Genomic DNA, 55,750 nt, shown 5'->3' on the forward strand with positions numbered 1-55,750 from the left:
CGCTCATCGGAATCACCACTGACCTGGAGCCGGCGCGCTGGAGCGACTGGGTACGCGAGGCGGCGCTGCTGCCCGTGTCGTACCTCCGCGCGCTCGAACGCGCACGAGCCGTCCCCGTGCTCGTCCCACCGTCCATCCGCGCAGCCGTCTCGGTGCACGTCGAACGCCTCGACGGCCTCGTCATCGCGGGCGGCGCCGACCTCGACCCCGGCCTGTACGGCGAAGTGCGGCACGACCGGACCGGCGCGCCACAGCCGCAACGCGACCGGTTCGAGCTCGCGCTCCTGCGCGCCGCCGTCGAGAACGACGTGCCCTTCCTCGCGATCGGGCGCGGCATGCAGGCGCTCAACGTCCTCCAAGGAGGCAGCCTGGTCCAGCACCTGCCCGACGTCGTCGGCGGCGACGCGCACGCCCCGGCCTCCGGCCGCGTGGGCGCTCACCGCGTCCAGATCAGCTCCTCCAGCACCCTGGGCCGGATCCTCGGCGAGCAGGTGGAGGTGCCGACCCGGCACCACCAGGCCGTCAAGCGCCTCGGGAAGGGGCTCGTCGCCGTCGCCTGGTCCGAGGACCAGGTCGTCGAGGCGGTGGAGTTGCAGGGGCACCGGTTCGGCATCGGCGTGCAGTGGCATCCCGAAGAGGGCGATGACCTGCGCCTCTTCGAGGCGTTGGTGCGCGCGGCGACCGAAGGCCGCCTCTGAACTCCGGCCGAGGTCGCCCCGGCGGATGTGTCCACGCGCCGCAGCGACGCGGGCGCGGCGTCCGGTCCCGGCCGGACGCGACGGCCTTCCGATCTTCCCGATAGGCTCGAGCCAGCCTGACGCGGAGGTCGGACCGATGAGCTACGAGTCGTACGAGCGGCTGCGGATCGACTGGGCACGCGAGGGCGTGCTCCGGGTGACGATCAGCGCCCCCGAGCGGCTGAACGCCGTCGACGCGACCGGCCATCGCGAACTCGCGCAGATCTGGCGCGACGCCGACGCCGACGACGAGGTGCGCGCCATCGTCGTACGCGGCGCCGGCACCGCCTTCTCCGCGGGCGGGGACCTCGCCATGATCGAGGACATGATGGCGGACTTCGACGTCCGCTCCCGGGTCCTGCGGGAGGCCCGCGACATCGTCTACAACGTCCTCAACTGCGGCAAGCCGATCGTGAGCGCCATCCAGGGCCCCGCCGTCGGCGCGGGCCTGGCCGTCGCCCTGCTCGCCGACATCTCCGTCGCGGGCCGTACCGCGCGGATCATCGACGGTCACACGCGCCTCGGCGTGGCCGCCGGCGACCACGCCGCCGTCGTCTGGCCGCTGTTGTGCGGCATGGCCAAGGCCAAGTACCACCTCCTGCTCTGCGAGCCGCTCACCGGCGAGGAGGCCGAGCGCATCGGCCTCGTCAGCCTCTGCGTCGACGACGACGCCGTCCACGAGAAGTCCCTGGAGATCGCCGGACGGCTCGCCGACGGGGCCGCCCAGGCGATCGGGTTCACGAAGTACGCCCTGAACAACTGGCTGCGCATGGCCGGTCCCGCCTTCGACGCCTCGCTGGCCCTGGAGTTCTACGGTTTCGCCGGCCCCGACCTGCGCGAGGGCGTCCGCGCCCTCCGCGAGAAACGCCCGCCCAGCTTCAGCTAGGGGCCGTCAGGCGCAGGAAGCGGGCGACGAGCCGCGCCAGGCGCTCGGCGACGACCTCGACCGGATCCGTCGGCAGCATGACGTGGCTCATCGTCAGGCGGATGACCGCGTCGGAGAGCTCGGCCACCTCGGTCGCGTCGAGCTCCGGCCACTGGCGTACGGCATGGCTGACGATGCGCTCTCGCGCGGCGAACAGCACCGGCTCGGCGCGCGTGGTCATCAGGGGGAGCAGGTCCTCGCTGCCCTCACCGGTCAGCGTCGCCTTCTTCAACGGGTCGTCGGCGGCGGTCCGCAGCGTGTACGACACCGCGGCCGCGACCGCGGAGTACAGGTCGGCGTGATCGGACAGCGCCGCGTCGACGCCGTCGAGATACCGTTCGTTCTCCCGCAGGGTCAGCGCCTGAGCCAGCCCCCACTTGTCGCCGAACTCGTTGTACACCGTCTGCCCGGCTGACCGCCACCGCGTCCGCGACGTCCTGCATCCGGACCCGCCGGAACCCGCGCTCGATGATCAACCTCGCGGCGGCATCGAGCAGGTCATCGCGGAGCCGACGGTGTTGCTGCATGCCCCCAGAATCTCAGAGAAGACGGCCCCGGAACATCCTTGTCATCCGGGCGGCGGTCTGATGCGTCCTTCTAAATGTCGGCAGGAACGAGGAGAGAGACGTCATGAAGGTGTGGCCCCCGGGCAAGCACGACCGCCCGGCGTCCCGCGCGCTCGGCCGGAATGAGCCGCGTCACCACGGATCCGACCTCGCCGACTGGGCCATCCGCGACGAGAAGCTGCTGGTGGAGACCAAGTTCGGCGGCGATATGGAGCTCTATCGCGCCTGGCGGGACCGTTTGTGGAGTGAGATGCACGATGCCGTGCACCATTCCCGGCCGGTACGGAAGGCCAGCGATGACGAGGAATATGTCGTAATGAAAGCCTTCGGCGGTGACTGGGCGCAGTACCGTGTCTGTCGTGACCGGCTCCGCGAGGAGCTGTGGCAGATCATGAAGGTCACCGACCGGCGCTGAGCGCCCCACGGACCGCCGCGTGGCCGGGGTCATCCCCCCGATCCCCGGCCGCGCGGCCCTTCGCCTGGTCAAGCCATATCACTGCAGGTCAGAGCCCTGGCGTAGGTATCCACTGGCAACTGCCCTGCCGGTGGGCCCGTTTGTCTGTCAGCCGTCAGCCGACGGTGCTCACTTCACCGAGACGAAGACGGTGTTCGACGGGGCCGCCCAGGCCTTGCCGTGGCTGTAGGCGACGGCACGGAACTGGTAGCGGGCGCCCTTGTGGGCCGCAGCCAGTGCGATCTTGCGAATCATGTGGTGTCTGTACCTTTCCATGACGACCATCCCCGGCAAAGTGGTTCCGATCATGGGACGCGCGTCAGAGCGTGAAAAGTTCTTCGGTGACTCCAGTGGCGTTTGTGAACTGTGTCCCGCGTTTCCTGAACCGATGGCGGCCCGGCCGCCGGCCGGTAGAAGTCGGTCTCCTCCAGGGGAAACCCCGGAGGACCTGTCGGCCCGCCCCCGCGAACGCCCCGCGACGCACGGTGAGACGCGCGCCCCTGTCTGTCATTCATCGGCCACTGGGTCCCTTTATGGGCCTAGGGCGTGTCCTGACAAATCCGCTGTCCGGCTGCGCGGCGCCCAGACGACGCCTCGCCGCGTTGTCGTCGGTCGCCAGCCAACACCGGGCTGACTCCCTCCTCCGCCTTGCGAGGCGCCGCCTGGACGCCGCTCGCTACGAACGGGATTTGTCAGACACGCCCTACGGCTGCCCGCTGTTGATGGTTCATCCGCAGTCAGATCCCGCCCCGCTTGATCCGGGCGGACGCCTGGCCGGAGGCATCCTCGTGTCGTCGACCACGAGGTGTTCCAGGGCGGCGACGACCTGGCCGCGCAGCCACTGGGACGGGCGGTCGCTGTCCAGTCGGCGGTGCCAGCGCTGATCGACGGTGACCCTCGGCAGGTCGAGCGGGACCTCGTGCCAGCGCACCGGGACGCCGCGGTCGACGAGGTGTCGGGCCATCACGCGAGGGATCAGCACGATGACGTCGTCCTCGAGCGCCAGCAGGGACGCGGCGGCGTACGTGGGGACGACGGCGACGACCCGTCGCGTGTGGCCGAGCGTCTCCAGCGTGTCGTCGAGGGGTCCGCGCGTTCTCCCCTTGCGGGACACCGAGATGTGCGGGTAGCGACACAGCTGCGTGACGGTGAGCCGCCGGGCCCGTCCCAGCGTGGACTGCGCGGCCACCACGGCGACGAAGTGGTCGGCGAACAACGTCTGCGTGTACACGTCGGGGGCGGGTGGATCAGCGACGGCGATGTCCAGATCGATGGATCCGTCGCGCAGGGCGTCAGGGTCCTTCGTGTTCTGCGCGACCAGCCGCAGGCTGACACCGGGGGCCTCGGCCGTGATGCGGCCGATGAGCCTCGGGACCAGCACCGGTGCGAGCCCGTCGTTGATGCGTACCGCGAACGAGCGTCGCCACGTCCGCGGCTCGCTGCCGGTCGCGTCGGTGACCAGCTCCGCGGCGCCCTCGAGCAGCGCCCGGACCCGGGGAGCAGAGCGGAGTGCGAACGGGGTCGGCACCAGCCCGCGCCCGGCCCGGACCAGGATCGGGTCGTTCATGGCCCGGCGCAGACGAGCCAACGCCCGGCTGGTCGCCGGGGGAGACAGATGTAGCCGTTCGGCGGCCGCCGTCACACTGCCGGTGTCCATCAGCGCGTCGAACACCCGGAGCAGGTTGAGGTCCAGGTTCTCCGGCACGGTGACCCCACCCCATCGATTGCGTTTCGTGCACTGTATCCGTACCAAGCGTGCAGTGGACGTCATGTGTCCAGGTCGGTTGAGTGGAGGACATGATCGGCAACAACGTCCAGCCTCCCGGCACCATGGCGACGCCCCGGACCGGGGGCGTCCTGCTGTGCATGAGTGCCTGCACCGTCCTGGTCATCGGGTTCGTCGCCGCCATCAATCTCGCGGTTCCGCAGCTCGCCGCCGGCGGCCTGCACCCGACCTCCGCGCAGCTGTCGTGGATCGTCGATGCCTACGTGGTGTTCTTCGCGTGTCTGGTGATTCCGGCCGGCGCAGCCGGTGACCGCTACGGCCGCAAAGGCGTGCTGCTCTGCGGCCTGATCGTGTTCGCCCTCGGCGCCGTCGTGTCGGCCACCGCCCCGGAGGTCCCGGTGATGCTGCTCGGCCGTGCCGTCACCGGCCTCGGCGCAGCGTGCGTCCTCCCCAACAGCCTCGCCGTACTGATCCACGCCACGCCTGCACCGCGGCGCCCGCACGCGATCGCCGTCTGGGCCGCGATGTCCGGCATCGGCGGCGTGGTGGGCAACCTCGGCGGTGGTGCGCTCCTCGCCCTCGGCTCGTGGCGGGTGCTGTTCGCCGCCGTGGCCCCGATCGCCCTCGCTTGCACCGGATGGGTCGCTCTCGCCACGCCTCGCACCGACCGTCATTCCCGCGACCTCGGCCCGCTCGCCGCCACCCTGCTGACGGTGGCCACTCTCGCCCTGCTCGTCGGCATCATCCAAGGTCCGGACCAGGGCTGGAGCAGCGCGACGGTCATCACCGGATTCACCGCCGCGGCGGTCCTGTTCGGCCTCTGGGCCGTCGTCGAACTGCGCGCCCGCCACCCGCTGCTCGATCCGCGGCTGCTGCGGATCCCCGAACTGCGGGCGGCGTGCCTGGGCATGCTGGTCATGTTCTTCGGCGCGTACGGCCTGTTCTTTCTCAACGCGTCGTTGCTGCAGTACGGACGCGGATTCTCCGTGCTGCGAGCCGGCTTGGGCATCGTCCCGTTGACGATCCCGCTGCTGGTCGGCAGCAGATTCGTACCCGCCCTGGTGACCCGCGTCGGCGTCCTCGGCACCCTGGCAGCCGCCTTCCTCCTCACCAGCGCGGCACTGTTCGGACTCGCCGACACCGCCACCGATCCGTACCTGCCCTACGCCTGCTGGCTCGTGCTGTTCGGTGTCGGAGTGATGCTCGCGGTGCCCTGTCTGACCGCCGAGATCACCGCTGCGCTGCCGCGTGAACAAGCCGGCGTCGGCGCCGGGCTGCAGTCCACGACGCGGGAGATGGGCAGCGCGCTCGGCGTGGCCGTCGTCGGCACCTTGCTCACCGCACGCTTCGTCGCCGGCCTTCCGCACGCCGTGCGCGCCGCGGGTCACGTACCGCACACCGTCGCCGACGCGCTGGCCGTCACCGCCCCGCACTACCACCACGCGGTCATCGACTCGTTCACCGCGGGCAGTGCCGCCGCGCTGCGGATCATGAGCCTGATCGTGCTCGCCGCCGGAGCGGTGGTCATCGCGCAGCTGCTGTGGTCCAGCGGCCGCAGGAACATCACGCCGACCGAGTCAGCACGACCAGCCGGCCCTGCCCGGACGGCGTCGGACCCCTCGGGGCCGGCCGTCGACGCAGTCGTAGAACAACCGAACTAGAGGAGCTACCCGTGCCTTCGCACAACGACGTTCACCGCACCGACGACCGATCGGTGATCTCCGCGCTCATGACCGGCTTCATCCACCGTGATCTGGGGGAGTGGGATCGGCTACGCGAGCTCTTCCATCCGGACGCCACCATCAACATCATGTGGTTCAACGGCCTGGCGTCGGAGTTCGTCGACGCATCCGCACGGATGGGTGCGACGGACGTGTCGAGCAAGCACGTGATCGCGAATCCACACCTCGACTTCTGCGGCGACCGTGCCGTGAGCGAGACGAACGCGATCGCCGTCACCGAGAACACCGCGCTCGGCTACGTGTGCACCACACACATCCGCTTCCTGGATCGCGTCGAGCTACGCGAGGGACGCTGGCGCATCCTAGGGCGCCGCAGCTCCTATGACATGAGCTACTTCAACGTAGTGCCGACCGACGTCGACCGGGCGTCCGGCCATGATCACCCGCACGAGTACGCCGCCCTCGCGCAGCTGCTCTCGCTCTCCGGGTTCCCGATCACGGGGAGGTATCCGACCCGTGGCAGCGAGGCCGAGCGGCGGATCAAGGCGGACAACGAGTCGTGGCTGACGGGCAGCTGATGAACCCGCCAGGCGGGGCGGCAAGCCGGCGGCAAGCACGCACCAAGACCACCGACCGACCATGGCCGTGATGTCAGCGGTCGTGTCAGGAAATGGACGATGGAAGGGGAAACGAATCTTGTCTGCTGAAAGGCAGGAAAGAAACGAGCCGCCCGGTGGTGGTGCGGGCGGTGAGCCTTCGCCGGTTCGCGCGATGGCGAAGCGGTCGGTCCTCGCGGTCGTGGCGGTCGGTGGTGTGGCCCTGTTGGCCGGTGCGGTCCTGTTGACCGGGATCGGGAACGGGTCGCATCGCGAGACGGAGAGCCGGGCCGTGTCGGTGTCCGGTGGTGGGCAGTCATCGATGAGCGTCGAGTCGGTGTCGTCCTCCGGCGACCAAAAGCACATGTACCTCGGTCCCGGTCCGCAACTCGCCGGGCCGGAGTCGCCGGACGGGTCCGGGCCAGGGGCCGTGGTGGTACTGGCCCCGCACTACTTCTCCTTTGGAGGGTACGGGGACCGGTATCCGGGCGAGGTGAAGACCGACAGCGCTGCCCTGTCCATGGACCAGGCGGGCATCCTGTCGCTCGTCGGCGAACGCGGCCCGATGTGGAGCACCGAAACGCGCGCCCCGGGAGGCCGCACCGTGTTCCAGCGCGACGGCAACCTGGTGGTCTACGACCGTGATGACAAGCCGGTCTGGGCGTCCGGAACCGACGGTCACCCCGGGGCCAGACTGGTACTCCAGTCCGACAAGAACCTGGTGATCTACGACAGGAACGACCAACCGCTCTGGGCGACCGACACCGACAACTGGCAGCCGCCCAAACTCCCCGACTTCTGACCGACCCTGACGTCCCGGCCGGTGGGCCCGGCGCCGCGCCGGGCCTCACCGACTTGGCGGCAGTTCCTGAGCTGTCAAGCCTCCGGCACCTTGGCGTGCGACTTCATGCACGTCGACACCGTGTTCCTCAAGCACCTGTACGACTTGTTCGTGATGGAGATCCAGACCCGCCGTGGTGTGTCCACAAGGCCGGGGCGACATCAGGGGAGTCGACGTCCGTTGGGGTTGCGGCGGCGCTGCTCCTTCTCCGCCTTCTTGCGGGCTTTGATGGAGGCGTCCAGTTCGGCGAGCAGGTCGGGGTCGATGTTGAGGCGGCCGCGGCCGCTCGCAGAGCCGTCGAGGGAGTCGCCGCCCCAGGTGGTGACCGCGCTGACGCCGGGGTAGCGCTGAGCCGCCTTGGCCTTCTCGGGCTCGTCGTCGCGGGGCGGGCGGCCCAGCAGGTCGGTGTGGCAGGCCAGTACGGCCTCGACCAGGCCGGCGCCGTACCCGTTTCCGGCTATCCGGTGCAAGCCATCCCACTTGAAGCCGGTCTTCTTCAGTGCCCGCTTCTGGAAGAAGCCCATGCCGTCGAGGAGGCGGGTGACTCCTCCGGGCCCAGCGCGTTGTCCATGGCGTGATCCTAGGACCGACCAAGAGGCGCATACGAAATCATCCCCGGAGCGCAGATCGGCGTAATAACGGCGGACGGCCCCCGGATCTCCCGGGGGCCATCGCAGGCGTCAGCCCTCGAGGATCTTGTTGTACCGGTAGGGCTTGTAGTGGTTGTAGGAGATCCGGTGGGTGCGGTGATGAGTGCCGCCGTCGCCCGCCTGCTCGTAGACCCAGTAGACGGTGTGCGCGGAGTTCGCCCACTTCTCGAAGAGCATCACGTGACCGGCGTCGCCGATGCTGCCCCGGCCCAGGAACCCGATGGCGTCACCCGCCTTGAGGGCCTTCCAGGTGATGGCGTGCACGACCGGTCCGGGAGTGCCGTACCCGCCGCGCAGCATGCTGTCGGTGTTGTGGTTGAGCGGGCGGCCACTGCTCGTCCGCAGATTCCAGGCCATGGAGACGTACCCGGAGCAGTCCGTCCGCCAGCCGTTGAGGTAGCGGGTCTGGCTGTAGGGCACCGGCCGACCGTGGTTCGCCGTGAGCCAGGTCTTGGCGCGGGCGATCACGACGCTGCGTTTACTCCAGGTCGCTGGACGTATCGGCGACTGAGCGCCGGCCGCTGAAGCGGTCCGCAGATCGGCCGTGGTCTCGTTGGAGGAGAATGCCGCAGTCGTAAGCCCGGCCGTCAGGGCCAGGGCGCCGATTGCGGGAACCATCCCGAAGCGGCGCCACGTCTGCTTGCTGTTCGCGTTCACGAGCTCCCTTTCGTTCAGGTTTCGTCTTTCCGTGTCGCCGTACGAGGGTGCGGCGAACGTCACTGGTTGAGATCGCGATGAATGACGCGGGCGACGACCTCGATGGTGGCGTGCCCATAGGCCTCGGTGGGGTTGCCCTGAGTCAGCACCGCGATCTGATAGTCCTTGCCGTGGCCGTCGAAGGTACCGAGGCTGTTCACCCTCCAGCCGACGCCGTCACCGCGGTTCACCCAGCCGTTCTTGACGTGCACCTTCACGCCGGCGGGCGCGCCCGCCGGAGTGCCCCAGCGCTGGCCCGCCACCACGCGGCTCATCAGGCCGAGGACGTACGAGCGCGAACTCGCGCTGAGCACCGTTCCTCGGCTGAAGGTCAGCACCTTCAACTGGGTTGTCTCGTCGGCGGAGGTGATGTGCGTCTTGCCGAAGTACTCGCTGGAGTCGATCTGGGTGTGGCTCATTCCGGCCAGCGCCAGGAAGTGCTTGATGCCCCGCGTACCGACGTCATTCCACAGCGCGATGGCCGCGTTGTTGTCCGAACGGGTGATCATGGCCGTGGCCAGATTCTTCTCGTTGGCGGTCAGACCACGATGCGCCTCTTGGGCCTTCCGCAGCAGTGCCGAGAGAATCGTCACCTTGATCACGCTGGCGGACTGAAAGTGAGCGGCGGAATTCAGGTTGCACCGCGTCGTCGTGCGGCGGTCGAAGACACTGACCGCGACCTGCCCGTGGCGGCCCCGCAGCGCCGCCGGGATGTCGGCCGACAGCCGAGCGGCCAGACGAGGCTTGGTCGATGTGCAGATGGACGCGGCGACGGTTGCGCTGGGAGACGCATGCGCCGGCACCGTGGCCGCCCCGCCGGCGGCCAGAGTCGCTGCGGCCAGAGTGACGGTGATGGATCGAGACGGCATCAGGCTCCTTTCCCATGGGTACCTGACCAGGCTCCGGGTCGAAGCCCGGCCCGAGACTCGCCGATCGACGAGCCGACAAACGAGTGTGCGACCGCGTGATCCGATCGTGGACGTTCGCTGGTCCATCCGGGACACCCGGGACAGGGCTGGCGTATCTACCAGCACTTTCTTCGGTGAGTCGGGACGCGGCTGAGACAACGGGACCGCTGGAGGTGGGTCTGAAGATCAGCCGGCGGACGATGTCGGCCGACGAGCAGATGATCAGAAGCGGCTACTGCCGCGACGTCCTGGAGACCTGCCCCATTCTGACGCGCCTGGTCGCCGAGCATCCCAGGTGGTGGCCCGTGATCACCGCGGTCGCTGTGTGTTGCTTCGTGGCCCGATGCTGTGCGATTGCTCAGTGAAGGACGGTGAGCAGGCCCTCGACGCCGCGTTGGAACGCGGCGCCGACGCTCTCGACGCCGTCGAGGTGGGCGGCGGTCATGGCTCCGTCGCGCATCATGACGAAGTGTCTTGCGGCGTGCTCTGGTTTGCCGCGCCGCGGTGAGTCCCCGAAGACCTGCGCGAACAGCTCCGTGAGCGTGGTCACGTACCAGGCTCGGTGATCGAGGACCACCTGGCGCACCGGGTCGTTGGGGTCGGGGTACTCGTTTGCGGCATTGAGGAAGGCACACCCGCGGAACTCTGGTCTGGCCAGGTCGTCGGCGACGGCGGTGCCGATCGTGCGCAGCGCGTCGGCCGGCGACGGCGCGGCTTCGATGGCGGCCTGCGTGTCGGCGCGGATGTGGGCGTCGACGCCGCGCAGGTAGGCAAGTACGAGGTCTTCCTTCGAGGGGAAGTGCCGGTAGAACGTCGCTCGCGTGGCCGGGGCCTCGGCGAGGATCCGCTCGACCCCGACCGCACGGATCCCCTCGCGGTAGAACAGCGCGCTGGCCGTGGACAACAGCCGTTCTCGGGCCTCGGACCGCCCCCGCCCCCCCGAGCCGCTGTTCTGGCCGTCGGGCGCGGAGCGGATCGGTGTCGCCATGAACCGACCGTAGCAGAAAGAACGATCGGTCTTGCAATCGCCGACGACGTCTGCCAAGCTCGGCGCTGCAAGAGAGAACGGTCTTTCTACCTAGAGGCATCATGCCGAGCCGAGACGCGACCAGCATGATCCACCCGAATGAAGGGAATCTGTCATGACCGCCGCAACCGCCCCGGCTGCGACCGGTGTCGCACCGACACTTCGGCGTCTCTACTTCGTGCGTTTCGGGTTCGCCCTCGTCTGGGCGGCCCTGCTGTTCCTGACCGCGTCGAGCATCAACCTGCTGACCGCGGTGCTGATCGTGCTGTACCCGGTGTTCGACGTGGCCGCCGCCGTCGTCGATGCCCGCTCCGCGCGGGCCAACGTGGCCGGCGGATCCGCGAACGGGTCCGCCCCAGGTCTCTACGTCAACATCGCGATCAGCACCCTCGCCGCCGTCGGACTCGCCGTCGCCCTCACCTCCGGAATCCCCGCCGTCCTGCGAGTCTGGGGGCCCTGGGCCGTCGTGGCCGGCATTGTGCAACTCGTCGTGGCCATCCGGCGGCGCCGATTGGGGGGACAGTGGGCGATGATCGCCAGCGGGGCCATCTCCGTGCTGGCCGGCGCGTCGTTCTTCCTCATGGCGTCGAGCGCAGGAGCTTCTTTGGCCAATGTGGCCGGCTACGCCGTGCTCGGCGGGGTCTTCTTCCTCGTCTCCGCGCTGCGCCTCGGACGGAACGTCGGCCAGAGCGCCAGTGGGAGGAACTGAAATGACCGACCACACCCCGGGTGCGCAGCCGGCCCCGCGACCCCCGGTGCCGGGAGACGTCCGGGTTCACCGGTCCACCCCGTTCAGGACATGTCGCACCGGGTCGGCGGTCACCGGCATGTCGGCGCGGACAACGGACACATGTCCATTAAGAGCGTCCTGGCGTCCCCGCCAAGCCAGGCCGCCGGGGGGAGGAGGCGTCCGGGCCGCGGACGTCCGCAGTAATCTGAGGTGATTCGTTGGTCGAGCCGGGAGCTGTCAATGCCGCGTGAGGGGACTGGACCGGATTTCATCGAGGCGCTGGCCCGGGGGCTCGAGGTGATCGCGGCGTTCAAGCCGGGCAGGCCCGTCATGTCCTTGACCGAGGTGGCCACGGCGACGGGGCTCGCCCGGCCGACCACGCGGCGGATCCTGCTGACGCTACAGGAGCTCGGTTACGTCCGCGTGGCGGACAGGGGATTCGCCCTCACTCCCCGTGTGCTGGAGCTGGGGGTGGCCTACGTCCGGTCGATGGGGCTGTGGGAGATCGCTCGTCCGCACATGGAGCGGCTGGTGGTGCGGACGAATGAGTCGTGTTCCATCGCCCAGCTCGACGGGTCGGACATCGTCTATGTCGCGCGGGTGGCGGTGCCGAAGATCGTCACGCTGGCGGTGCAGATCGGTACCCGTTTTCCCGCCTTGCAGACGTCGTTGGGCAAGGTGCTGCTCGCGGCGCTTTCGCCGGATGAGCTGGAGCGGGTGCTCGCGCAGCCGTCGCGGTCCGGCTTGGTGCCCAGCTGGCAGCCGAATCGCGACGAGCGTGACGCCGCCCTGCGTGAGGTTCGTGCGCGGGGCTGGGCACTGACCGATGAGCAGCTCGCTCGGGGCATCCGGTCGGTCGCGGCGCCCCTGCGCGACGGGTCGGGCCAGGTGATCGCCGCCATCAACGTCAACACGCATGCGGCCGAGACGCCACTGGACACGCTGGTAGAGGAGTACCTGCCGCTTCTTCTGCAGGCGGCAGGCGATATCAGCGGCGATTTCGCCCGGCTGGCGACCGTGCCGCAGGTCACGGTGGGCGCTGTTTCCTGACCGTCGGCGTTTCTCCTGACCGCCGAGGCCGGCGCGGTCCCCTGATTCCCCGGGTGTCCCCGGTCGAGTGCCGTATGTCAGAATGCGATAGCGGACATGCGTCCGCTACGCGGACTGAGGTGGTGAAGACATGTCGGAGAGTAGATCGCCGGATGCTCGTGCGGCGACAGGACCGCTGTCAGGCGTCCTGGTCGCGGACTTCTCGCGCGTGCTGGCGGGTCCGTATGCGACGATGCTGCTCGCGGACATGGGTGCCGAAGTCGTGAAGGTCGAGGCGCCGAGCGGTGATGACACACGGGGCTGGATGCCTCCGGTGCGCGACGGGGTGTCCACGTACTTTCTGGGGGTCAACCGCGGGAAGCGCTCGATCGCGCTCGACCTGCGTGATCCCGACGACACCGAGGTGGCTCGGGAACTGGCGCGTCGTGCCGACGTCTTGATCGAGAACTTCAAGCCCGGCGGCCTGGCGAAATACGGTCTGGACTACGCGACGGTCAGCAGCGCCAATCCGGGCGTCGTCTACGCGTCGATCAGCGGCTTCGGCTCACGCGCCGGCCGGCATGTCCCGGGTTACGACCTGATGGTGCAGGCGATCTCCGGCCTGATGAGCCTGACGGGGGAGCCGGACGGCCCGCCGTACCGGGCCGGGATATCGGTGTTCGACGTGATGGCCGGCAACCACGCCGTGATCGGCATCCTGGCGGCGCTGCGCCATCGCGACGTGACCGGGCAGGGCCAGCACGTCGAGGTGAACCTGCTGGCGTCCGCGCTTTCCGGACTCGTCAATCACAGCTCCGCCTACGCTGCCGCAGGCGTGGTGCCGTACCGGATGGGGAACGCGCACCCGAGCGTCTTTCCGTACGAACCGTTCCCGACCGCCGACGGGGACCTCATCGTCACCGCCGCCAACGACGGGCAGTTCCGTCGGCTGTGTGAGGTGCTCGGCGTCCCCGAGATCGCCGACGACCCGAGGTTCGTCCACAACAAGGACCGCACGGCGAACCGCGAGGAACTACGCCCGATACTGGTCGAGCGTCTGGCCACCCGAGGCGCGGCCGACTGGTTCGAGGCGCTGATCGAGGCTGGAGTGCCGTCGGCTCCGATCAATACGATCGACGGTGGGTTCGCGATGGCCGAGCGCTTCGAACTGGAACCGATCGTGCACGTCGGCCAGGGCGACCGCGCCCTGCCGATGGCCCGCCATCCGATCACACTCTCGGCCACGCCGGCCCGATATGAACTGCCGCCTCCCGAACTCGACGAGCACGGCGTCGAGTTGCGCAAGTGGCTGACCACCCCGCAGGGGGATGACCGTGACTGACCGGCCGACCTATCCAACGGCCCTGGGCGCCTCCAGCCCGACGACCATCACCCTGCTCGGGCGCGATCTGGCCGAGGACGTCATGGGCACGGTCGGCTTCGGTGAGCTCGCGTACTGGCTGGCCACCCAGCGGCGTCCGACCCCCGGGCAGGTCCGGGTCTTCGAAGCGGTACTCGCCGCGCTCGCCGACCACGGATTCACCCCGACCGCCATCGTCACCCGGCTCACCTACCTGTCGGCGCCCGACTCGATCCAGGGCGCGCTCGCCGCCGGACTGCTCGGCGGTGGCTCCCGGTTCCTCGGCGTGACCGAGGACACCGGTGCGTTCCTGCACGACGTCCTGGCCCGGGTGAACGGCCCGGTGCCCACCGACGACGCCGGGTGGGACGCGCTCGCGCTCGAGACCGTCCGAGAGCGACGGGCCGAGCGCAGGTTCATCCCCGGTCTCGGACATCACGTGCACAAGCAGACGGATCCGCGCACGCCGCGCCTGATGCGGATCGCGTCCGAAGAAGGGACGTTCGGGCCGCACCTGTCGCTGTTCGCCGCGATCGGCCGGGTGCATCCCCAGGTGCTCGGCAAGACCCTTCCGCTCAACGGCGCCGGCGTCTGCGGAGCCGCGCTGGCCGATCTCGATCTGCCGATCGAGCTCCTGCGGGGGTTCGCGCTGCTCGCACGCACCGCCGGCCTGATCGGACAGCTCGCCGAGGAGCTTCGCAACCCGGTCGCCGACCAGATCTTCCTGTCCGTCGACCTGAACAACCGCCCGATCGCTCCGGAGCCGTACGAGGGCGGAGACGACGCGCGATCGAACCGGGCACCGTGACCGCGTCCGCCCGCCCTCCTGGTGCCGTGACCGCGTCCGCCCACCCTCCTGGTAACGACGACGTACGGCCGCTCATCCTCTTGGTCCACGGCGCCCACCATGACGGCTGGTGCTGGACCCCGGTTCTGGAACGGCTGGACCGGGCGGGCCTGTGGGCCAGGACCCTCGATCTGCCCCTGACATCCTTCGAGGCCGACACCAGCGCCGTCCGCGCCGAGGTCAGGGAGGCGGCGCGGGAGCGGCCCGTCGTCCTGGTCGCGCACAGCTACGGTGGCCTGCCGGTGGCCGCAGGCGGCCACGGCGCGGACCGGCTCGTCTTCGTCGCCGCGCGGATGCCGATGGCGGGGGAGTCCCCCGCCGAGCTGACGCCGCAATGGGGCCACCTGGAGTTCCGGAACGCGTGGCACGTCCGCGAGGACGGTGCGGTGACGCTGACGCCGGCCGCCCGCGACGCCCTCTACTCGGGTTCGCCGGCGAACCTGGCCGAGATCGCGGCACGCCACTGGCGGCCCATGTGGAGCCGGGTGCCAGAAACATCGATCCCCGACCCGGCCTGGCTGTCGGTGCCGAACGCCTATGTGGTCTGTACCCGTGACCGGACCGTCAGGGTCGAGGCCCAGCGTGCCTGCGCGGCGCGCGCGGGGGAGGCCGTCGAGATCGACTGCGATCATTCACCGTTCTTCTCGGCGCCGGATCGGTTGTCGCAGATCCTCACCGAGCAGGCGATGCGCGTCGGACGGCCGATCCGCGAGTGAGAGCGGTCGCCGGGCAAAGGCGATCCACTGCGTGCGCGACCTGTCCGGTTCGCGCGAACGTCTGTGGTCCAGTGTTCGTCGTCCGGCTACTCGTCCGGTCATGCTCCATGGAGTCGACCCGTCTGGTCCGGGGCGCGGTCGTCCGTACGCTCCGCCGAGATGGCGTGAGTGTCACATAGCCGCACGTCACGAGGGCGGAGCGGTCCCTCATCCCCCCCGTGGCAGGCTTCGGTGCGCGAGATCTCTTGACAACCTTCCGTGGGTGCGTAATCGTCAATTCTGGCCGTATAGCGGACAGTCGTCCGGAGACGGCCGTCGATGGTGCGAAAGACCGAAGGAGAGTCGGCGATGAGCCAGACGTCCAGCGAATTGAAGACCACGCCCGCCATCGCCTCACTGCCGGCGAGGCTGCACCACAACGCCTACGTGACGCGCGATCAGGAGACGACCCGGGCGTTCTACGAGGACATCATCGGTCTTCCGCTCATCGCCACATGGAAGGAGGCGGACGAGCTGTTCGGAGCGGTGCGGACCTACTGCCACACGTTCTATGGGCTCGCGGACGGCAGCGCGCTGGCGTTCTTCCAGTTCGCCGACCCCGCGGACCAGGAGCAGTTCGGCCCGCGGATGCCGCATTCGCCGTTCCAGCACATCGCCTTGAAGGTCACCGAGGACGTGCAGAACGCCATCGCGCGGAGGCTTGAAGACGCCGGCTGGAGGCCCGACGAGACGTACGTCCTCGAGCACGGCTACTGCCGTTCGCTCTACACCAGCGACCCCAACGGGCTTCTGCTCGAGTTCACGGTCGACGCACCCGGCATCGAGGACTCCGACGCCGAGCGCCGGCGTACGGCCCGCGCCGAGCTGAAGGCGTGGCTCGGCGGCGACCACACCAGCAACAACACGTACCGCTGAAGCGGCCCCCGGCGGCCGTGGCAACGTCGCCGAAAGAATGAACGCAGGTCCGCGCGGTGGCGGACGTGGGCGGGTCGATCTCCGCGAAAGGATCAGTGCGATGGCCTTCGTCGACGAGAACAACCTCACCGAGCTGGCGGTGAAACGGTGGGGAACCGCGGATTCGCCGCGCCTCGCGGAGGTCATCACCTCTCTGGTGCGGCATGTGCACGCGTTCGCCCGGGACGTGCGACTCAGCGAGAGCGAGTGGATGGCCGCCATGGAGTGGCTCACCGCATGCGGAGCGATCAGCGACGACAAACGTCAGGAGTTCATCCTCGCCTCGGACGTCATCGGACTCAGCACGCTGGTCGTCCAGATGAACAACAGGTTCGCCGAGCGTGCGACCCCGGCCACCGTCGTGGGGCCCTTCCACATCGACGGCTCACCGACCGTGCCGTTCGGTCATGACATGTCCGACGGTGCACCAGGGCGGCCGTTGTTCGTCACCGGCAGGGTGACCGACCTCGACGGTAATCCCGTCCGGGGCGCGGTCCTGGACGTCTGGCAGGCCGATGCCGACGGCATGTACGAAGCGCAGCTAGCCGACATCGACGAGGCGCGACTGCGGGCGAAATACCAGGCGGACGACGACGGTGCCTACTGTGTCCGCACCATCGCGCCGCTGGGATACTCGATTCCCATGGACGGGCCGGTCGGCGCGCTGATCGACAAGACCGAGATCAGCCATTTCCGGCCGGCCCACGTGCACTTCCTGATCGACGAACCCGGCTACGCGAAGCTGATCTCCCATCTGTTCCAGGAGGGCGCCCCCTACTTGGACTCCGACGTCGTGTTCGGCGTCAAGGACGCGCTCATCGTGCCCTTCGTCGAGCGCGAGGCCGGGCCGACACCCGATGGCGGCCGACTCGACGAGCCCTACCTGCACGCGCACTACGACTTTGTCCTTCAAGATCGCGAATGACACGGCACGGCCGCTGATCAGTCAAGTAACTGCGCACCCCTGCGTTACCCGCGCGTGGAGCACCCTCACGGATCAGGCGCTCGGCTTGGTGACGGTGAGGACGGCCGACAGCTCCTCAGCGATCGCCTTGAGCACCGGGACGATCTCGCTGTAACGCGCCTCAGTGACCCGCACGGACGGGCCGGAGATCGAGATCGCGGTCATTGTCGGCCCGCCGGGTACCGGGACCGCGATGCAGCGCACGCCGATCTCCTGCTCGTTGTTGTCCACGGCGTAGCCCAGCTCGCGAATTTGCCGTAGCTGACGCAGGAGTACAACGGGCTTGGTGATCGTGTGCTCAGTGTGCGCCGGCATGCCCGTGCGCATCAGCCGGTCGGTGACCTGGTCCTCGGGCAGTTGGGCCAGCAGCGCCTTGCCGACCGCGGTGCAGTGTGGCAGCACGCGCCGTCCGACCTCGGTGAACATCCGCATCGAGTGCTTCGACGGCGCCTGCGCCACATAGACGACCTCGTCGCCGTCGAGCATCGCCATGTTCGCCGTCTCGCCTATGTCATCGACCAGATGCGCGAGGTACGGTCGCGCCCAGGTGCCGAGCAGCCTGCTGGACGTCTCGCCGAGCCGGATCAGCCGTGGCCCGAGTGCGTAACGCCGCGACGTTCCCTGGCGCACATAGCCGAGGTTGACCAGGGTCCGGCTCAAGCGGTGGATCGTGGGCAGCGGCAGGCCTGAACTTTCGGACAGCTGGCTCAGCGTGACCTCACCGCCGGCGTCGGCCATGTGTTCGAGCAGCTGAAAGACGCGTTCGACGGACTGCACGCTGCCGGACCTGACCGGCTCGCCGTTCCTGGGCGCCATCCGAAGCCTCCAGCGGGGATGACCTTTTCATAATGCGGAAATCTTCTTCACTATACCGCTCGATCGGGGCCGTTCGGGGGTGCTGTCCTTCCGGCATATGAAAGTCGTAGCGTGCTCGAGGGGCGGATCTGTCACCCTCCGTGCAGTTTCGCGTCGCCTCTGTCATCGACGCCCCCGAATCCCGACCCTCCGCGCTCGGGCTCGAGGTCGACGACCGTGGGCACGACTGGACGCTCGTTCGGCTCGGGCTGCCCGGGGTCATCCGAGGCGTCGTCATCGACACTGCCTGGTTCAAAGGCAACTTCCCCGCGCACGCGTCGGTCGAGGCCTGCGCCGCGGAGGGCTACCCGTCCGTCGAGGAGCTGATGGCCGTCGACTGGGTGGAGATCGTTCCGCGAAGTGCGCTGACGGGCGGCGTCGGGCGGCTACGGCTCTGGGGCGAGCTGACCGAGGACGGCGAACAAGCCCTCCGTGACCGCTGGGACTCCCTCAACGGCTGATCGCCCGCGCGAACATCCGGCCCGGGGCCGCGCCCGACGATGCCTGCGGCGTGGCGGGAAGTCGAATCGTGACGAGGAGGCCGCCGGTGGGACGGGGCGTGAGGTCGAGGGTTCCGTCGTGTGCTCGGACGATGCTGTGCACGATGGCCAGTCCGAGGCCGACGCCGGCGTGCTCGTCGGTGCGTGTGCGTTCTGTTCCGCGCTGGAAGGGTTCGATGAGGGTCGGTACCAGTTCCGGTGGGACCGGATGGCCGGTGTTCTCGACCCGGAGCACGCTCGCGTCGTGCCGCGACTCGGTGTGGACCGTCACGGTGCCGCCGGCGGGGAGGTTGTGGACGATGGCGTTCTGGACGAGGTTCGTCACCAGTCGCAGGAGGAGCGCCGCGGAGCCGGCGGTCTGTGTTGTCTCGCCGGTGACGTCGAGCGTGATCTGGCGCTTCTCGGCGTAGGGAAGCAGTGTTTCGGTGGCCTCTTCGGCGATGAGGGACAGGTCGACGGGCTCGCGGGTGAAGCTCTTGCGGTCGGCGCGGCTGAGCAGCAGGAGGGCTTCGGTGAGGTCGATCGCCCGCGTGTTGACGGTGTGGAGGCGTTCGATGAGTTCGCCCTGGTCCCGCGCGGGGTCGTCGCGGGCGGCGTCGAGGAGTGTCTGGGAGATCGCCAGCGGGGTGCGCAGTTCGTGGGAGGCGTTCGCGGCGAACCTCTGCTGTTCGGCGATGTGGGATTCGAGTTGTTCGAGCATGGTGTCGAACACGTCGGCGAGTTCGCGGAACTCATCTCTGCGGCCCTGTAGCCGAATCCGGTGGGACAGTGATCCGTTCGCGGTCATCCGTGCCGCGTCTGCGATCCGGGTGAGTGGCGCGAGCATCCGGCCGGCGAGGATCCATCCTCCCAGGAGCCCGAACACCAGGAGGAAGGCCATCGCGGTGGCCGCGGCGGGGGCGAAGCCGCGCAGGAGATCGGAGCGCTTGGGCCCGGTGATGATCACACCGCCGAACCTCCTCTGGATGGCTCCGGGGTCGACATTGGGCAGCCAGCGCAGCACGAACACCCACATCACGGCCAGCAGGAGAGTGCCGGCGAGCAGGAGGAATCCGGCGTAGCTGAGGGTGAGTCTCAGTCGGGCGCTGAGCCCTGAGCGTCTATTCATGAGTGCCGCCCGGGTGGGTGGGGTCCATGCCGGGGTCTATTCGGTAGCCGACGCCGGGCACCGTGGCGATGAGCCGTGGTTCGCCGAGTCGTTTGCGCAGGGCGGAGACGGTGATGCGGACGGCGTTGGTGAAGGGGTCGGCGTTGGCGTCCCAGGCCCGCTCCAGGAGCTCTTCGGCGCTGACGACACCGCCTTCGGCGGCGACGAGGACTTCGAGCACGGCGAACTGCTTGCGGGTGAGCGCGATGTAATGTCCGTCGCGGAAGACCTCCCTGCGGAAGGGGTCCAGCCGCAGGCCCGCGATCTCGCGGACCGGGGGCCGGGCGTGCGCGCGTCTGCGGTCGAGCGCCCTCAGCCGCAGGACGAGCTCCCGAAGGTCGAACGGTTTGGTGAGGTAGTCATCGGCGCCGAGCTCGAACCCCGAAGCCTTGTCGTCGATCCGGTCGGCGGCGGTGAGCATGAGGATCGGGATGCCGCTGCCGGAGGCGACGATTCGCCGGGCGATCTCGTCGCCGGAGGGGCCGGGGATGTCGCGGTCGAGGACCGCGAGGTCGTAGGAGTTGATGCCGAGCAGTTCCAGGGCGGTGTTGCCATCGCCGGCGATGTCGGCGGCGATCGCCTCCAGCCGGAGACCGTCACGGACGGCTTCGGCCAGGTAGGGCTCGTCCTCCACGATCAACACGCGCATACCCGAAGCCTAAGCAGCACGACGTATCGCCGGCATATGCAAACCGGACACGCCCCCGGCGACTCGCGCGATCAGCCTAGATGACTCATGACGTGCTTGACGCGGGTGTACTCCTCGAAGCTGTAGGCCGACAGATCCTTGCCGTACCCGGAGTGTTTGAAGCCGCCGTGTGGCATTTCGGCGATGAGCGGAATATGGGTGTTGATCCACACGCAGCCGAAGTCGAGCCGTCGCGACACCCTCAGCGCTCGCGCGTGGTCACGGGTCCACACGCTTGAGGCCAGCCCGTATTCGACGGCGTTGGCCCACGCGATGGCGGTGTCCTCGTCGTCGAAGCGTTGCACGGTGATGACAGGTCCGAAGATCTCGTCGGTCACGAGTTCGTCGCCCTGCCGGAGCCCGGAGATGACGGTCGGGGCGAAGAAGTAGCCGGTGTCGCCGACGCGGGAGCCTCCCGCCAGGATCTGCGCGTGGTCGGGGGCGCGGTCGAGGAATCCGTTGACCCTGGCCAGTTGGCCCGCGTTGTTGAGCGGGCCGTAGTAGGCGGCCGGGTCGTCCGGACCTGCCGTGACGGTCGCCGCGGCCTTCTCGGCGAGCGCCGCCGCCAGTTCTTTGTGAACGGCGGGTGCGGCGAGCACGCGGGTCGCCGCGGTGCAGTCCTGCCCGGCGTTGAAGTCGCCGCGCCGGCGATGCCTTCGGCCGCCTTGTCGATGTCGGCGTCGTCGAAGACGATGACCGGGGCCTTGCCTCCGAGTTCGAGGTGGAGCCGTTTCAGGTCCTGCGAGCCGGCCCGGGCGACCTCGATGCCCGCCCGCGTGGAGCCGGTGAGCGAGATCAAGCGCGGGGTCGGGTGCTCGACGAGCGTGCGGCCGGTGCCGCGGTCTCCGGTGATCACGTTGAACACGCCGGGGGGCAGGAACTCGGCGGCGATCTCGGCGATCATCAGCGTCGACACCGGAGTGGTGTCGGACGGTTTGAGCACGATGGTGTTGCCCGCGGCCAGCGCCGGTCCGATCTTCCACGCCGCCATCGCCATGGGGTAGTTCCACGGGGTGATCTGGCCGACCGGCCCGATCGGCTCGCGGCGGATCCAGGACGTGTGGTCCGCCAGGTACTCTCCCGCGGCTCTGCCTTCGAGGTTGCGGGCGGCGCCGGCGAAGAAGCGGAGCGCGTCCAGTACCTGGAAGATCTCCTCACTCATGGTCGCCTGAACGGGCTTGCCGCAGTTCTCCACCTCTGCGGCCACGAGTTCGTCCGCGCGACCCTCGATGGCGTCGGCGAGTTTGTTCAGCGCGATCTGCCGCTCCGCCGGCGTGGTGTCGCGCCAGCCGTTCTCGAAGGCGGCGGCCGCGGCGGCGAACGCGGCGTCGACGTCGGCGCGCCCCGACAGCGCCGCTTCGGCGAACACCTCGCCCGTGGCGGGGTTGATGAGCCCGGTCGTACGGCCTTCGGCCGCGTCGACGTAGGTGCCGTTGACGAAGTTTCGCAGGCGGCGAGTCTGAACAGGCAACGGACCTTCTCCTCTGTTGTCATGGCCAATGGCGACGAATCTAGTTGAGATCGCGTTAGCGTACAACGAATATCGTTGACCGAAACCGTGTTTCGTGTGCACACTGCTGCTACCTGCGTGAGACGAAGAAGGGGTGACCATGACGCTGCATCAGACCGCCGCCGAACAGTCGCAGCGGGCGGCGCGAGACCATCTGTGGCTGCACTTCAGCAAGATGGGCGAGTACGGGCCCGGGTCGCCGGTGCCCGTGATCGTGCGCGGTGAAGGCGCCTATGTCTATGACGCGAGCGGCAAGCGTTACCTCGACGCGCTCGCCGGCCTGTTCACGAACCAGGTCGGTCACGGCCGTGCCGAGCTCGCCGAGGCCGCCGCCAAGCAGGCGGCCGAGCTGGCGTTCTTCCCGCTCTGGTCCTACGCGCACCCGAACGCGATCGAGCTGGCGGAGCGCCTCGCCGGTCTCGCCCCCGGCGACCTCAACCGGGTCTTCTTCACCTCAGGGGGAGGCGAGGCGGTGGAGTCGGCCTGGAAGCTCGCCAAGCAGTACTTCAAGCTGGTGGGCAAGCCGACGAAGCACAAGGTCATCAGCCGTGCGGTCGCCTACCACGGCACCACGCAGGGGGCCTTGTCGATCACCGGGCTGCCGGCTCTGAAGGCACCCTTCGAGCCGCTGGTCCCGAGCACGTTCCGTGTCCCCAACACCAACATCTACCGGGCGCCCCTCTTCGGCGACGACCCGGAGGCGTTCGGCCGGTGGGCCGCCGATCAGATCGGCGTCGCGATCGAGCACGAGGGGCCCGACACCGTGGCGGCGGTGTTCCTGGAGCCGGTGCAGAACGCAGGCGGTTGCTTCCCGCCACCGCCCGGATACTTCGAACGGGTCCGGCAGATCTGCGACGAGCACGACGTCTTGTTCGTCTCCGATGAGGTGATCTGCGCCTTCGGCAGGCTCGGTCACACCTTCGGCGCCGAACGCTACGGGTACCAGCCCGACATCATCACCTGCGCCAAGGGCATCACCTCGGGCTACGCGCCGCTCGGCGCGATGATCGCCAGCGACCGGCTGGCCGAGCCGTTCCTGCGCGAGGACACCATGTTCGCGCACGGCTACACCTTCGGCGGGCACCCCGTGTCGACGGCCGTCGCGCTGGCCAACCTCGATCTCATCGAACGCGACGGCGTCTACGAGCACGTCCGCTCGCACGAGTCGGCCTTCCGGGCCACTCTCGAGAAGCTGCTGGACCTGCCCATCGTCGGCGACGTGCGCGGAGACGGCTACTTCTACGGCATCGAACTGGTCAAGGACAAGGCCACGCGGGAGAGCTTCGACGACGATGAGAGCGAACGCCTGCTCCGCGGCTTCCTCTCCCACGCGCTCTTCGACGCCGGTCTGTACTGCCGGGCCGATGACCGTGGAGACCCGGTCGTGCAACTCTCGCCGCCGCTGATCTGCGATCAGACGCATTTCGACGAGATGGAGCAGATCCTGCGCGCGACCCTGACCGAGGCGTGGAAGCGCCTCTGAGCGGAGCCGCAGCCGCCGCGTCGCGTCCGCCGCGTCGCGTCCACCGGCACGAGCACGCCCGACGCGGGTCTCCCGACACTAGGATTCCCCCATGTCAGCCCAGTCGGCATCGAACGAACGCGGCGGCGAACTGGACGAGGTCTCCAAGGCGATCATCGAGCAGCTGCAGCAGGACGGTCGCCGTCCGTACGGTGCGATCGGCAAGGTCGTCGGACTGTCGGAGGCCGCCGTCCGGCAGCGGGTTCAACGGCTCGTCAGCAGCGGCGTCATCCAGATCGTGGCGGTGACCGACCCGAAGGAGGTCGGCTTCACCCGGCAGGCCATGATCGGGATCAAGACGGGCGGCGACCCGGAGCCCGTCGCCGACGCACTCGCCGCGATGGACGAGGTCGATTACGTCGTCATCACCGCGGGCTCCTTCGACCTCATCGCGGAGGTCGTCTGCGAGAGCGACGAGCGTCTTCTCGCGCTGGTGACCAAGAACATCCGCGGTATCGACGGGGTGGTCGGTACCGAGACCTTCGTCTATCTCAAGCTGCGCAAGCAGACCTACGCCTGGGGCGTGCGCTGAACCACGCGCCGCCCCCGGCGAGCGCCCCGCCATGACCGAGGCGACGACGGCCGGTCCGGCTTCGGCGGGGCCCCGCCCGCGGTCAGGAGTCGAAGCCGAGGCCGAACCGGTCGAGTGCGCGCAGCCAGAGGTTGCGGCGTCCGCCGTGGCGGTCGGCGCGGTCGAGTGACCGGGTGGTGACCTCGATGGCGGCCCACCGCAGAGGTTCCGGTGGGAAGGGCAACGGCTTGCTCCGTACCATCGTCAGCGCCGTCCGCTCGGTGGACCCGCCCGCGAGCAGGTCGAGCATGACCTCCGCCCCGAACCGGGTGGCGCCGACGCCGAGGCCGGTGAAACCGGCCGCATAGGCCACCCGGCCCTGGTAGGCGGTGTCGAAGAACGCGCAGAACCGGCTGCAGGTGTCGATCGCCCCGCCCCACGCGTGGGTGAACCGCACGTCCTCGAGCTGCGGGAAGGTACGGAAGAAGTTGCGCGCCAGGGTGCGGAAGGTGGCGGGCCGCTGGTCGAGTTCGGCGGCCAGCCGGCTGCCGTAGTGGTAGACGGCGTCGTAGCCGCCCCAGAGAACGCGGTTGTCGGCGGTGAGCCGGAAGTAGTGGAACTTGTTGGCGCTGTCGCTGAGTCCCTCCCGGCCGCGCCAGCCGATCGTGGCGAGCAGCCTGTCGGGCAACGGCTCGGTCATCAGCACGTAGTCGTACACCGGAACGATGTAGGGGCGCACCCGCCGAAGAAGCGAGGGAAAGGCGTTGGTGGCGAGCGCGGCCTTACGGGCCCGGACCTCGCCGTACGGGGTCCGGACGGCGATGCCGGAGCCGTACGCGGTCAGTCCGAGGGCGCGGGTGCGCTCGAAGATCCGGACCCCCTGAGAGACGCACGCCGCCTTGAGGCCCCAGGCGAGCTTGGCCGGGTGGACCATGGCGGTGCCGTTCCGGTCCAGGAGACCGCCGAGGAACGTGGGCGAGTCGACGCGTGAGCGCAGCGCGTCGGCGTCCAGGAGGGTCAGCTCGAGCCCGTACTCGACCGCGGCCCGCGCGCTCTCGCGAAGCCCGGCGAGCTGGTGGGGCCGCGTGGCGACGCTGATCGACCCGGTGCGTTCCCACTCGCAGTCGATGCCGTAGCGCTCGATCGTGCTCTCGATCGCCTGAAGGTTGGCCCGGCCCTGACGGTCCAGCTCGGCGAGCTCGCCGGGCCAGCGGGCCAGTCCGTTCTCGAAGCCGTGCGTGAGGCTGGCCTCACAGAAGCCGCCGTTACGTCCCGAGGCCGCCCATCCGACCTCCTGCCCCTCGAGGAGGACCACGTCGAGAGACGGGTCGCGTTCCTTGGCGATCAGCGCCGTCCACAGCCCGCTGTAGCCGCCGCCGACGACCAGCAGGTCGCACGTGGTGTCACCGACCAGGGCCGGCCGAGCCGCCGGCCGGGTGGGGTCGTCGAGCCAGTACGGGGTGGGCTGTGCGTCGCTGAGCGCTCGTACGGGATCCATGCCGTCACCTGCGGGGACTGTCGGGGTCGGTAAGGGCTCGTCGTTGGCGGGAGATCTGGTCGGGGTCCCAGCCTCGGTGGGGGATGGAGCCCAGGAGCAGGCGGGTGTAGGGGTGCTTCGGTGCGGTGAGGAGGCCGTCGGTGGATTGGTGTTCGACGGCCTTGCCGCGGTGCATGACGATGGCCTCGTCGCAGAGGTAGCGGATGACGGCGAGGTCATGGCTGACGAAGATGATGCCGATGTCGGCGGTGGCGCGGATGTCGGCGAGCAGGTTGAGGATCTGGGCCTGGACGGAGACGTCGAGCGCGGAGACGGCTTCGTCGAGGATGATGATCTTGGGTTCGACGGCGAGCGCCCGGGCGATGGCGGCGCGTTGCCGTTGTCCGCCCGACAGCTGCCGTGGGAGCGCGTCGGCCTCGCGGTCGCCCAGGCCGACCTGGTCCAGTAGTTCGCTGATCCGCGCGGGCCGGTCGGGGTGGCCGTGGAGACGGAGGACATCGTCGAGCATGCGGCCGATGCGGACCCGTCCGTCGAGGGAGAGGTACGGGTCCTGGAAGACGATCTGAACGGACTTGGCCCGGGCGAGGCGGGCGTCGCGTCCCCGGGCCGCGCGGGTGATCGGCCGGCCTTCGATGAGGATGCGGCCCTCGTCGGGATGTTCGAGCCCGACGAGCATCCGGGCGGTGGTGGTCTTGCCGGAGCCGGACTCGCCGACGAGGCCGAGGGACCCTCCGGTGTGCAGGGTGAAGGAGAGGTCGTCGACGGCCACGACGGGTCCGAAGGTCTTGCGCAGGCCGGTGGCCTCCAGCAGCGGGGTCATGGGATTTCCTCGGCGCGGTGGCAGGCGACGTCACCGTCGCCGTGGTGTTCCAGCAGTGGGGGTGCGGTGTCGCAGCGGCCGGACTGGGCGAACGCGCACCGGGCGAAGAAGGCACAGCCCGGCGCGGCCTCCCGCAGGCTCAGCGGCGTACCGGGGACGGGGCGGAGCCGGTCCCGGGGCCCGGTCAAGGGCGGCGCGGATCCGAGCAGGCCGATGGTGTACGGGTGGCGTGGTGCGGCGAGCAGCGTGGTGGACGGCGCGGACTCGGCGATGCGTCCCGCGTACATCACGTACACCCGGTCGCAGACCGCCGTGGCCAGCTCCAGGTCGTGGGTGATGAGGAGCAGCCCCAGATTCCGCTCGCGGCGGAGCCGCTCGAGGATGGCCATGATCTCGGCCTGCGTGCTGACGTCGAGCGCGGTGGTGGGTTCGTCGCACAGGAGCAGCCTGGGGCCGGTCGTCAGCGCGTAGGCGATCATGATGCGCTGCAGCATGCCGCCGGACAGCTGGTGGGGGTACTGACGCAGGATGCGGGCGGGGTCGGGCAGCCCGACGGCGGTCAGCAACTCGAGCGCGCGAGCGTCGGCCTCGGCGCGGCGGGCGCCGTGGACCCGGCGCAGCGGTTCGGTGAGAAAGTCCCCGATGCGCAGGACCGGGTTGATCCCGGCCCGGGGGTCCTGGAAGACCATCGACGCGATGCCGGACCGTACCGCCTGGATCTCGGCGGGTGACGCGGTCGCCAGATCGGTGCCGTCGACGCGTACCGCGCCGGAGCGCGAAGCGCCGGACGGGAAGAGGCCGAGGGCCGAACGGGCGGTCACCGACTTGCCCGAGCCCGACTCGCCGACCAGGGCGACGGCCTCGCCCGCTTCGACGGTCAGGTTCACCGCGTCCAGGATCGGGCGGGCCGTCGACGGGAGGGCGACGGTCAGGTCGTCAATGTCCAGCAGTGATGTCATCGGGGCTCCCGGAGGGCGAGCCGGTCGCCGAGGTGGTCTCCGACGATGTTGACGGCGACCACGACGACGACCACGGTGAGGGCGGGCAGAATCGCCGACAGCGGGTGGCCTTCGAGGACCGCGGCCTGCCCTTGGTTGATCATCGCTCCCCAGTCGGGGTCCGGCGGCTGCACGCCGAGGCCGAGGAAGGACAGGGCGGCCAGGTCGAGCAGGGCGTAGCCGAAGTTGACCGTGGACTGGGCCAGGATGGTCGGCGTGATGGTGGGCAGGAGCCGGGTGACGGCGATGTAGGGAGCGGAGTGCCCCTGGACCTGGTAGGCGGCGATGTAGGGCCGTACCTTCTCCTGCGCGGCGAGCGCGCGGACCAGCCGGGCGGTGTAGGGCAGATAGGCGACGACCATGGCCATCACCGGCGCCGACAGTCCCTTGCCGAACAGCGCGACCGCCAGGATCGCCAGCAGCAGCGCGGGGAAGGCGAACACCACGTCCAGCGCGCGGCCGGCCATGGTGTCGAGCCGGCCGCCGCGCCAGGCGGCCGCCAGCCCGATCGCGGTGCCTCCGACGGTGGAGAGGACGACCACGAGCAGCGGTGCGACCAGGCTGGTCCGGCTGCCCTCGAGCAGCATCGACAGGGTGTCGTGGCCGCCCTGGTCGGTGCCGAGCCAGTGCGTCGGGCTGATCCCGGCGAAGGTCTCGCCGAGGTCGCCGATGGTGGGGTCGTAGGGAACGATCCATGGAGCGAGGGCCGCGCCGAGTGCGAACAGGCCGAGCACGACGAGGCAGAGGCGGGTCATCATCGTGCACGCACCCGGGGGTCGATGAGCGGGTACAGCAGGTCCACGAGCGTGTTGACGACCACGAAGGCGGCGACCACCAGCAGCACGATGGCCTGGACGACGGGGAAGTCCATCTTCTCCACGGACTGGACCAGCAGCGATCCGATCCCCGACATGCCGAAGGCGGTCTCCACGATCGTCGTGGAGACCAGGAGACCGGAGACCAGCAGGCCGGAGACGGTGACGATCGGGCCGAGCGCGTTGCGCAGCACGTGCCGCCGGATGACGGTCGCCTCGGGCAGGCCACGGCTGCGGACGACCTCGACGTGTTCACGCCCCAGTTCGTCCAGCATCGTCGAGCGGGTCACCCGGGTGACCAGTGCCATGAAGGTGATGGCCAGCGCGACCGACGGCAGGATCACGTGGTGGAGCCGGTCCAGCGCTCCGGATCCGTTGCCGACGGTCGGGAACCAGCCGAGCCGTACGCCGAACACCGAGCGGAGCACGATCGCGGCGGTGAATGACGGGATCGCGGCGCCGACGGTGACCAGTACGACCACCAGGCGGCCCCGCCGCAGCGCGCCGATCACGCCCGCGCCGACCCCGACGCCCAGGATCAGTACGGTCGAGACGCCGATCAGCAGCAGGGTGGCGGGCAGCCGCGACCAGATCACCGCGGCGACGCTCTCGTTGAACAGGTAGGACCGGCCGAAGTCGCCGTGCAGCACCCCGGCCAGCCAGTCGAAGTAGCGGACCGGGAAGGGCCGGTTCAGGTGGTACTCGGCGCGGAGCGCCGCGAGCTGTGCGGGACCGGGGCTGCGTCCGCGCACCAGGAACGCGATCGGGTCACCCGGCGCGAGGTAGAGGGAGGAGAAGACCAGGAAGGACGTGACCAGCAAGGTCGCGGCCATCCCGGCGAGCCGGCGGATCACTTGGCTCCGATCGTCGCGGCCCAGGGGTAGTAGAGGTAGTCGATCGAGGGGGCCACGCCGGTGATCTTCGGTCCGAGGTAGAGGCTGACCGGCTCGGAGTACAGCGGCAGCCAGGGGAGCTGCTGCAGCGCGATCCGCTGCGCCCGGGCGGTCGCCTCCGCCTTGGCGGTGGGGTCGGAGGCGGCGACGGCCTGGTCGATCGCCTGGTCGTAGGCGGCGTTCGACCAGCTGCCGTAGTTGCTGTACGAACCGGTCTGCAGCGAGACGTACATGTCGAGCGGGTCGGTGATGGAGGTGTACCAGAAGGTCACGAACAGGTCGATGCCCTTGCGCGCGGCGGGATCGGTGAACAGCGCCGTGTACTTGTCGGTGGAGATGGTCTCGATCTTCGGCTTGAGGCCGATCGCGGTGGCGGCCTGGGCGATGGCCTGGGTGGCGATGGTGGTCTGGGTGTCCAGCGGGCTGGTGGCGATCACCACCTGCTGACCGTGCACGCCTGCCTGCTTGGCGAGGGCGCGGGCCTTGGCGACGTCGTACGGGTACGTCGGAGAGGGCGTGGAGACCTGGCCGCGGATGGACGCGGGTGCGTTGTTCCAGTTGTTGGGGGTGACGAGGGAGTTCGCCACGTCGCCGACCCCGCCCGCGCCCGAGCCGATGAGGCCCTTGCGGTCGGTGGCCATGAGCAGCGCCTGGCGCACCCGCGGGTCGCCGAGCGGGCCGTGCAGGTTGGAGACCACCTCGTCGGCGACGGTGGTGGACCGGCCGAAGTACAGGCCCTTCTTCAACTGGTTGTACGAGGCGGGCGGCAGCATCCATCCGCCGTCGACCTCGCCGCTCTGGAAGGCGTTGACGCGGGCCGTCGGGTCGGGGATGAAGACGAACTTCACCTGCCCGGAGTGGGCCTTCAGCGCCGGGTCCCAGTAGCCGTCGAACCGCTTGAGGACGATCGACTGGCCGGGCGTCCAGGACCCGAAGCTGAACGGACCGGTGCAGTTCACCCCGGTCTGCGGGCTTCCGTACCGCTTGCCGTCCTTGGCGAGCGTCGCCGCGGACTCGATCGTGCCGGGGGCGGTGGCCATGTACTGGTTGAAGGTGGAGTCGGGCTTCTTCAGGGTGACGGTGACCTGGAGCGGGCCGGTCTTGGTGATCGATCTGACGTTGCGGAACGGGGTGGCCCAGACGCTGGCCACCTGCGGGTCGAGGTTGCGGCGCAGGGAGGCGACCACGTCGTCGGCGGTGAGCCTGGTGCCGTCGTGGAAGCGCACGCCCGGCCGGAGGTCGTACACCCAGGTGGTCGGGGTCGGGTTCCGGTAGCCACTGGCCAGGGCGGGCCCGTAGCTCAGGTCGGGTTTCCAGCGCAGCAGGCTCTCGCACACGTTGGCCAGGATCTGGTTGGGCGGGTAGTCGAAGGACTGGGCGTAGTCGATGGAGGTCGGCTCGGCGTAGCTCGACCAGGTGAAGGAGCCCAGGTCACCGCGGGGCGTGGCGGTCGTGTCGGTCAGCCGGTAGGTGGTCGTCTTGCCGTTGGAGCGGGCGGTGCCGCTGCAGGCGGCGGTCAGCGCGGCCAAGGCGAGTACCGCCGCGGTCTTGAGATGGTGCTTCACTGCGGGTCCTCACTGTGAACGAGACGACCTTCGACGTAAGTACGGCGGACACGGGCTGCGCCGATCTCCTCAGGGGGTCCGGCGAACGGGTCGCGGTCCAGGACGGCCAGGTCGGCGTACTTGCCGGCCTCCACGGTGCCGGTGACCGCGTCGAGGTGGTTGATCCAGGCACTGCCCTCGGTGTAGGCGGTCATCGCCTGGGCGAGGGTCAGTGACTGCTCGGGATAGAACGGCTTCTGGTCATGGCCGTACTGGGCGCGGTTGACCGCGACGTGGATGGCCGCCAGCGGATCGGGACTGCTCACCGACCAGTCGCTGCCGGCCACCAGACGGGCTCCCGCCCGCGCGAGGTCCCCGAAAGGGTACTGGAGCCGGGATCGGCCCGGACCCAGGAAGGGGATCGTGAGCTCGTCCATCTGCGGCTCGTGGGCGGCCCACAGCGCCTGGATGTTCGCGGCGGCGCCGACCTCGGCGAAGCGGCGCAGGTCGTCGGGGTGGACGAGTTGGAGGTGGGCCAGATGGTGGCGGTTGTCGCCCGGGCCGTTGACGTCGCGCGCGGCGGCCAGCCCGTCCAGGGCCTGGCGTACGGCGCGGTCACCGAGCGCGTGGAAGTGGATCTGGAAACCTTCCGCGTCCAGGCGGGTGACGGCCTCCTCCAGAAGCCCGGGCTCGATGAAGCTCAACCCCTCGTTGGTGGTGGGGCAGCCGCACGCGTCCAGGTAGGGCTCCAGCAGGCTCGCGGTGAAGTTCTCGGCGATCCCATCAAGCATGATCTTGACGGTGGTGGCTCGGAACCGTCCCCCGCGGGCGGCGTGACGGCGTTCCAGGAGCTCGGGGATCTGTTCCAGGCCGCGTTCGCGGTCCCACCACAGCGCGCCGACCACCCGCGCCCGAAGCTCGCCGGACTCGGCGGCTGCCTGATATGTGTCGAAATTATCTGAGTTGCCGGGATAGGTGCCGATATTGGCGTCCTGCCAGGCAGTGACGCCGAGCGAGAACAGGTAGCGCTGTGCCGCCAGCAGGCCGAGTCGAGCCTCCTTCCGAGTGGTGGCGGGGACGGAGACCAAGCCCATGGCTCCCTCCTGGAGGACGCCGGCCGGGGTGCCGTCGGGCTCGCGCTCGATCCGGCCGTCGCCGGGGTCGGGGGTGTCGCGGTCGATCCCGGCCCGTCGCAAGGCCTCGGTGTTGACCCAGGCGCCGTGACCGTCGCGGTTGGTGAGCATCACCGGGCGGTCCGGGACGATCTCGTCGAGCATCTGCCGCGTCGGGACTCCGCCGGGGAAGGCGTCCATCGACCAGCCGCCGCCCTGGATCCAGGCCGCCTCACGGTGGTCGGCCGCGTAGGCGGCGACCTTCCGCAGGTAGCCGGCGGCGTCGGCTTCACCGGACAGGTCGCAGCGCAGCAGCTGCACGCCCGCGAACGCCGCATGGTTGTGAGCGTCCTGGAAACCCGGCACCAGCAGACCGCCCTCCAGGTCCACGACCTCGGTGTTCCCGCCGATGTGACCCTCGGCGTCAGCCGTGACGGCCTGGACGCGGCCGCCGGTGACCGCGACGGCCGCCGGCCGGGACCCGCCTCCGGCGAAGATCCGGCCTCCCTTCAACACCAGGTCGGCTGAGCTCGGCATTCGCGCCCCTCTCTGCATGTCGGCTGCGGTGATATGGGAGTGAACGCCTGGCGCAAAGCTGATGTCAACAGTGTTGCGCTCTCTCGTTTCCGACTTGTTACACTGCGGCCACCATGACCAAGCCCGCACAACGCCAGTCCCGGCCCCGGTCCACCAAGCGGTCGGGAAGCCAGCTCAACCGTGAAGCCATCATCCAGGCGAGCCTGCGCATCGCGGCCCGGGGGAGCGCCGACGCCTTCACCGTCCGCCGGCTCGGAGAGGAGCTGGGCACCGACCCGACCGCGGTCTACCGGCACTTCCGCGACAAGGACGAGTTGCTGCTGTCGGTCGCCGACCGGACGCTGGGGGAGGTGCTGGACGGGATTCCGGCCGGGCTCGGCTGGAAGGACCGGCTGCGGGCGCTGGCCGCCGAGTCCCTGCGGGTCGCGCTGAAGTACCCCGTGGTCGGCTCGCTGATGACCAGCCGTACGACTCGGCGTGCCAACGAGTTCCGGGTGGTCGAGCTGATCCTGGGAGCGGTCACCGAGGCCGGTCTCGAGGGGATGGACGCGGTCGTCCACTACCGCATGGTCGGCGACTCGATCCTGGCGTACGTGGGGCAGCGGGCCGCCTACCTGCTGCTGGACCAAACGGCGCGCGAGGGTGACGAGTCGTCGTGGACGCAGGAGTACCGGCTGGTCGACCCGGACGGCTTCCCGCACATCACCCGGCTGGGCGACGAACTCGCCACGGTCGCCGACGACCAGATCTACGACGCTCGCGTGGAGGCCCTGGTCACGGCCATCGAGCGGTGCGCCGAAGAGAGACGCGCTCGACCTGACGGACACGCCGCCGCTCGGGACTGAGATGGCGCGTCGCTCGGATCTGAGATGGCGCAACAGTGTTGACAACAGTGATTCGCCCGGGTTTCACTCTCCTCCATTCGGCTGTCGGGCCCCTGCCGGGCCCGCTACTCCGCCGCACCTGGAGGAACCCCCATGCGCCCCACGCCTCCCTCCCGCCCGATCACCGGCTCCGGTCTGCCCGACCCGCTGCGGCAGGCCTTCGCGCTCGAGGCCGAGTCCCGCCGCCGGGGAATCCCGGTCGCCGAACTCGCCGGCGAACGATCCCGAGCGTCGGCCTCGCCGGAGCGCCGCGTCTCCCGCCGCGCGCTCCTGGGCGGTGCGACCGCGCTCGCCGCGGGCGCGCTCGTGGCCCCGCTCACGAGCCAGGCCAGAGCCTCGGCGGCGACGGCGCCGCGCATCGTCATCATCGGCGGGGGACTGGCCGGGCTACGCTGCGCACATCTGCTGTGGAACCAGGCACGACCGCTGGCCAGCACCGTCTACGACGCCGACACCACGCACATCGGCGGCCGCTGCTGGTCGCTGCGCGGCTTCTACGACGCCGACCAGGTCAGTGAACACGGCGGATCGTTCATCAGCTCCACCGACACCGCCGTGCTCGCGCTGGCCAAATCGCTCGGGCTGAAGACCGAGTTCGCCAACGGAGGAGAACTGGCCAAGGGAGACTACGCGGGCTGGATCGGGAACGCCCCGTACAACGGAAGCCGGCAGCAGAGCGACTGGACCGCCGACGCCTACACCGCGTTCCACAACTCCTACACCGCGATGGGCACCCCGCGTTACAACGACCACACCGCCGCCGCGCGGGAACTCGATCAGATGTCCTGCCTGGACTACCTCTCCTCCATCGGACTGTCCTCCGGGGCTCCCCTCACCCAGCTCATCGAGTCCATCCAGCTCCAGAGCGGTGGCAGCCCCGACGAGGCGTCGGCGGTCGGGATGATCGGCTTCCTCGGCGCGTCCTCCACCTTCGACGGCGGGCCCGGGTTCGACGAGAAGTACCACATCGCGGGCGGCAACGACGGTCTCGTCACCGGCATGCTCGCCCAGCTGCCCGCCGGGACCGTACGGCAGGGGTACGAGCTGATCGCCCTCGCCCGCAACACCGACGGCAGCTACGCCTGCACCTTCGACAACGGCGGCACCACCGTCTGCGTCCAGGCCGACCACGTCGTGCTCGCCCTGCCCTTCGCCACGCTCCGCAAGGTCGACCTCACCAGGGCCGGGCTGTCCCCCCTCAAGACCACCGCCATCCAGCAGCAGGGCATGGGCCAGAACGCCAAGCTCGTCCTCCAGCTCACCCGGAAGACCTGGCCGAGCGCCGGCTTCAACGGCGTCAGCAACACCGGCCCCACCGGCTACCAGACCGCGTGGGACGGATCCGTCGAGCTCGGCGCCAACGGATCCCCCGCGCTCCTGGTCAACTTCCCCGGCGGCGACGTCGCCCGTACGACCCTCACCGGCGCCGCCCACGGACCCGCTCCCGCCGCCGATGTGACCTGGTTCCTCGGCCAGATCGAGAACGTCTTCCCCGGCACCACCGCCGCCTACAACGGCAAGGCCTATGAGGACCACTGGTCACTGGACCCCTGGCACCAAGGCGCCTACCACTTCTACAAGGTCGGCCAGTACACCACCTTCGCCGGCTACGAAGCCGTCCAGGAAGGCAACGTCCACTTCGCCGGCGAACACACCGACGTCGACAACGCCACCCTCAACGCCGCCGTCGCCTCCGGCGAACGAGCCGCCGCCGAAATCAACACGCAGGTGTGAGCTCGCTGGCTCAACGGTGTGGCCGGTCCCGCGTGGACGCGGGCCCGGCCACGGCCGTCATGGGGCGTTCCTCATCGCCTGCGGTCGGGCCGGTTCAGCCTCGGGCGGAGCCGGACGCCCCACCGGACCCGTTGCCGCCGCAGCACGAGCCGTAGGCGACCGCTGTCACGTTCGGGGCGTAGAGCTGGTCGGAGTAGGCGTAGCTGCTGTAGGCGCTGTACTCGTCGGTGCAATCCGTAGAGCCGTCGCCCCGGCAGACCTTGACGGTGACGAGGTTGGCCGCCCCGCTGTGGACGGTCACCTTCGACCAGTTCGTCTGGCATCTCGGCGAGTACCGGAGCTCGACCGTCGCATCCGCCGCCACGGTCTTGTCCCCGCGGGTGTTGTGGAACCACAGGGTCGAGCTCGACACCGTGTAGGCGTCCTTGGCGCAGCCGGTGCTCTCGGGATCGGTCTTGTCGCAACGCGCCTTGTTGGCGTTGGTGTAGCAGGTCTCGGTGGCCGGCGCGTACGCCGACGCGGAAGCCTGCGACGCCGCGCCCGCGGGGATGGAGGCTCCCGCGAAGGCCAGCATTCCGATGGTCGGGACGAGAAGTACTTTCAGGGCGAGGACTATGCGCCACTTTGCCATTGGCCGTTCCTTTCAGTCGGGGGGAGTGACGGCGCGCGGATCAGTACCAGTCGCTGCAGGTCCAGGTCGACTGGTCGGAGGGATATCCGGCGGGCCTGATGCAGGCGCGGACCCAGTAGTTGAAGCCGATCATCAGCGTGTAGTAGCCGCCGCCGTTCGTGTAGCTCCGGACCGGAGTGCCGCCCTTGGAATTGGCGGCCTGGATGCTGAAGTCCCAGGTCGAGTCGTCGCTCCTGGCCCATACGGCGTTGCACTTCGCCGAGTGACGCAGGTCGACCCACCGGCCGCCGCCCACGGCGAAGACGGTGGTGGTGGTCCAGGCGTCGGCACCGCAGCCCTCGGTGTCCGGGTTGAGGCCGGTGCACTTGCCTTCCACGCAGCCGACGGCCATGGCCTGGGTCGGAGCGAGGGTGCCGAGGACGGACAGGGAGAGGGCGAGGACGGCCAGGGCGGCGGATCTGTGTCGGATCTTCATTTCTTACCTTTCTGCAATCGGGTGGTGCGCCGGGCGGTTCCGGCTCACGGGACCTGGAGGTACTGCTGGAGCAGCTTGGCCTCAGCCGCGTAGCCATAGGCGTTCGGATGGAACCACTGCTGCTTGACGGTGGGGTCGGTGTTGCTCAGGAGCGCTTTGATGGTCGTGATCCAGTTGCTGCTGTCTCCGGAGACCGGGATCCCGGTGAACCAGCTCTGGTCGCCGCTGCACAGTTCATGGCCGGTGAACGCGTTGTCGACGGAGACGTAGTCGAGTCCGTACGCCTTCGCCGTCTGCTGGATCTCCTGGTCGAGTACGTCCCCGAGCCCGTTCAGCCAGTCGCGGTCGTCATCGCTGATCAGGCCGGCCGTTCCGCACTTTCCGGCCGGATCGTTGCCGGCGCGGAAGAGATGCGGGTAGCCGAGCACCACGATCTGGGCGTTCGGCGCGTCCGCCCGGAGCCGCTGGTAGAGCTGTGGCAGTCCGGCGGAGAAGGTCGGGTCGGTCAAGTGCTGGATCTTCGTGAGGATCTGATCCGACCCGTCGGCGGCCTGCCACTGTTGCCGGCAGGGCGTCAGGCTGAGCTTGATGCCGTACTTGACGCACGACTCGATCACCGGGGCGAAGTCGAGATCGTTGCCGCCGAAGGTCAGCGTGATCAGTGACGTGTCCGCCGTGATCGCGCTTTCCTGCGCGAGCTCGTTGGGACACTTGCCGTAGCGGTTCGGTGAGTAGAAGTCGGCCACGATGGCGCCGCTGCACGCGACGTGTACCCACCCGCCGTCGTGCCAGGTGCTGGTCGCCGCGGCGAAGGACCGGTTGTAGGACAGCGACGAGCGGTGCCCGACGTTGACGCTGCCGTCGGCGGCGTGGAAGTTGTCGGTGTCGGGGTCGTAGCCCAGGTGTCCGTCCGGCGAAGGCGTGGCGTTGCCGAGCGCCCCTTCGCCCGAGGAGTAGGAGTCGCCGAGCATCACGTACTTGCCGGGCGGCGCTGCCACCAGCGCGACGGCGGTGAAGGCCAGGTCGCCGACGGACTGCACGCCGAGGTTGGTGAGCGACACGTTCGCGCCGGGTCCCAGCCAGTAGGTGCCGAGGCTGACCCACTCGTTGGTGTGGGCGTTCTGGTTCACGGTGACGGTGCGCCGCGGACCGGTGCCCGTCGCGACCGTATAGTTCGCCTCGGTGGCGGTCGCGCCGGTCGCCGGGATGAAGACCTTGACGGTGTACCGGCCCTTGCCGATGTTCGGAGTCCAGGTACCGGTGAGCCCCCAGTAGGAGCGGCCGGCCGCATCGGTCGGCTCGCCGGTGTGGGTGAACCAGAGATGGCCGCCGAGCCCCGCGCCGAGCTGATGGAGATCCATGTCGGTGGCCTGGGCGGCGGGGTCGGCCGGATCACCGTAGGTGAAGCCGAACGAACCGGAACTGTGCCAGTTGGCGTTGGCCGGGTTGCAGCCTTCGAGGTTCAGGCCGTCCGCCTGGCTGTCGACGATGACGGAGCCGGCCGGGACCTCGTCGGTGTTGAGTTCGCAGATCGGGGGGAACCAGTTCGTCGCGCCGGTGGGCGTCGGCTCGGCCGCGGACGGGTCGTCGGTCCACTCGCCGCCGTGGCACAGGTTGAGCGCACCGCACCACTGCACCGGATAGTGCCACCAGCACCGCGACCCGTCGGCGTGGCAGGTCGCGGACGGGTTCCCGGCACCGTCGGTGGACGACGGGTCGCACTGGTCCCGCGTGGCGTCGCAGAAGGCGGTGCGACCCGGCCGGGCGAGTTCGTAGGCGTCGAGGCGCTCGTCATTGATGCCGTCATGGGCGTACTCGATCGTCCCGGCGTAGGAGTACAGGCCGCTGAGCGAGTCGATCTGCGGTATCTCCATCCAGCCGAAGACCTTCTCCTCGTAGGGCCAGTCCCCGGGATGGGAGGCGTCGTCGTAGGTGAGGTTCAGGACCGCGCCCGGCACCCAGTCCTCGTGCAGGAACGGGTGCCGGTTGTACGGATAGACGGGGTTGGCCGGATTGTTCAGCCAGCCGAGGCCCCACGGCGTGCCATCGGAGCTCGGATGCAGGCCGCTGTTGTAGTCCCACAGCGCCAGGAACCAGTTCTCCAGCGTGGCCGGATCGGCGCCGTTCGCGGTGATTCCCGCCGCCGCCAGCTCGTTCCACTTCTGGGCGAGGATCTGGGCCGCCGCGGCCGCGTCCTCGGCGTAGTCGACCGCCACCTTGCGCTGCAGGTCATAGCTCATCGCGCCCTTGGTCATCCCGGTGGTGACCTGGCCCAGCCCGTAGCCGCAGTCGGGCGTCTGGACGCCGGGGACGTAGCCGCCGCCCGCGCCGTAGTAGTCGGCGACGAGAGGGTTGCCGGCCAGTCCCTGGATCGAGTGCCAGGAGGCCTGCTTGAAGTTCGACTCCTGGGCGAAGACGGCGTCGAGCACCTCCCGGGGGATCGCCTTGCCCCCGGCGCCGAACGGCGCGGGCAGCGGGAAGTCGGTGCTCGGCGCGTACGCCGACAGACCGAGGTTGGCGTACTTCGCCGGGCGCTGCCTCGTCAGAGTACCCCGGCCGGCCAGATTCGCGGCCCAGTCGACCATGGCCGCCGAGGGCTGCATCACCTGCAGATCGACGTGGTTGCGCGGGACGGCGCAGGTCGAGCTGAACGTGTCCGCCCGCGCTCGGCCGGGCAGGCCGGCGGGAAGGGCGGTCGTCGCCGGCGCGGCGACGTCGGGCAGCCAGGAGCGCGCCGCCGCGTGCCCGCCGGCCGCCGAGGTGGGCAGCAGTCCGAGCGGCGTCGGTGGAAGACCGGCGCCGTCCGCGGCGGCCTTCGCGGCCGACCTCCCCGGAGCGGCGGCGGCCACGGTGACCGCGCCGCCGTCCAGCGCCGCCGCCTCCGCCCCGGCCGGCAGCCGCCGCATCCCCGCGGCGACGGCCCCGGCGACGCTGTTGTGCCCGCCGCGGCCGAGGAAGAGGGCGAGCCGGTCGGACGGCCCGGACCCCAGCTCCCGGGTACCGTGCCCGTCCAGCCGCCACACGCTCACCCGGCCGGCCGCGCCCCGGAGGAAGTCGACGCCCCCGGCCGCGTTCGGGACGAGGTCGAACGGCTGCCCGCCGGTACGAGCCTGGACGGCCTGCCGCCGCCGGCGACCCGTACGATCGCGCCGCCGCGTACCGCGTAGACGCCGCCGGACGGAGCCGGCGTCGCGTCCGTCAGCTCTCCCCGCACCCGCTGCACCGACTCGACGCGAGCGTGGGCCGTGTCGGCCCGCAGCAACTCCGTGGCCGCCAGGTCGGGCGTCGTGTAGCGGGTCAGCGCCACCGTCCCGTCCGATCCGCACGAGGGCGTGGCGTGGAAGAGCGAAACCCCGGCGGTCAGCGGGCGCACCGCGCCGGTATGCGCGTCGATGACGTAGGCCAGGCCGCCCCGGATGAGGCCATCGGGGTCGTTGTCGGCGTGCCACGGTGCGACGACGGCGACCACCGACCGGCCGTCGCCGGTGAGGCACTGACGTCCGGTCCAGCGTTCGCCTCCGGGGTTGATCCCGGCCGGCGCGAGCGTGGCGAGCGGCCGCCAGGACCAGCCGGACGCGGCCGTCGCGGCGTACAGGTGCCATCCGGTGGAGTCGCCGCTGCCGGTGACGATCTCGTCTCCGGAGGCGATGCGGCCGACCCGTACCGCGCGTATCGGCGGCGCGGGCTTGGCCCGGTCGTGCGCCGCCGACGCCCGCGCCGGCCTGGCCGGCGGCCGCGCGACCGCCGTCTGGGCCAGGCCGGCGAGGGCGACCAGGAGAGAGGCGACCACCGCGGTGCGCCTTCTCCACATCGTCAGCCGGCCGCGAGCATACGGCCGGCGCGGCGTCACGGCCCTCGCATGCCGGGTGTTCAGGTCATGGGACACCGCAAGCTCCTCAGGGATGTGCACGACAGCGGACACAGCCTCGGCATGGCCGGTTGCGGCCCGGTTTCGCGGCGGTATACGAGCCCCTGAACAGCAAGATCTTCCACGTCACGGAGATGGCGGGCGGGTGTGGCGGCACCGTCGTGCCCGGTGCGCTGGCCGGTTCCTTTGCTCGCACCTACACTCGCGTCGTGGAATTCCGCCTACTCGGCCCGGTCACCGCGTCACTCGAATCCGAGCTCGCACCGGCAGGGGAGGACCCGGTAGACGCCACCGACGTCGATCTCGGCTCGCCGCAGCAGCGCGCGGTCCTCGTCGCCCTGCTGCTGGCGCCCGGTCACGCCGTTCCGGTCTCCCGCATCGTCGACACCGTCTGGGGCGAACACCCGCCGCGTACGGCCGTGAAGAATCTCCAAGGGCATGTGCACCGGCTGCGCCGGGCGCTGGCACCGGACGTCTCGCTGCGGACCGTCGGGGACGGCTACCTGCTGGAGGTCGACCCCGACACGGTCGACCTCCATCGCTTCCGGCGGCACGTCCGCGCCGCCCGCCAGGCGTCCTCCGACGCCCAGGCCGTCGACCACTACGACGCCGCGCTCCGGCTGTGGCACGGCGAGCCGCTGTCCGGAGTCGCCGGCGCGGCGGCCCGCGCCATCGCCGACGGGATCGCCGACGAGCATCTCAGCGCGCAAGAGGAACGCATCGCCGCCTTGCTGCGCCTGGGCCGGCACAACGAGTGCGTCGGTGAACTGGCCGCGCTGGTCGAGGCGCATCCGCTCCGCGAGGAGACCCGCGCGCACCTCATGACCGCACTGGCCGGATGCGGCAGGCAGGCAGAGGCGCTGGCCGCTTACTGGGCGGGACGCGAACTGCTGCGCGACGAGCTCGGCGTCGACCCGGGCAGCCAGTTGCGCGAGGCGTACGAGTCGATCCTGCGCGGGGCCGCCGAGCCGGCGGAGGAGACGCCACGCACGGCCTCGCCACCGCGACCCGCGCCCTCCGTCGCGATCGTCCCCGCTCCGGCACGAGGAGGCCGGCGCCTGCCGCGCTGGGCGTTGATCGTCACCGCGGGCGCTCTGGTGCCCGCGGCCCTCCTGGTCCACGAGTCCAGGGCCGGGATGCCCCGCGCGCACCTCGCGGCGAAGAGCGCGGGCCGGCCCTGGGCCCCCGGCGTGGTCAACCAGCACCTGACCGACCAGCGCGCACACATGCCCGAACCGATGGACGGCGACGATCCGCGCGCCCGCGGATGCGGCGACGACGCGCGCACCGTCGTCCAGGCGCCGCTGCGACTGGCCGACGGCTCGGTCTTCGGGACGTTGCGCCTGCGGCACTCGGCGACCTGCGGCACCGACTGGGGTTCGGCGTACTACGCCAACCCGCGGCTGTTCACCGTGCACATAGTGGCGCATCGCCCGTCCGACGGCGCGATCGTGCAGTCCCAGTGGGACAACAACACCCCGCCTGGCAGCTACGGCGACATGCTCTCCACCTCCGCCGGCTGCGTCTGGGTCGAGGCCTGGGTGGTGAGCCCCGCGGGGACCTCCCCCCGGGCCCACACGTCCTGCGCGACCGGCTGACGGCCGGCCGCCTAAGAAGGTGAGCAACGGCCGTGCGGTGACCTCAGGTCTCTTCGTCGTCCAGGAGTGCGAGCAGCAGCCCCTGCTCGTTCTCCGGGACGTAGCCGGCGTAGTAGTCGTAGAGATTGCGCCGCGAGATCCGCGCCGCCGCCAGGCCGTCCCGTACCCGGATCGCCTCGAGCACCTCCTGGTGGTGCTGGAGCGACTCCCGCATGAGCGCCTCGCTGTTGCCCGCGTGGGCGACCTTGTCCGAGATCAGCGAGAGGACGGCGCCCCGGACCACCTGGTTGCAGACCTCGATGAGGGAGTTGCGGCCGGCCCGGGCCACCGCCTCGTGGAACGCGACGTCCGCCTTGCTGAACTCCTCGTACCCGGCCTCGATCGCGTCCGACATGACGGCGAGCGTCCGTTCCATGGCGGACAGCTCCTCCTCGGTTCGCAGCCGGGCCGCCAGCAGGCTCGCCGACCCGTCGAGGATCATGCGGAACGAGATCAACTCGGCCATCGACATGCTGTCGAACTGGACGAGCCGGGTCATCTCCTTGGTCAGGCCGGCCGACGAGAACGGGAGGATCTCCGGGCCGTTCGGGTCACCCGGGCGCGAACGGACGAGGCCGTTGCTCTCCAGCACGCGCAGAGCCTCCCGCACTGTAGGCCGGCTCGCCCCGAACTGCGTCACCAGTTCGCGCTCGCTCGGCAGCCGTTGACCGGGCTTCAGGTCACCGCGCACGATCGCCTGCTCGATCTGCTCGACGATGCGCTGGTACAGCCGTACCGGCGAGACCTGCCGGAACTGTGCCCCCTCACTCACGGCTTCTTCCCCTCTGTCATCTTCTCCCCGGTGGGGCTGTCCGGCCAGTGCGGGACGGCCTCGGCCGGCCGGTTCCGTTCGTACCACGCCGCCGCCCTCAAGACGCCGAGATCGTCAAAGCGGCGTCCCGCGATCTGCACCCCGATGGGCCGACGGTCCGCCGTGAAGCCGCAGTTGACGGTCGCCGCGGGCTGCCCCGACATGTTGTACGGCGCGGTGAAGCCGATGTGGGACATGGTCTTCCCGTCGCCCATGAACGGCATCGGCTGCTCGGCGGGAAAGGCCGCCACCGGAGCGACCGGCGAGAGCACCAGGTCGTACGGAAGCGTCGCCGCCACGGTCCGCGCCTGGATGCGCATGATCTGCTGGTAGCACTGGAGCACTCTCGTGCCCGGCACGTCCGAGCCCGCCTGACACCACTGGATGATGTAGGGGTGGACGCGCAGCCCGGCCTCGGGCGGCAGTTCGCGGAAGTCGTTCCAGGACCGCACGCGCCAGAACAGGTCCAGGTCGTCCAGGAGATCCTGGCTCATGAACGGCTCGACCGGCTCCACGACGGCTCCCGCCGCTTCGAAGACCGCGGCGGCACGGCTCACCGCGGCGACGATCTCGGCGTCGCAGGGCTCCCCGCAGCCGGCGTCCAGGTGCACCCCCACCCGCAGTCCGCGCGCATCGCCGTCCAGCGCCGACCAGTCGATGTCCTGCGGCGGCAGGCTCGACCAGTCCCGGGGGTCCGGCCGGCTCAGGACCCGCATGAACAGCGCCGCGTCCGCCACGGTGCGAGTCATGGGACCGGCGGCACGCCCGAGGTACGGCGTGTCGAGCGGGATCCTCCCGTAGCTGGGCTTGAGCGTGGCGAGGCCAAGCCAGGTGCCCGGCAGCCGGATCGATCCTCCGATGTCGGTGCCGACGTGGAGCGGACCGTACGCTCCGGCGGCCGCGGCCCCCGCGCCGGAGCTGGAACCGCCCGTGGTCCAGGCGGCGTTCCAGGGGCTGCGCGAAATGCCGTGCCGGCTGGAGACCCCTGAGGAGAGCATGCCCCAGTCCGGCATCACGGTCGATCCGAGTATCACCCCGCCGGATTCGACGACCCGCGCGGTGATGGGCGCGTCCAGTTCGGGGACGACCGGCTCGACCCCCGCGTTGCCCGAGGTCATGGGGACGCCCCTGCGGGCGATGTTCTCCTTGAGCGTCACCGGCACGCCGTCGATGGGCCCGAGCGGTTCGCCCGCCGCCCATCGGGCCTCGCTGGCCAGCGCCGCCTTGCGGGACTCGTCCGGATCATGCGTCCAGAACGCGTTGAGCACACCCTCGCGCGCCTCGATCACCGACTGGACGGCGTCGTGGACCTCGACCGGAGACACCGTGCGGTCAGCGAATCCGGCCACCATCTCGACGGCCGGCATGGCGGCCAGGTCCTGTTCCGTGAGCACCCGCACTCTCCTTTGGTCGGGATGACCAACGCTTCGAACCCTTGACAAGAACAGCTTCAGTCGCTTTGGTACCTGGCAAGTGAGTTTACTGGTCAGGCCAGTCATGGCGAAAGGTGGCGTCCATGGCGCGGGATACCAAGGTCGTGCGGCTTGCCGTCATACCGGGCGACGGGATCGGCCCTGAGGTCGTCGCGGCGACCGTGCCCGTGCTCCGGACGGCCCTCGAAGCCGACGGCGGCCGGCTCGACGTGACCTCATTCGACTGGGGAGGCGAGCGGTTCCTCCGGGAGGGCGCGGCGATGCCGGCCGATGCGGCCGACCTCGTCAAGAAGACGGACGCCGTGCTGTTCGGCGCCGTCGGACGTCCCGACGTGCCGGACCACGAACTGGTGTGGGGCCTGATCATCGGGCTGCGGCAGCAACTCGACCTCGCCGTGAACATCCGGCCGGTGCGCGCGTTCCCCGGCGTTCCCACCAAGGTGCGCGACACCGATGGCGTGGACCTGGTGATCGTTCGCGAGAACACCGAGGGCGAGTACGTCGGCGCCGGCGGGGTCGCGCACGCCGGCAGCGGGCACGACCTCGGCATCGAGGTCGCCGTGCACTCCCGTCGTGTCATCGAGCGGGCGGCGCACCACGCCTTCGCCCTGGCCGCCCGGCGGTCGGGGCGCCTGTGCCTGGTGACCAAGTCCAACGCGATGCGATACGGCTATCCGCTGTGGGACCGGGTGGTGCGCGAGGTGGGCGAGCGCTACCCGGCCGTTCAGCTGGAGACCGTGCTGGTCGACGCCATGGCCGCCCGCATGATCCAGGCTCCGCGGTCCCTCGACGTCCTGCTCGCCGGCAACCTGTTCGGCGACATCCTGTCCGACCTCGCCGCGGTGCTCGCCGGCGGTATGGGCATGGCGCCCAGCGCCAACGTCCATCCGGGGGCGGACGTGCCGGGTATCTACGAACCCGTCCACGGCTCCGCACCCGACATCGCCGGGAAGGGCGTGGCGAATCCGGTGGCATGCATGCTCTCCGGCGCGCTGCTGCTCGACGACCTCGGACACACCAGCGCGGCCGGCCGCATCCGTGACGCGGTGGCGGGCACCCTGCGAGACGCCAGGCACCACACGGCCGACCTCGGCGGCAACGCCACCACAGCGGACGTGACGTCCGCCGTCCTGCACACGATGGAGAGCCACATTGAGACATGACAAGCAGCTGACGAGGCACATCGGGACGGTGGCGGCCACGCTCGCATGCCTGCTGCTGGCGGCCTGCTCGGCCGGGTCCACGGCGGCCGGAAACGGCTCCGGCGGCAACGCCGGCGACACCCTGAAGATCGGTCTCATCGCCGAGCCGGCCAGCCTCGACTTCACCAAGAGTGAGGGCGCCGCCATTCCGCAGGCGCTGCTCTACAACGTCTACGAGAACCTGGTGAAGGTGGACCAGTCCGGGAAGATACAGCCCGATCTGGCGACGTCGTGGAGCATGTCCAGGGACCGCAAGACGTACACGTTCCAGCTGGTGAAGAACGCCAAGTTCAGCAATGGCGCACCGTTCACGGCCGAGGACGCCAAGTTCTCCATCGAACGCGTCAAGTCGGACTGGACGATCGCGCTGAAGTCCCGGATGGCCGGCGTCGACACGGTTCAGGCGGCGTCGCCCACCGAACTGAAGGTCACCCTGAAAGAGCCGGACAACAACTGGCTGTACTGGATGACCACCCGGGTCGGCGCGATGTTCAGCCGGACCGGCGTGAACAAACTGGCCACCGAGCCGGTGGGCACCGGTCCGTACGTGGTGAAGAGCTGGACCCGCGGCGACTCGATCACGCTGGCCCGTAATGCCGGCTACTGGGGGCGCAAACCGAACTTCGCGTCGGTCGTCCTCAAGTACTTCAAGGACCCGACGGCCATGCAGAACGCGCTGCTCACGGGCACCATCAACGTGATCGGCACATTCCAGCCCCCGGACGCTCTGAACCGGTTCCAGAACAACCCGAAGTACCAGGTCATCGAGGGCTCGACCAACGGCGAGGTGGTCCTGTCCTTCAACAACGGCTCGGGCCCGCTGAAGAATCCGAAGGTCCGCCAGGCGGTCCGCTACGCCATCGACCACAAGGCCCTGGTGGACACCTGCTGGGCAGGCCGCGGCAAGCTCATCGGCAGCATGGTCCCGCCGACCGACCCGTGGTACCAGGACCTCACGAACGACTATCCGTTCGACCGCAACAAGGCCAAGCAGCTCCTTCAGCAGTCCGGCGAAGCCGGCAGCACGCTGCGGCTGCGGCTTCCGACGCTGCCGTACGCCACCGCGTGCGGCACCGTGGTCAAGAGCCAGCTCGAACAGGCCGGGTTCAAGGTGAAGCTCGACCAGCTGGAGTTCCCCGCCGCCTGGCTGACCACCGTGTTCAAGAACGCCGACTACGACATGTCCATCGTCGCCCACGTGGAGCCGCGCGACATCGAGACGGTGTTCGGGGACAAGACGTACTACACCCGCTACGACAACCCCGAGTTCCGCGCGCTGCTGAAGAAGGCGGACGAGGGCACGCAGGAGGAGCAGGTCACCTCCATGCAGGCGGCCGCCCGGCTGCTGTCCAAGGACGCCGCGGCCGACTGGCTGTTCCTGCTGCCGAACCTGATGGTGGCGCAGAAGGGCATCACCGGACTGCCCGCGAACTACATCTCCGAGTCCCTGGATCTCACCGGCGTGGGCCGGTCGTGAAAGGCGGCCTCAACCGATGATCGTCCGTCTGGTGCAGCGGATCGCGATCCTCCTGGCCAGTCTCGTCGTGAGCTCCGTGATGGTGTTCGGGTTCATGGCGGTGCTGCCGGGGGATCCGGCCCGCGTCGCCCTCGGCGTCAGCGCGTCGCCCTCGGCGGTGGCGCAGTTGCGCGAGGAGTTCGGGCTCGACCGGCCGCTCGTGCAGCAGTACCTCAGCTGGGTACGCGGCCTGGTGACCTTCCATCCGGGGAACTCCTACATCTCGCACGCGGCGATCGGCCCGCAGATCGCCGACCGACTCCAGGTCACCCTGTGGCTCGTGGGCACCGGGATGGTGATCGCGTGCATCCTGGCGATCCCCATGGGCACGCTCATGGCCATGCGGCACCGCAGGCCGTCCGGGCTCATTCTCTCGGCCCTGTCCCAGGTCGGCGTGGCCGTCCCGGCCTTCCTCGCCGGGCATCCTCCTGATCACCGTGTTCGCGGTGGGGCTCGGGTGGCTGCCGGCGAACGGCTGGACACCCCCGGCGCAGGATCCGGTCCTGTTCCTCAAGCAGCTGGTGCTGCCCGCGCTGTCCCTCGGAGTGGTGCAGGCGGCGGTGCTCACCCGCTATGTCCGCAGCGCCGTGCTCGACGTCCTCCGGGAGGACTACCTGCGCACCGCTCGCGCCAAAGGGCTTCGGCCGACGCGGGCGCTGCTGCGGCACGGCCTGCGGAACGCGGCGGTGCCCGTGGTCACCGTCATGGGGTTGCAGCTCGCCACGCTGCTCGTGGGCGCCGTCGTCATCGAACGGGTCTTCGCCATCCCCGGGCTCGGAAGCCTGCTGCTGGACAGCGTCGCCAACCGGGACCTCATCATGGTGCAGGACGTGGTAATGATCATCGCAGCGGCGGTGCTGGTCGTGAACTTCCTGGTGGATGCGGTCTATCTGGTGATCGACCCGCGGCTCAGGGCAGGTGCGTCATGAGTGCTCTGGACACCGAGGCCGCCGTCGTCTCGGCGGTGCCCGGCGGACGCCGGCGGCGCCGCCCGGTGACGGGCAGCCTCCTGGCGGGCGGCCTCATCGTCTCGGTCGTGTTCGCCATGGCGCTGCTGTCCTTCGTGTGGACCCCGCACGACCCGACCCTGGTGAACCCCTCGGCGCGGCTGGAGAAGCCGTCGCTGGCGTACTGGTTCGGCACGGACAAATTCGGCCGCGACGTGTTCAGCCAGATCCTGGTGGGCTCGCGAACGACGCTGTTCGTCGGCTTCGTCGCGGTGGGCGTCGCCGCCCTGGTCGGAGTGCCCCTCGGCATCGTCGCCGGGATGGCGCCCCGCTGGTTCGGCGAGCTGCTGATGCGCGGCAACGACCTGCTTCTCGCCTTCCCGGCGCTCCTGCTGACCATCATGTTCGCCGCCGTGTACGGGGGCAGCACGCTGGTCGCGATGATCGCCATCGGCATCGCGTCGATCCCTCACTTCGCCCGGCTGACCCGCGGCGGCACGTTGCAGGTCATGCGGACCGAATACGTCCTCGCGGCGCGCGCGGCGGGCCGCGGGCCGTTCTCGATCGGCCTGCGGCATGTCCTGCCCAACGTCAGCAGTCTCGTCATCGTGCAGGCGTCGGTCGGTTTCGCCATCGCCGTACTCGCCGAAGCCGCGCTGTCCTTCCTGGGCTTCGGGACCCCGCCCCCCACACCGTCCTGGGGCCGGATGCTGCAGGAGAGCCAGGAGATGCTGTGGTCCGCCCCCCGGCTCGCCGTGTTCCCGGGCGTCGCGATCGCGGTGGCGGTGCTCGGATTCAACCTGCTCGGTGACGGCCTGCGCGACCGTTTCGACCCCAAGCTGGAGGACCGCCGATGACCCCGGCACCCGACACGGCACGGCCTTCCGGAGCGGACGACGCACCCGCCTCGGGACCGGACGGCGCACCGGTCCCCGGGCCGGACGACGTCCTGGCGGTGCGGAGACTCGACGTCGCGGTGGGCGGCCGCAAGCTCGTCGAAGACGTCGACTTCACCATCCGGGCCGGCGAGCGGGTCGGCCTGATTGGTGAATCGGGGTCGGGCAAGTCGCTGACGGCGCTGAGCATCATGGGCCTGCTCCCCGAGGGGCTCGGGGCCACGGGCTCGGTGCGGCTCGCCGGCGTCGACCACGACCTGGTGGGGGCCGGCGAGGCCCGGATGTCCCAGGTGCGGGGCAAGGAGGTCGCCATGGTCTTCCAGGAGCCCATGACCGCCCTGAACCCCACGATGAGGGTCGGGCGGCAGATCGCCGAGGCGCTGCTGGTCCACCGGACCAGGCCCGACCGCGCGTCCGCCCGAGCCGCGGCCGTGGAACTGCTCGCCCAGGTGGGGCTTCCCGATCCCGCGGACGCCGCGAACGCCTACCCGCACCAGTTCTCCGGAGGACAGCGGCAGCGGGTGGTGCTCGCCATCGCCCTCGCGAACGACCCCGCGCTCCTGGTCTGCGACGAACCCACCACCGCGCTCGACGTCACGGTGCAGGCGCGGGTGCTCGACCTGATCGTACGGGGCGTCCAGGACCGCAGGTCGGCCATGCTCTTCATCACCCACGACCTGGCCGTGGTGGCCACCGTCTGCGAGCGGGTCATGGTCATGTACGGCGGGCGGCTGATCGAGTCCGGCCCGGTCCGGGAGGTGTTCACGCGCCCCCGGCACCGCTACACCCAGGGCCTGATCGGCGCGTCGGACCTGACCGTGGTCGACGACCGCGGCCGGCTGGCCACGATCGCCGGGTCGGTTCCGCCGGCGGGCCGGTTCCCCGCCGGATGCGTCTTCCGGAACAGGTGCGCTCAGGCGACCGACGCGTGCGCCACCCGGCCGGAATGGGTCCCGACCGGGCCGGACTCCGGCTACGCCTGCTTCCACCCGGTACCCGAGAGCGGCGCGGGCGGGACCGGCATACCCACGAACCAGGAGGCCGGCCGTGGCTGAGCAGCCGACGAGCGCCCCCGTGGACGCCATCACCGTCCGCGACGTCACGCGCGACTACCGGCGGCCCCGTACCTCGCTGCGCCACCCCAGCCCCCCGGTGCACGCCCTGCGCGGCGTCAGCTTCGCCGTCTCCCCGGGGGAACGGTTCGGCATCGTCGGCGAGTCGGGGTGCGGCAAGTCGACCCTGCTGCGGATCATGGCCGGGCTCGACCGCCCCACCAGCGGCAGCGTCGCGATCGACGGGCGGGACATCACCGGGCTCCGGGAGAGACGGCTCCGGTTCGTCCGCGAGCGGCTGCAACTCGTCTTCCAGGACCCGATGAGTGCGCTGGACCCGCGCATGCGCGTCGGCGACATCGTGGCCGAGCCGCTCGTCGCGCAAGGGCACGAGAACCGCAAGGAGCGGGTGGCCGAGCTGCTCGAGGCCGTCGGCCTGGGCGCCGAGGCGGCGGACCGGTATCCGCACCAGTTCTCCGGCGGCCAGCGGCAGCGCATCTCGATCGCGCGCGCCCTCGCCCCCCGTCCGAAGGTCCTCGTGGCCGACGAGCCGGTGAGCGCCCTGGACGTGTCCGTACGGGCCCAGGTGCTCAACCTCCTCGCCGACCTCGTCGACGAGCTGTCCCTCACACTCGTCTTCGTCTCCCACGACCTGTCCGTGGTCCGACACGTGTGCGACCGGGTCGCGGTCATGCATGAGGGGCAGATAGTGGAGACCGGGTCCACGGAGCAGGTGTACGAGGAACCGCGACATTCCTACACACGCAGGCTCATCGCCGCCGTACCGACTCTGGGCAGGGCACTGTCCGGAGTGTCGGCGGCCGACCTCAACCAGGAGTACGGAACGTGACCACCCATGACGAACCCGCCGGCGGCGACAGCCCCGTGGGGAGGGAGTTCCCCGAAGGTCTTCCCATCGGCGACGGCTGGGTGGCGGCACCCGCCGCCGAGGACGTCCGCTTTCCCTACGACGGGACGCTCGTCGCGCGGGCGCCCGTCGGGGACGGCGGCCTCGCACGCCAGGCGGTGGACGCGGCGGTCGCGGTCCGCGAGCGGGTCGGCCGGCTTCCCTCGCACACACGCAGGGCGGCGCTGCTCGCGACCCACGAGGCGGTCGCCTCCCGGCGCGCGGACTTCGAGCGGCTCCTCGTCCTGGAGACCGGCAAGCCGCTGGTCGACTGCCGTGTCGAGGTGGAACGCACCCTGCTGACACTGCTGACGGCGGCCGAGGAGGTGGCCCGGCTGCACGGGGAGACGGTGCCGCTGGACCTGCTGCCGTCGGGGGAGGGGCTGCTCGGGTTCTGGACCCGCAAGCCGATCGGCGTGGTGGTGGGCATCGCGGGCTTCAACTACCCGCTGCTGCTCGCCGCGCACAAGATCGCGCCATCGCTGGCCGCCGGCTGCCCGGTCATCGCCAAACCCGCCCCGCAGACGCCGCTCGCCTCCCTGTGGCTGGTGCACCTCCTCCGTGAGGCCCTTCGCGACGGCGACGCGCCGCCGGCGGCGGTGCAGCTGGTGACCGGGGGGCCGGAGGTGGGCGTCGCGCTGACCACCGACCGCCGGATCGGGGCGGTGTCCTTCACCGGTTCCGCCGCCGTGGGCCACCAGATCGCCCGGGACGCGGCACCCACCAAGGTGCTGCTCGAACTCGGCTCCAACGCCGCACTGGTCGTGGCCGCCGACGCCGATCTCGACGCCGCCGCCGACGCGGTGGTGCGCGGCGGATACTACGCGTCGGGCCAGGCGTGCATCAGCGTGCAGCGGGTCATCGTGGTGGACGCCGTGCGGAAGGAGTTCGTGGCCCGGCTGACGGAGCGAGTGGCCCAGGTGGTCGTGGGCGATCCCCGGGATCCGGCGACGAGGGTCTCGGCACTCATCGACGAGCGGTCGACCAAGCGGGTACGCGCGTGGCTGGAAGAAGCGGTGGACGCGGGAGCGTCGCTGGCGGCCGGAGGCAGGGGCACCGACGGGGTGATCGAGCCCGCCGTGCTGCTCGACGTTGACCGCGCCCTCTCCGTCTGGAACGAGGAGGTCTTCGGCCCCGTGGTCGCGGTACGGTCCGTCCCCGACCTGGAGACGGCCTTCGACCTGGTCAACGACTCGCGCTACGGACTGCACGCGAGCGTCTACACCGGCTCCCTGGAGACCGCGTTCGCCGCTCTCGACCGCCTGGAGGTGGGCGGGGTGGTCATCAATGAGGTTCCCGGCTTCCGTTCCGACGTCATGCCGTACGGCGGCGTGAAGGACTCCGGGGCCGGACGGGAGGGCCCGAGGTTCGCCATCGAAGAGCTCACCGTAACGCGTATGGCAGTGATCCGCCCGACGACGACGAAGCCGTGAGGACCATGCAAGCAGAGGACCGCACCGATGCAGTGGAGGCGTACTCCCGCCTGTTCAGGCTCGACGGCCGCAGGGCCGTCGTGGTGGGCGCGGGCAGCGGAATCGGCCGCGAGAGCGCCCTGGCCCTCGCCGCGCACGGCGCCACGGTGGTGTGCGCCGACCGGGACCTGACGGCGGCCACGGCGACGGCGTCGATGGGGCCGGGCCTTTCGCCGTACGCCCTCGACGTGCTCGACGGCGAGGCGGTCACGCGTGCCGCCGAGGAGTTCGGACCCGTCGACGTGCTCGTCTTCACCGCCGCGACGAACGTGCGCAAATGCCTGCTCGACTACACGGCGGAGGAGTTCGAGCGGGTCGTGGCGCTCAATCTGCGCGCGTCCTTCGACCTGGTGCGGGCCTTCGGCCGTGGCATGGCCGAACGCGGCAGGGGAAGCATCATCGGCTTCAGCTCGATCCGCGCGGTGGCCGTCGAGCCGGGGCAGGGAGTGTACGCGGCCACGAAGGCCGGCCTCGTCCAACTGTTGCGGACCGCGGCCGCCGAGCTGGGCCCGTCGGGCGTGCGGGTGAACACCATCGCCCCGGGCGTCGTGGACACACCGCTGACCGCGCAGATCAGGGCCGTGCCGGAATGGTCGGAGGCCTATGCGACCAAGAGCGCCCTGGGCCGCTGGTCCCGGCCCGACGAGCTGGCCGGCGCCGTCGTCTACCTCGCGTCGGACGCGTCATCCTTCGTCACGGGGAGCCAGCTCTTCGTGGACGGCGGCTGGACGGCGATCGACGGACGCTACACGCCGCCCAACTGACCGGACACCGGTTGAGACCGCCTCCGCGGATCAGCGGAGGCGGCCTCGACGATGGTCGCGCGTCAGTCGATTCGCTCGAAGGGCTCCTTGTCCTCCTCGTCCGGGGCGACCGTGAAGACGACCCTGTCGAGCCTTCCGGTGAACGCGAATTCGCCGTCGTAGCTGGAGGAGGAGGGCGACAGGGTGTCCCGGCCGATGTCGAGGCCCTGCCATCCCAGGAAGTGCGGGAGGACCCGCGGAATGGCCTCGGTGCCGACCGGCCTTCCCGACACGTACAGGTTTCCGACGCCCCGCATGTCACCGGTCTTGACGAATTCGAAGGTCAGCTCCGCCGGGCCGATCGGGAGTTCTTCCGTCGAGGTCACCGTGTACCGGGTGCCGAGGAAGTTGTACTCGTAGACCAGCCGGTCGTCCTTGACGTACAGGACGTATCCGCTGCTGATGTTGCCCAGGGACACCAGGACGCCCTCGTCCGACGCGGCGGCCCGGTCGACGAACGCCGTGATGCGGTGCCCGCGGTTCATCACCGGTGGCACCGCGGCGACGGGCAGATGGGCCATGCCGGGGTAGTAGGTGAAGGTGGTGCGCCTGCGCGGAGAGCCGGGACGCGGGATCTTCGCCCGGTAGGCGAATCCGTTGTCGTCGAGCGGCAGGACATCGTATTTCCCCGCTTCCACCCAGAAGCGGGCGACCATCTTCCGCAGTTGCTCGGGCCGCGCCTGCGCCAGGTCGTCGCACTCCGAGAAGTCGGTGTCGTGGTGGTAGAGCTCCCAACGGTCCGCGTCGAAGGACGTTCCGCGTTCGTGGTACGCGACGGCCTTCCAGCCGTCGTGCCAGATCGCGCGGTGCCCGAACATCTCGAAGTACTGGGCTTCCTTGCGCGTCGGCGCGGTCGGCGAGCCGAAGGTGTAGGCCATGCTGACCCCGTGGATCGGCAGTTGCGGGATGCCGTTGTAGACCGCGGGAGCCTGTAGACCGAGCAGTTCGAAAAGGGTCGGGACGATGTCGGTGACGTGATGGAACTGCTGCCTGACCTCGTCGGTGCGCGGCAGCCCCCGCGGCCAGTGCACGATGAGCGGGCAGCGGACGCCCCCTTCGTGGGTGTTCTGCTTGTAGCGCTTGAACGGGGTGTTGCCCGCCTGCGCCCAGCCCCAGGGGTAGTTGGCATGAGCGCGGGTCGTGCCGATCTCATCGATCCGCGCGACCATTTCCTCGAAGTCCTCGGGGATGCGGTTCTGGAACGCGGTGGGGTTGAGCGAACCCTTCTGCCCGCCTTCCTGACTGGCCCCGTTGTCCGAGAGCAGGATGGTGATGGTGTTCTCCATCCGGCCGATCCGCTCCAGGAACTCCATGAGCCGGCCGATGTGGTGGTCGGTGTGGTCGACCATCGCCGCATAGGCCTCCTGGAGCCGTACGGACAGTTTCTTCTCGTCGTCCGACAGTTCGTCGAAGGGAAGGACCCCGGGGTTGCGCGGCGCCAGTGCGGTGTCGGGCGGCAGGACACCCTGTTCGATCTGGCGGGCGTGCCGGGTGGCGCGCTCGACGTCCCAGCCGTGGTCGAACCGGCCCCGGTACTTCTCCAGGTATTCCCGAGGGGCCTGGTGTGGGGCGTGCGCCGCGCCGAGCGCCAGGTACAGGAAGAAGGGCTTCTCCGGAGTGACCGAAGTCTGGTCCGTGACGAATTCGATCGCCCGGTCGACCAGGTCCTCAGTGAGGTGATAGCCCTCTTTCGGGCTCTTCGGCGGAGCCACGGCGTGGTTGTCATAGAAGAGTTCCGGATAGAAGCTGTCCGTCTCGGCTTCCAGGAATCCGTAGTAGCGCTCGAACCCGCGAGACAGCGGCCACTGGGTGTACGGCCCGGACGCGGTGGTCTGCTCCATCGGCGCCAGGTGCCACTTGCCCACGGCCATGGTGTTGAAGCCGCTGTCGCACAGCACCTCGGGCAACGTCGCGGCGGCCTTGGTGATCCGTCCGCGACCGCTGGGGAAGCCGGTGTCGAAGTTGGACAGCATGCGCATGCCGACGGAGTGGTGGTTCCGGCCGGTCAGCAGGCACGCACGGCTCGGCGAGCACAGCGTGGTGGTGTGAAAGTTCGTGTAGCGAAGGCCACCGGTGGCGAGGGCGTCCATGGCTGGGGTGTCGATGTCCGAGCCGAAGCAGCCGAGGTCGGAGAAGCCGACGTCGTCGAGCACGATGACCACGACATTGGGCGTGCCCTCGGGAAGCGCCTGCGGATCAGGCCACCACGGAGTCGACTCCTCGTAGGTCGTGCCGATCTTGCCGTGGAAGGCATCGCTCGCGGACGGCGGATACGGAGAGGCGTTGGTCATCCGGGGCGCTCCTTTGGCAGATCCCTGGAGGTTCCGAGGAAGTTAACTGGTCTTACCAGTAGCCTGGGCGAAAGTTTGGCCTGCTCCCGGTGTCGTGTCAACCATGGCCACCCCATGCCGGTGCGTCCGTCTCCAGCGGCGGTCCGCCTGGCGGCCGGCCTCGTGGGCCAGGTTTCAAGTCGCCGATCCGTCGGGCGTTGATGCGCTGGTCACCACGCTGATCCGGCGGAGGCGCCGGAGGAGAAGATCAGCGTCCGATGCCGTGAGGAGAACCGTGGCCCGGACCTTGCTGACCGCGACGCCCTCGTGAAGGTCGACGGCGAGGTTCCGGACCAGGTATCTGCGAGCCCGCAACATCGTGGCGACCCGCATGACGCCGTCGAGGCCATCGGTGACGTCGACGATCACCCGCATGGGGAACTCGGTGGAAGGGAGGTCCTCGCCCAAGGGTGGCGAAGCGGCGGCCGGCAGGTTGCTGTCGTGGGGGCGCGGGTGTGCGGCGGTCATGACGGATCTCCTCGTTCGTGGTGGAAGATCCGGACCAGGTTCCGGGCGCAGTGATGAGCGCGCCGACGGCCTGGCTCAGCCGGCGCGCTCGGTAATGATCTCCCGCCGGAAGCGGGCAGCCGTGGTGCGCATCGCTGCGAACCGTAGCAGGAGGGAAGGCCGTGCCTCGAGGGCGTAGCCCAGGCGCGGCCTCGACGCCGGCGGTGAATCGCCGTATTTCTATATTGACCACCCGGCACATTCATGCTGGTTCCGCGGAACCAGGCACGCCCAGCCATCGTCAATCAGATGAGCTCACTGCAGAAAACCAGTTGAGCCTCAACGGT

The 55,750-nt window shown here is 69.8% G+C and carries 52 protein-coding genes and 3 pseudogenes (1 of these 55 only partly in view); 28 read left to right on the forward strand and 27 right to left on the reverse strand.

Going from position 1 to position 55,750, the window contains the following annotated elements:
- Positions 1-698 carry the 3' portion of a gamma-glutamyl-gamma-aminobutyrate hydrolase family protein gene (locus tag ACYVF7_RS25520; RefSeq protein ID WP_460345534.1) on the forward strand. The gene continues 31 nt to the left of window position 1, outside the view, so the window shows 698 of its 729 coding nt (coding positions 32-729); the start codon falls outside the window, past its left edge; the stop codon is at positions 696-698.
- A 136-nt stretch (positions 699-834) separates the two neighbouring features.
- Positions 835-1,623 (forward strand): enoyl-CoA hydratase/isomerase family protein, encoded by a 789-nt coding sequence (locus tag ACYVF7_RS25525; RefSeq protein WP_460345537.1) that lies wholly within the window; start codon positions 835-837, stop codon positions 1,621-1,623.
- Here ACYVF7_RS25525 and ACYVF7_RS25530 read toward each other — a convergent pair.
- The gene (locus tag ACYVF7_RS25530) at positions 1,616-2,062 is read right to left on the reverse strand and encodes a TetR family transcriptional regulator (RefSeq protein WP_460345540.1); all 447 of its coding nucleotides are present in this window, start codon (positions 2,060-2,062) and stop codon (positions 1,616-1,618) included. The genes ACYVF7_RS25525 and ACYVF7_RS25530 overlap by 8 nt on opposite strands.
- A 46-nt stretch (positions 2,063-2,108) precedes the next feature.
- Positions 2,109-2,189, reverse strand: a pseudogene (locus tag ACYVF7_RS25535) (hypothetical protein); the annotation flags it as partial.
- Positions 2,190-2,292: 103 nt separating this feature from the next.
- On the opposite strand from ACYVF7_RS25535, the gene ACYVF7_RS25540 reads away from it, so the two are divergent.
- Positions 2,293-2,643 (forward strand): hypothetical protein, encoded by a 351-nt coding sequence (locus ACYVF7_RS25540; protein WP_460345543.1) that lies wholly within the window; start codon positions 2,293-2,295, stop codon positions 2,641-2,643.
- A 168-nt stretch (positions 2,644-2,811) separates the two neighbouring features.
- On the opposite strand, the gene ACYVF7_RS25545 is transcribed toward ACYVF7_RS25540, so the two are convergent.
- Complete coding sequence (locus ACYVF7_RS25545; protein WP_460345545.1) at positions 2,812-2,937, reverse strand: hypothetical protein; 126 nt, start codon at positions 2,935-2,937, stop codon at positions 2,812-2,814.
- Positions 2,938-3,409: 472 nt separating this feature from the next.
- A complete protein-coding gene (locus ACYVF7_RS25550) occupies positions 3,410-4,387 on the reverse strand; it encodes a LysR family transcriptional regulator (protein ID WP_460345548.1) in 978 nt (325 codons plus the stop codon).
- A 92-nt stretch (positions 4,388-4,479) separates the two neighbouring features.
- Between ACYVF7_RS25550 and ACYVF7_RS25555 the strand changes: the two genes are divergently transcribed.
- The 3 genes from ACYVF7_RS25555 to ACYVF7_RS25565 all read left to right on the forward strand — a co-directional run bounded on the left by ACYVF7_RS25555 (position 4,480) and on the right by ACYVF7_RS25565 (position 7,488).
- Positions 4,480-6,069 carry an MFS transporter gene (locus ACYVF7_RS25555; RefSeq protein WP_460358111.1) on the forward strand — a complete coding sequence of 530 codons (1,590 nt, stop codon included), beginning with the start codon at positions 4,480-4,482 and terminating at the stop codon, positions 6,067-6,069.
- 11 nt (positions 6,070-6,080) lie between these two features.
- On the forward strand, positions 6,081-6,668 hold the full coding sequence (locus ACYVF7_RS25560) for a nuclear transport factor 2 family protein (RefSeq protein ID WP_460345551.1): 588 nt from the start codon (positions 6,081-6,083) through the stop codon (positions 6,666-6,668).
- Positions 6,669-6,861: 193 nt separating this feature from the next.
- Positions 6,862-7,488 (forward strand): hypothetical protein, encoded by a 627-nt coding sequence (locus ACYVF7_RS25565; protein WP_460345554.1) that lies wholly within the window; start codon positions 6,862-6,864, stop codon positions 7,486-7,488.
- Positions 7,489-7,688: 200 nt separating this feature from the next.
- Here ACYVF7_RS25565 and ACYVF7_RS25570 read toward each other — a convergent pair whose 3' ends face one another.
- The 4 genes from ACYVF7_RS25570 to ACYVF7_RS25585 all read right to left on the reverse strand — a co-directional run bounded on the left by ACYVF7_RS25570 (position 7,689) and on the right by ACYVF7_RS25585 (position 10,769).
- On the reverse strand, positions 7,689-8,051 hold the full coding sequence (locus ACYVF7_RS25570; RefSeq protein WP_460345557.1) for a hypothetical protein: 363 nt from the start codon (positions 8,049-8,051) through the stop codon (positions 7,689-7,691).
- A gap of 156 nt (positions 8,052-8,207) precedes the next feature.
- Positions 8,208-8,834, reverse strand: a complete 627-nt coding sequence (locus ACYVF7_RS25575) for an NlpC/P60 family protein (RefSeq protein ID WP_460345560.1) — start codon at positions 8,832-8,834, stop codon at positions 8,208-8,210.
- A gap of 59 nt (positions 8,835-8,893) precedes the next feature.
- Positions 8,894-9,676: a serine hydrolase gene (locus ACYVF7_RS25580; protein ID WP_460345562.1), complete on the reverse strand. Its 783-nt coding sequence runs from the start codon at positions 9,674-9,676 to the stop codon at positions 8,894-8,896.
- A gap of 463 nt (positions 9,677-10,139) precedes the next feature.
- Positions 10,140-10,769: a TetR/AcrR family transcriptional regulator gene (locus ACYVF7_RS25585; protein WP_460345565.1), complete on the reverse strand. Its 630-nt coding sequence runs from the start codon at positions 10,767-10,769 to the stop codon at positions 10,140-10,142.
- Positions 10,770-10,923: 154 nt separating this feature from the next.
- Here ACYVF7_RS25585 and ACYVF7_RS25590 point away from each other — a divergent pair, with 154 nt between their 5' ends.
- The 7 genes from ACYVF7_RS25590 (at position 10,924) to ACYVF7_RS25620 (ending at position 17,369) form a co-directional block, all read left to right on the forward strand.
- The gene (locus ACYVF7_RS25590) at positions 10,924-11,517 is read left to right on the forward strand and encodes a hypothetical protein (RefSeq protein WP_460345568.1); all 594 of its coding nucleotides are present in this window, start codon (positions 10,924-10,926) and stop codon (positions 11,515-11,517) included.
- A gap of 261 nt (positions 11,518-11,778) precedes the next feature.
- The gene (locus ACYVF7_RS25595) at positions 11,779-12,588 is read left to right on the forward strand and encodes an IclR family transcriptional regulator domain-containing protein (protein ID WP_460345571.1); all 810 of its coding nucleotides are present in this window, start codon (positions 11,779-11,781) and stop codon (positions 12,586-12,588) included.
- A gap of 130 nt (positions 12,589-12,718) precedes the next feature.
- Positions 12,719-13,909: a CaiB/BaiF CoA transferase family protein gene (locus tag ACYVF7_RS25600; protein ID WP_460345574.1), complete on the forward strand. Its 1,191-nt coding sequence runs from the start codon at positions 12,719-12,721 to the stop codon at positions 13,907-13,909.
- Positions 13,902-14,735, forward strand: coding sequence for a citryl-CoA lyase (locus tag ACYVF7_RS25605; RefSeq protein ID WP_460345576.1), 834 nt, complete (start codon positions 13,902-13,904; stop codon positions 14,733-14,735). Before ACYVF7_RS25600 ends, ACYVF7_RS25605 begins: the two co-directional genes overlap by 8 nt.
- 26 nt (positions 14,736-14,761) lie before the next feature.
- Positions 14,762-15,490, forward strand: a complete 729-nt coding sequence (locus ACYVF7_RS25610; RefSeq protein WP_460345579.1) for an alpha/beta fold hydrolase — start codon at positions 14,762-14,764, stop codon at positions 15,488-15,490.
- Between the two features lie 348 nt (positions 15,491-15,838).
- Positions 15,839-16,405: a VOC family protein gene (locus ACYVF7_RS25615; RefSeq protein ID WP_460345582.1), complete on the forward strand. Its 567-nt coding sequence runs from the start codon at positions 15,839-15,841 to the stop codon at positions 16,403-16,405.
- Between the two features lie 100 nt (positions 16,406-16,505).
- Positions 16,506-17,369 (forward strand): dioxygenase family protein, encoded by an 864-nt coding sequence (locus ACYVF7_RS25620; RefSeq protein WP_460345585.1) that lies wholly within the window; start codon positions 16,506-16,508, stop codon positions 17,367-17,369.
- A gap of 72 nt (positions 17,370-17,441) precedes the next feature.
- On the opposite strand, the gene ACYVF7_RS25625 is transcribed toward ACYVF7_RS25620, so the two are convergent.
- A complete protein-coding gene (locus tag ACYVF7_RS25625; protein ID WP_460345588.1) occupies positions 17,442-18,224 on the reverse strand; it encodes an IclR family transcriptional regulator in 783 nt (260 codons plus the stop codon).
- A 140-nt stretch (positions 18,225-18,364) separates the two neighbouring features.
- On the opposite strand from ACYVF7_RS25625, the gene ACYVF7_RS25630 reads away from it, so the two are divergent.
- Complete coding sequence (locus ACYVF7_RS25630) at positions 18,365-18,724, forward strand: hypothetical protein (RefSeq protein ID WP_460345590.1); 360 nt, start codon at positions 18,365-18,367, stop codon at positions 18,722-18,724.
- Here the strand turns inward: ACYVF7_RS25630 and ACYVF7_RS25635 are convergent.
- From ACYVF7_RS25635 to ACYVF7_RS25645, 3 genes and pseudogenes are all read right to left on the reverse strand, one after another.
- Positions 18,714-19,871 carry a sensor histidine kinase gene (locus tag ACYVF7_RS25635; protein ID WP_460345593.1) on the reverse strand — a complete coding sequence of 386 codons (1,158 nt, stop codon included), beginning with the start codon at positions 19,869-19,871 and terminating at the stop codon, positions 18,714-18,716. The genes ACYVF7_RS25630 and ACYVF7_RS25635 overlap by 11 nt on opposite strands.
- Positions 19,864-20,559: a response regulator transcription factor gene (locus ACYVF7_RS25640; protein ID WP_460345595.1), complete on the reverse strand. Its 696-nt coding sequence runs from the start codon at positions 20,557-20,559 to the stop codon at positions 19,864-19,866. The genes ACYVF7_RS25635 and ACYVF7_RS25640 overlap by 8 nt, the downstream gene beginning before the upstream one ends.
- Before the next feature lie 71 nt (positions 20,560-20,630).
- Positions 20,631-22,069 (reverse strand): annotated as a pseudogene (locus ACYVF7_RS25645) (aminobutyraldehyde dehydrogenase).
- Positions 22,070-22,208: 139 nt separating this feature from the next.
- Here ACYVF7_RS25645 and ACYVF7_RS25650 point away from each other — a divergent pair.
- Both ACYVF7_RS25650 and ACYVF7_RS25655 read left to right on the forward strand, forming a co-directional pair.
- Positions 22,209-23,591, forward strand: a complete 1,383-nt coding sequence (locus tag ACYVF7_RS25650) for an aspartate aminotransferase family protein (RefSeq protein WP_460345598.1) — start codon at positions 22,209-22,211, stop codon at positions 23,589-23,591.
- Positions 23,592-23,682: 91 nt separating this feature from the next.
- Positions 23,683-24,162 (forward strand): Lrp/AsnC family transcriptional regulator, encoded by a 480-nt coding sequence (locus tag ACYVF7_RS25655; RefSeq protein WP_460345600.1) that lies wholly within the window; start codon positions 23,683-23,685, stop codon positions 24,160-24,162.
- Between the two features lie 82 nt (positions 24,163-24,244).
- On the opposite strand, the gene ACYVF7_RS25660 is transcribed toward ACYVF7_RS25655, so the two are convergent.
- From ACYVF7_RS25660 to ACYVF7_RS25690, 7 genes are read right to left on the reverse strand one after another with little or no spacing between them, the layout of a single operon-like run.
- Positions 24,245-25,639, reverse strand: coding sequence for an NAD(P)/FAD-dependent oxidoreductase (locus tag ACYVF7_RS25660; RefSeq protein WP_460345603.1), 1,395 nt, complete (start codon positions 25,637-25,639; stop codon positions 24,245-24,247).
- A 4-nt stretch (positions 25,640-25,643) separates the two neighbouring features.
- Complete coding sequence (locus ACYVF7_RS25665; protein ID WP_460345606.1) at positions 25,644-26,459, reverse strand: ABC transporter ATP-binding protein; 816 nt, start codon at positions 26,457-26,459, stop codon at positions 25,644-25,646.
- Positions 26,456-27,418 carry an ABC transporter ATP-binding protein gene (locus ACYVF7_RS25670; RefSeq protein ID WP_460345609.1) on the reverse strand — a complete coding sequence of 321 codons (963 nt, stop codon included), beginning with the start codon at positions 27,416-27,418 and terminating at the stop codon, positions 26,456-26,458. The genes ACYVF7_RS25665 and ACYVF7_RS25670 overlap by 4 nt, the downstream gene beginning before the upstream one ends.
- A complete protein-coding gene (locus ACYVF7_RS25675; protein ID WP_460345612.1) occupies positions 27,415-28,215 on the reverse strand; it encodes an ABC transporter permease in 801 nt (266 codons plus the stop codon). Before ACYVF7_RS25675 ends, ACYVF7_RS25670 begins: the two co-directional genes overlap by 4 nt.
- The gene (locus tag ACYVF7_RS25680) at positions 28,212-29,126 is read right to left on the reverse strand and encodes an ABC transporter permease (RefSeq protein WP_460345615.1); all 915 of its coding nucleotides are present in this window, start codon (positions 29,124-29,126) and stop codon (positions 28,212-28,214) included. The genes ACYVF7_RS25675 and ACYVF7_RS25680 overlap by 4 nt, the downstream gene beginning before the upstream one ends.
- Entirely contained in the window at positions 29,123-30,730 is a 1,608-nt protein-coding gene (locus tag ACYVF7_RS25685) for an ABC transporter substrate-binding protein (RefSeq protein WP_460345618.1), read from the reverse strand. Before ACYVF7_RS25685 ends, ACYVF7_RS25680 begins: the two co-directional genes overlap by 4 nt.
- The gene (locus ACYVF7_RS25690) at positions 30,727-32,358 is read right to left on the reverse strand and encodes an amidohydrolase (protein WP_460345621.1); all 1,632 of its coding nucleotides are present in this window, start codon (positions 32,356-32,358) and stop codon (positions 30,727-30,729) included. The genes ACYVF7_RS25685 and ACYVF7_RS25690 overlap by 4 nt, the downstream gene beginning before the upstream one ends.
- Positions 32,359-32,471: 113 nt before the next feature.
- Here ACYVF7_RS25690 and ACYVF7_RS25695 point away from each other — a divergent pair, with 113 nt between their 5' ends.
- Both ACYVF7_RS25695 and ACYVF7_RS25700 read left to right on the forward strand, forming a co-directional pair.
- Positions 32,472-33,203, forward strand: coding sequence for a TetR/AcrR family transcriptional regulator (locus ACYVF7_RS25695; protein WP_460345624.1), 732 nt, complete (start codon positions 32,472-32,474; stop codon positions 33,201-33,203).
- A gap of 132 nt (positions 33,204-33,335) precedes the next feature.
- A complete protein-coding gene (locus ACYVF7_RS25700; RefSeq protein ID WP_460345627.1) occupies positions 33,336-34,976 on the forward strand; it encodes a flavin monoamine oxidase family protein in 1,641 nt (546 codons plus the stop codon).
- A gap of 94 nt (positions 34,977-35,070) precedes the next feature.
- Here the strand turns inward: ACYVF7_RS25700 and ACYVF7_RS25705 are convergent, their stop codons facing one another.
- From ACYVF7_RS25705 to ACYVF7_RS25720, 4 genes are read right to left on the reverse strand one after another with little or no spacing between them, the layout of a single operon-like run.
- A complete protein-coding gene (locus ACYVF7_RS25705) occupies positions 35,071-35,607 on the reverse strand; it encodes a DUF2690 domain-containing protein (RefSeq protein WP_460345630.1) in 537 nt (178 codons plus the stop codon).
- 40 nt (positions 35,608-35,647) lie between these two features.
- Positions 35,648-36,082 carry a DUF2690 domain-containing protein gene (locus ACYVF7_RS25710; protein WP_460345633.1) on the reverse strand — a complete coding sequence of 145 codons (435 nt, stop codon included), beginning with the start codon at positions 36,080-36,082 and terminating at the stop codon, positions 35,648-35,650.
- A 44-nt stretch (positions 36,083-36,126) separates the two neighbouring features.
- Positions 36,127-39,111, reverse strand: coding sequence for a golvesin C-terminal-like domain-containing protein (locus ACYVF7_RS25715; protein WP_460345636.1), 2,985 nt, complete (start codon positions 39,109-39,111; stop codon positions 36,127-36,129).
- Positions 39,108-39,968 (reverse strand): hypothetical protein, encoded by an 861-nt coding sequence (locus ACYVF7_RS25720; RefSeq protein ID WP_460345638.1) that lies wholly within the window; start codon positions 39,966-39,968, stop codon positions 39,108-39,110. Before ACYVF7_RS25720 ends, ACYVF7_RS25715 begins: the two co-directional genes overlap by 4 nt.
- Before the next feature lie 191 nt (positions 39,969-40,159).
- Here ACYVF7_RS25720 and ACYVF7_RS25725 point away from each other — a divergent pair, with 191 nt between their 5' ends.
- The gene (locus ACYVF7_RS25725) at positions 40,160-41,548 is read left to right on the forward strand and encodes a BTAD domain-containing putative transcriptional regulator (RefSeq protein WP_460345641.1); all 1,389 of its coding nucleotides are present in this window, start codon (positions 40,160-40,162) and stop codon (positions 41,546-41,548) included.
- A gap of 43 nt (positions 41,549-41,591) precedes the next feature.
- Here the strand turns inward: ACYVF7_RS25725 and ACYVF7_RS25730 are convergent, their stop codons facing one another.
- Both ACYVF7_RS25730 and ACYVF7_RS25735 read right to left on the reverse strand, forming a co-directional pair.
- Positions 41,592-42,359, reverse strand: coding sequence for a FadR/GntR family transcriptional regulator (locus ACYVF7_RS25730; protein ID WP_460345644.1), 768 nt, complete (start codon positions 42,357-42,359; stop codon positions 41,592-41,594).
- Entirely contained in the window at positions 42,356-43,792 is a 1,437-nt protein-coding gene (locus ACYVF7_RS25735; protein ID WP_460345646.1) for an amidase, read from the reverse strand. Before ACYVF7_RS25735 ends, ACYVF7_RS25730 begins: the two co-directional genes overlap by 4 nt.
- Before the next feature lie 122 nt (positions 43,793-43,914).
- On the opposite strand from ACYVF7_RS25735, the gene ACYVF7_RS25740 reads away from it, so the two are divergent.
- The 9 genes and pseudogenes from ACYVF7_RS25740 to ACYVF7_RS25780 all read left to right on the forward strand — a co-directional run bounded on the left by ACYVF7_RS25740 (position 43,915) and on the right by ACYVF7_RS25780 (position 52,587).
- Positions 43,915-44,994, forward strand: a complete 1,080-nt coding sequence (locus ACYVF7_RS25740) for an isocitrate/isopropylmalate dehydrogenase family protein (RefSeq protein ID WP_460345649.1) — start codon at positions 43,915-43,917, stop codon at positions 44,992-44,994.
- A complete protein-coding gene (locus ACYVF7_RS25745) occupies positions 44,984-46,510 on the forward strand; it encodes an ABC transporter substrate-binding protein (protein ID WP_460345652.1) in 1,527 nt (508 codons plus the stop codon). Before ACYVF7_RS25740 ends, ACYVF7_RS25745 begins: the two co-directional genes overlap by 11 nt.
- A 16-nt stretch (positions 46,511-46,526) precedes the next feature.
- Positions 46,527-46,691, forward strand: a pseudogene (locus ACYVF7_RS25750) (ABC transporter permease); the annotation flags it as partial.
- Between the two features lie 304 nt (positions 46,692-46,995).
- Positions 46,996-47,478 carry an ABC transporter permease gene (locus ACYVF7_RS25755; RefSeq protein WP_460358113.1) on the forward strand — a complete coding sequence of 161 codons (483 nt, stop codon included), beginning with the start codon at positions 46,996-46,998 and terminating at the stop codon, positions 47,476-47,478.
- Positions 47,475-48,353 (forward strand): ABC transporter permease, encoded by an 879-nt coding sequence (locus tag ACYVF7_RS25760; RefSeq protein ID WP_460358115.1) that lies wholly within the window; start codon positions 47,475-47,477, stop codon positions 48,351-48,353. The genes ACYVF7_RS25755 and ACYVF7_RS25760 overlap by 4 nt, the downstream gene beginning before the upstream one ends.
- Complete coding sequence (locus ACYVF7_RS25765) at positions 48,350-49,447, forward strand: ABC transporter ATP-binding protein (RefSeq protein WP_460345655.1); 1,098 nt, start codon at positions 48,350-48,352, stop codon at positions 49,445-49,447. The genes ACYVF7_RS25760 and ACYVF7_RS25765 overlap by 4 nt, the downstream gene beginning before the upstream one ends.
- On the forward strand, positions 49,440-50,294 hold the full coding sequence (locus tag ACYVF7_RS25770; protein WP_460345658.1) for an ATP-binding cassette domain-containing protein: 855 nt from the start codon (positions 49,440-49,442) through the stop codon (positions 50,292-50,294). The genes ACYVF7_RS25765 and ACYVF7_RS25770 overlap by 8 nt, the downstream gene beginning before the upstream one ends.
- Positions 50,291-51,784 (forward strand): aldehyde dehydrogenase family protein, encoded by a 1,494-nt coding sequence (locus ACYVF7_RS25775; protein ID WP_460345661.1) that lies wholly within the window; start codon positions 50,291-50,293, stop codon positions 51,782-51,784. Before ACYVF7_RS25770 ends, ACYVF7_RS25775 begins: the two co-directional genes overlap by 4 nt.
- A 5-nt stretch (positions 51,785-51,789) precedes the next feature.
- Positions 51,790-52,587, forward strand: a complete 798-nt coding sequence (locus ACYVF7_RS25780) for an SDR family NAD(P)-dependent oxidoreductase (RefSeq protein WP_460358116.1) — start codon at positions 51,790-51,792, stop codon at positions 52,585-52,587.
- 62 nt (positions 52,588-52,649) lie between these two features.
- On the opposite strand, the gene ACYVF7_RS25785 is transcribed toward ACYVF7_RS25780, so the two are convergent.
- Together ACYVF7_RS25785 and ACYVF7_RS25790 are read right to left on the reverse strand one after the other, a co-directional pair.
- On the reverse strand, positions 52,650-54,917 hold the full coding sequence (locus tag ACYVF7_RS25785; RefSeq protein WP_460345663.1) for an arylsulfatase: 2,268 nt from the start codon (positions 54,915-54,917) through the stop codon (positions 52,650-52,652).
- Positions 54,918-55,091: 174 nt separating this feature from the next.
- The gene (locus ACYVF7_RS25790) at positions 55,092-55,424 is read right to left on the reverse strand and encodes a hypothetical protein (RefSeq protein ID WP_460345666.1); all 333 of its coding nucleotides are present in this window, start codon (positions 55,422-55,424) and stop codon (positions 55,092-55,094) included.
- Positions 55,425-55,750: the final 326 nt, after the last annotated feature.

Source organism: Actinoallomurus acanthiterrae (assembly GCF_054775715.1).

What these genes read in the sequence shown, in the direction of transcription:
- ACYVF7_RS25525 (WP_460345537.1), top strand. Translation starts at nt 835, where the DNA reads ATGAGCTACGAGTCGTACGAGCGGCTGCGGATCGACTGGGCACGCGAG.
- ACYVF7_RS25540 (WP_460345543.1), top strand. Translation starts at nt 2,293, where the DNA reads ATGAAGGTGTGGCCCCCGGGCAAGCACGACCGCCCGGCGTCCCGCGCG.
- ACYVF7_RS25545 (WP_460345545.1), bottom strand. Translation starts at nt 2,937, where the DNA reads ATGATTCGCAAGATCGCACTGGCTGCGGCCCACAAGGGCGCCCGCTAC.
- ACYVF7_RS25555 (WP_460358111.1), top strand. Translation starts at nt 4,480, where the DNA reads ATGATCGGCAACAACGTCCAGCCTCCCGGCACCATGGCGACGCCCCGG.
- ACYVF7_RS25565 (WP_460345554.1), top strand. Translation starts at nt 6,862, where the DNA reads ATGGCGAAGCGGTCGGTCCTCGCGGTCGTGGCGGTCGGTGGTGTGGCC.
- ACYVF7_RS25570 (WP_460345557.1), bottom strand. Translation starts at nt 8,051, where the DNA reads ATGGGCTTCTTCCAGAAGCGGGCACTGAAGAAGACCGGCTTCAAGTGG.
- ACYVF7_RS25585 (WP_460345565.1), bottom strand. Translation starts at nt 10,769, where the DNA reads ATGGCGACACCGATCCGCTCCGCGCCCGACGGCCAGAACAGCGGCTCG.
- ACYVF7_RS25590 (WP_460345568.1), top strand. Translation starts at nt 10,924, where the DNA reads ATGACCGCCGCAACCGCCCCGGCTGCGACCGGTGTCGCACCGACACTT.
- ACYVF7_RS25595 (WP_460345571.1), top strand. Translation starts at nt 11,779, where the DNA reads ATGCCGCGTGAGGGGACTGGACCGGATTTCATCGAGGCGCTGGCCCGG.
- ACYVF7_RS25600 (WP_460345574.1), top strand. Translation starts at nt 12,719, where the DNA reads ATGTCGGAGAGTAGATCGCCGGATGCTCGTGCGGCGACAGGACCGCTG.
- ACYVF7_RS25615 (WP_460345582.1), top strand. Translation starts at nt 15,839, where the DNA reads ATGAGCCAGACGTCCAGCGAATTGAAGACCACGCCCGCCATCGCCTCA.
- ACYVF7_RS25620 (WP_460345585.1), top strand. Translation starts at nt 16,506, where the DNA reads ATGGCCTTCGTCGACGAGAACAACCTCACCGAGCTGGCGGTGAAACGG.
- ACYVF7_RS25625 (WP_460345588.1), bottom strand. Translation starts at nt 18,224, where the DNA reads ATGGCGCCCAGGAACGGCGAGCCGGTCAGGTCCGGCAGCGTGCAGTCC.
- ACYVF7_RS25635 (WP_460345593.1), bottom strand. Translation starts at nt 19,871, where the DNA reads ATGAATAGACGCTCAGGGCTCAGCGCCCGACTGAGACTCACCCTCAGC.
- ACYVF7_RS25640 (WP_460345595.1), bottom strand. Translation starts at nt 20,559, where the DNA reads ATGCGCGTGTTGATCGTGGAGGACGAGCCCTACCTGGCCGAAGCCGTC.
- ACYVF7_RS25650 (WP_460345598.1), top strand. Translation starts at nt 22,209, where the DNA reads ATGACGCTGCATCAGACCGCCGCCGAACAGTCGCAGCGGGCGGCGCGA.
- ACYVF7_RS25655 (WP_460345600.1), top strand. Translation starts at nt 23,683, where the DNA reads ATGTCAGCCCAGTCGGCATCGAACGAACGCGGCGGCGAACTGGACGAG.
- ACYVF7_RS25660 (WP_460345603.1), bottom strand. Translation starts at nt 25,639, where the DNA reads ATGGATCCCGTACGAGCGCTCAGCGACGCACAGCCCACCCCGTACTGG.
- ACYVF7_RS25665 (WP_460345606.1), bottom strand. Translation starts at nt 26,459, where the DNA reads ATGACCCCGCTGCTGGAGGCCACCGGCCTGCGCAAGACCTTCGGACCC.
- ACYVF7_RS25670 (WP_460345609.1), bottom strand. Translation starts at nt 27,418, where the DNA reads ATGACATCACTGCTGGACATTGACGACCTGACCGTCGCCCTCCCGTCG.
- ACYVF7_RS25675 (WP_460345612.1), bottom strand. Translation starts at nt 28,215, where the DNA reads ATGATGACCCGCCTCTGCCTCGTCGTGCTCGGCCTGTTCGCACTCGGC.
- ACYVF7_RS25690 (WP_460345621.1), bottom strand. Translation starts at nt 32,358, where the DNA reads ATGCCGAGCTCAGCCGACCTGGTGTTGAAGGGAGGCCGGATCTTCGCC.
- ACYVF7_RS25695 (WP_460345624.1), top strand. Translation starts at nt 32,472, where the DNA reads ATGACCAAGCCCGCACAACGCCAGTCCCGGCCCCGGTCCACCAAGCGG.
- ACYVF7_RS25700 (WP_460345627.1), top strand. Translation starts at nt 33,336, where the DNA reads ATGCGCCCCACGCCTCCCTCCCGCCCGATCACCGGCTCCGGTCTGCCC.
- ACYVF7_RS25705 (WP_460345630.1), bottom strand. Translation starts at nt 35,607, where the DNA reads ATGGCAAAGTGGCGCATAGTCCTCGCCCTGAAAGTACTTCTCGTCCCG.
- ACYVF7_RS25710 (WP_460345633.1), bottom strand. Translation starts at nt 36,082, where the DNA reads ATGAAGATCCGACACAGATCCGCCGCCCTGGCCGTCCTCGCCCTCTCC.
- ACYVF7_RS25740 (WP_460345649.1), top strand. Translation starts at nt 43,915, where the DNA reads ATGGCGCGGGATACCAAGGTCGTGCGGCTTGCCGTCATACCGGGCGAC.
- ACYVF7_RS25760 (WP_460358115.1), top strand. Translation starts at nt 47,475, where the DNA reads ATGAGTGCTCTGGACACCGAGGCCGCCGTCGTCTCGGCGGTGCCCGGC.
- ACYVF7_RS25765 (WP_460345655.1), top strand. Translation starts at nt 48,350, where the DNA reads ATGACCCCGGCACCCGACACGGCACGGCCTTCCGGAGCGGACGACGCA.
- ACYVF7_RS25780 (WP_460358116.1), top strand. Translation starts at nt 51,790, where the DNA reads ATGCAAGCAGAGGACCGCACCGATGCAGTGGAGGCGTACTCCCGCCTG.
- ACYVF7_RS25785 (WP_460345663.1), bottom strand. Translation starts at nt 54,917, where the DNA reads ATGACCAACGCCTCTCCGTATCCGCCGTCCGCGAGCGATGCCTTCCAC.
- ACYVF7_RS25790 (WP_460345666.1), bottom strand. Translation starts at nt 55,424, where the DNA reads ATGACCGCCGCACACCCGCGCCCCCACGACAGCAACCTGCCGGCCGCC.